Here is a 54,834-nt window from a genome sequence, read left to right as displayed (position 1 = left end):
GATAATGCCAAACAATCCTACCCATTATCTCCCGATTCTGGAGAAACTGATTGGTTTTCCGACCATCTCCAGGGAAACCAATCTGCCGCTTATCGACTATAGCGAAGATTTCCTGCGCAGCCAGGGTTTTCAAACCCAACGCTTCTACAATGAGCAGGGAAATAAAGCGAATCTTATGGCCTGGATCGGACCCGAAAGGGACGGGGGTCTGATGCTGGCCGGACATACCGATGTGGTCCCAGTCGACCAACAGGATTGGACCACCGACCCCTTTCGCCTGACCGAAAAAAACGGTCACCTGTATGGGCGGGGAACTTCGGATATGAAAGGTTTTCTGGCCTTGGCTCTGGAGACGGCGGCGGCTCTCGATAGTCGCCAGCTGCAGCGCCCCCTCTATGTATGTTTTACCTACGATGAGGAGATCGGTTGCGGAGGCGCGAAAGCGCTTATAGGATATTTAAAAACCTTGTCTCCCCCTCCTCGGTTTGCTTTGATTGGTGAGCCCACCGATTTAGCGCTGGTCACCGCCCATAAGGGCATTCAAATTACCACCACTCACATCAAAGGGAAACCGGCCCACTCAAGCTGTCCCCACTTGGGCGCCAGTGCAATTGTATTCGCCTCCAAACTGATCGCCGCCCTGGAAGAGCTTTTGCCTCCCGAAGAAAATAGGGATTTTAACCCCCCATCGGCCACTTTCAATGTGGGGACCATCCGAGGCGGTACCGCCATCAACATTATTCCGGAACATTGTCAATTTGATTGGGAATGCCGTACCCTGCCCTCCCAAAACACGGCCCAGATCAATGAGGCATGGGAACGTTTGATCCACTCCCTGAAAAAACGAATACAGGGCATTGAGGTCGAAAATCATATCAAAACCGCTGTTCCTGGGCTTCAATCCGGGCTCAATCGGGAAATCGCCGCTTGGCTAAAGGAATTTCTGGAAGAGGGAAAAATCGGCACTGCCCCCTTTGTCACCGAAGCTGGACTTTATCAGCAAGCCGGCCTTCCCACTGTAGTCTGCGGTCCGGGCACCATCCAGGAAGCCCACCAGCCTGATGAAAACATTGCTATCTCTAAGATGGAAGCTTATCGTACTTTCCTTCATCAAGTAGTTGGAGATCTAGTAGAACAGAAATAAAGCGCCAGAGGACACGTCCCTTCTGGCGGCAAAGGAACCTAAATGAGAGTTTTGGCGGAGCAGGAAATAGAAAAGAGGAATGGACAGGTGATGAGATTTTTTTCGGACCGGGAATTCGAGGAAAGAACCCATCAGGTTCGGAAAAAAATGGCAGAGCGGAAGATTGATGCCGTCATCATTACCAATCCTGAAAACATTTACTATCTTACGGGCCTCAATCATCAAGGCTATTTTGCCTATACCTCTTTGTTGCTACCCCTTGATAAAGAGCCCGTTCTGATTATCCGGGCGATGGAGAAAGCCATTATCGATGATATGGTGGTTCCCACCGTAAAGTCCTATCTTTACTCAGACGGCATTGCCCCTCTGCCTAAACCCAGACATCGGGACGAAGACCTCACGCTGAGCGCTCCCATGGAGGGCCCTGAGGCAGGTGGGCTGCATCCCTGGTCCATGAGCTTAGGAGTCTCCATTCAAAGCGATGAAGAAGAACTCAAGGATTTTTCAGCACCAGTAAAAGCCACTTGTCAAGCCCTCCGTCAGTTAGAACTGACTTCTGCCCACGTGGCTTTTGAGAAAAGTAGCTCCTTTCTGCCCTACAAAATCGCAGAAGCCTTTGTGACCAAAATGGTCGATGTGAAATGGTCTGATGCGGAAGATCTGGTCACCGAATGCCGGATTGTCCAATCTCCGGCCGAGTTGGAGTGCACCCGAAAAGCTGCCGAAATTTCTGATGCCATGATGATGTCAGGGATTGCCATGGCTGGTCCGGGAGTCTCTAGCCGCAATGTGATGGGGGCTATCTATCAAACCATGATCCTACGGGGGGGGACCTATCCTGCCTTTGTCCCCCTGGTACGGTCCACCCGCACACTGGCCCACGAACATGGAACCTGGGACGAATGGAACGCAAACATATTACAGGACGAAGATCTTTTGTTTCTGGAAATGGCCGGCTGTTACTGGCGTTATCATGCACCCATTGGACGCCTCGTGCATATTGGGAAAATCTCACCGAAAGCAGAAAAAGCCTACGAGCTCTGTCTGGAGGCTTTATATAGTGCAGCAGAGGCTTTAAAACCTGGCGTTACCGCCGATTCTGTCTATAAAGCCTGGCAGCGGCGTGTGGATAGAGCGGGATTGTCCCACTACCGCCGCCATCACTGTGGCTATATTGTAGGTATCGGCTTCCCTCCGAGTTGGTCAGGTTCCGGTATCCCAAAGGGGTTACGGGAAGGCTCTAACATGATTATTCAAAAAGGCATGGTTTTTCACCTCATGTCCTGGCTGCTGCGAACGGGAGAGGGCGACGCCTTTTTCTCCGATACGGTCGTGGTGACGGACCAGGGGGGCGAGTTTCTCACCAGGACTCCGCGGGAACTCGATGTGCGCTAGCGGTGTGGTTATCTAACAAGCTCTCCCTGATGATACGGGCGGTGGGGAGCCGTACGGCTCCCCCCTACCCCAATCCTAACGAGCAACGATCCCTCGCACACCATCCAGAACAGGCCAATCAGGTAGCTCAAGCTCACCTAAGGAACTCAGACTACCATCCGCCTGGTTGATCTGGAATATTCCACGGGGATTCTCTAATCTCGTGTGCTTAGTGGCTTACGATCTGGAGTATCCCCGATGGACTCCCGTAAATATCAAACGGCTACGGTCACCCCGGCAGAGCCGGGGGAATTCCCATTACTGATTAACAATGGAGCCTGTGGTTTCCACGGTTTTTTCCTTCATTGTCGCGACACAGTGCAATAGGCGATCAGAAGGTTTCAGGGAACGGCGGAAATAATTCCGATAACTCATTGTTGCCTGGTGCTTCTGCACCTTCCTCAGAGATAATCGGACAAAGGACCACGATGCCCGGTTTCTCAATGATGATGAGGCCGTCTTCCCTCGCCTTCAAGATATTTACGGCATCGTCGAAAAGGGCCTCGGGATAATGCTCCGACAGGTAGGGGGAGTCAAGAATGTCTTCGAGCGTTTTTCCTTCCGCAGTATGGACAATGTTTACGTTCCAGTGCGGCGTGTAGCCGGGCTCACCTGGAATATGAAGGGCGACGTTCGCCTGGTACACCCGGTCGCCACCAATCAAGTAGAGCTGGTTCTTTCCCCGACTAGAAACATCTTCCACACCACCAAGGATATAAATAAATCTCCTCGCCTTCGTACCAGCCGTTGGCGGTCGTAGCGCCGGCAAAAGCAGTCTCAGATATCGCGATACTCATTATCAGTCCGCATGTGATTGAAGCAACATTCTTCAACATGATCATCATCTCCTCTAACTAAGCGAGGTAAGCCCCCGGCTCTGCCGGGGTGACCATAGCCGTTTGACCTATACGTTGGTCATAACGTAGACAGCATCCGGAGCTGTCCAGGCGAGCTTGAGCCCGAATAAACCGACTAATAATATCAACCGTATCATGAATATTTTCATAGCTTTTCATCTCTACTTCTGTGAATGCAGTGGCTTCAGGGTGGGATAGCCTTCTATATAAACCCAGTCACTCTCTTGGGCGGGGACATGGCAACTCCTACAATCTTGCTGCCAGTTTTGGGAGACATTGGTTGCCGGGTCTTTGGCCTCAAATAAGGCCCACCCCCAACCTTCGCCCCAGTTAGGATGGTTTGGGAAACGCCCCTTTTTATCCTTGATCATGACAAACCAGACCTTGGGAGCTGCCGCCCAGCGGGCCTGACCCGTGGTCAATTCCCCCTCAACAATCTCGCGAATTTCCTTGACTAGGACCGTGCCATCTGGAAATTGGCCGCTCTCCTGGTAGACTGCTACTGCCTCCGGCTGGGTGTAGACATCGTGAAAACCATAGCCTGATGCATTCTTGTCCATGACAGCCCACGATCCCAAATGCACCCAGTGGGACCGTATTTCCTTAGGTAGGCGTATACTCCCTTGCTGGTCCACATAAGCTGAAAAGGGAAGCTCGCTCCCTTGCTGCCCATAAGCGCCAACAGCCATGCCAAGGGAAGCTGCCAACACCATGATTGCCTGTGTTCTCATCGTCTCCTCCTAAAGTTCAGCATTAACTTCACGTCCCATTTAGGGGATAAACGCTACTTTAAGGAGTTGCCCTAGATAAAACAGTTAGGAAGATGACAATACGGAGGGAATATAAATTTGTTTCTGGAAATCAGGAAACTAGCCCAGGTAATTCGTGAGAGCACCACAAAGGGAGAAAGAAATCAAAAGCTTAACTGGCGTAAAAAATCCAGGCTAACTGGCAATCTGTTTGAGGGAATCCATGTCGTCAATGCAGATAAACTGTCGAGTATAGCTGACAATACCGTTACGACGCCACTCATTCAGCACCAGGCTGACCACAGGACGACTAGCACCTGCCAATTCGGCCAGTTCCTGCTGTGTCATCCTCACATCCACTTCATGGCCATGGGCGCATTTCCACCATAACGTTTCGCCAACTCGTACAGCAGCGCCGCCATCCTGGCATGGACATTCTTATAAAGCAGATACTCCAGCCGACGTTCCAAGAAAAGTTGCCGATTAGATAATCGCTCGATAACATAGCGGGCTAGGTCCGGATAGGCTGAAAGAGAAGCCATAAATTCCTCCCTAGAAAAACGGTAAAGCTGCACCCTCCCCTTCGCAGTAGCCGTCTCCTGAAATAACTCTCTAGCATTATTTGAAAAAGACGAGCTGAGCAATTCTCCAGCAGGCAGAAGGATAACGATAAATTGTTCCCCGTCAGGGGTCACTTTCGAGAGCTTAATATACCCTTTGGCGATATAAAAAAGATGGGTACACAAATCGCCTTGTCGGTAGATAAGTGCATTATGGCGAAAATTTAATAGGGTCAAAGAAGGACAAGCCGCCTTCCAACGTTCAATTGTAACCATCTTGTCCGAGATCAAAGCCTCAGTTTTTTAATTTAGGATTTAGACGGCGTAGCGAATGATACTCCCTTCCAGGGGGGAGAGAGTGCTTTTACAATTTAATTTTGGTAAACGCTTAGCCAAAAAATTACCTTAAATAGGTTAGCATCCCGGCCAACATCGAGCTAATGAGGGGAGTAAATAGGCCAAGATTGGATGCATTGCCTTTAAGCTGCAGGTAAGTTAATGGTGTTAATGCTGTCCTCGTCCAAGGACACATTAGCTCCGGCAGAGTCGATGATGCTGACTACCTGATTTTGGTTCACGATCTGAATTTGATCTGCAAAGTACTGGTTAACCCGGAAATACTGGTTGACTTGTAAAGGAAAACCCCTTTGGCTTCCCTGGCGGTAGGGGACAATCCAGCCCCACAGCCAACCGCCACGTATCGCAGCTCTCTCCTGGGGATCCAAAGTTCTGCTTTCATTCAAATCTCTGATAGTAATGATTGCCATTGATTTTCTCCTGCTCGATAAATCATCCCAATTTTACTCAAATATTTTGCATAAAGTGCGCCATTTTTATCAGTTTCTCAAAAAAATATAAGTCACTGTATTATAGATAAAAAACTAACCCTTCTCTTACCGCAAGAAGCAATGACTAGGCAAATGTTGGTTTATAAATAACAGTCAATCTAGGCCTACTTGCCTTTTAGCAACAAAACACCCCCTTATCCCACTCAGAAGGAGGTCACCGTCTGGGGCAAAAGAAGGAGTAGAAAGCCAAACCATAACTAAAGACCTGATTTATATAATCTTATCTTTTCTGTCCTTTCCTCGCTTTTTTTCAGAGCAAGGGGGCGGAAAATAAGCTGGGAATGAGAGAATTCTGAGAAGAAAAACCTTGATTTGATATCTTCACCTTCACCCAACTATAGAACTGACCCAGGTCAACAACAGAAATCCTGAAAGGAATTCGTTTTGCTCAAGTTAGTCATTGCGGGCGCAAACGGTTTAATCGAGAATATATTGCAGAAGGGATCTGCATGAGCAACATGAACCTCATTTTGAACTTGTAATTGTCCCCTCAGTCTCCTATGATACAAAGCGCTAGAGTATTAAGGATCGCGTTTTCGTGTTAGCGTAGTAGTTTTTGTCTTTCCTTCCGAATTCATTTCTGCTCCAACTCGTTCGCCCTGCAATACTCAGTTCTACCCACTGGCATTTCTAACAAGAATGTCGGGCAGTTATATCATTTTTTTGAGAGTTTTCTATGTCAGAACAGCAGACAGGAACCGTGAAATGGTTCAATGATTCAAAGGGTTATGGGTTTATACAACGGGAAGGCGGTGGTGATTTATTTGTTCACTACCGTTCCATCGTTGGCCAAGGCCACAAAACCCTCAAGGAAGGTCAACAGGTTAGCTTTGTTGAAGTACAAGGCCATAAAGGCCCCCAAGCCGACAATGTTGTTGTTTTATAAAAATAATATCCCTTTTAGAAGAAGCCGGCTCTGGGAGCCGGCTTCTTCTTGCTCCCTATTTTTTTAGAGAGGCTCAATGATCACACTTTTCGTGCGTGGTTTGCCCGCAAGTACAACCGAGGAGAACCTTACCGCTTTGTTCGCTAATTACGGTACCGTGCGCTCTTTGACTCTACGTAAAGATTTATTTACTGGCCAAGCACGTGGCACCGCTCTAATCGATATGGAAGGCCATGAAGCCCGTGCTGCTATTGCGGCATTGGACGGTTCAGAGTTCCAAGGCCGTACCATTTATGTGGGCCAGAGTAAAGAGAATAAACGGCGCGGCCGCGGCGGCAGGCGCCGCCGCTAACTTGCTACTTGATTCCTAAACACCTCCCTGGGTTTTGGCAAAATTCCAATACCTGGATGGTGCCCCATTTGCTTTTTACCGAATATTTAGATTACCAGGATTTTATTACATGGCATCTTCTCCAGAAGCCCTATTTTTTGATAACTTTGCTATCAGCGCTCCTATTCTACAAGCCATCAAACAGGTAGGATATGAGACCCCTACCCAGATTCAAGCGAGGGCGATCCCTCATCTTTTGGCAGGCTGTGACCTAATGGGGCAGGCCCAAACCGGCACTGGCAAAACCGCAGCGTTTGCCATCCCTATTTTGAACCGACTGGCATTGGCGCGGAAAGAGCCCCAAGCACTGGTCTTAGTTCCAACGCGGGAGCTAGCCATTCAAGTGGCAGAGGCATTTCAAACGTATGCTCGGTATCTGGAAGACTTTTGTGTCCTTCCCATTTACGGCGGCCAATCCATGGGAAATCAGTTACGCCAACTGAAACGGGGCGTTCACGTGATCGTGGGTACCCCAGGCAGGATCATGGATCACCTGCGGCGCAAAAGCCTGTTACTAGATAAATTGGCGACGGTGGTCTTAGACGAAGCCGATGAGATGTTAAAAATGGGATTCATCGAAGATGTGGAGTGGATTTTAGGACACATGCCCACGGAGCGGCAGACGGCACTTTTTTCCGCAACCATGCCAAGTTCCGTTCGTCATATCGCAAGCCGCCATTTGCATAATCCCCATGATATTAAAATCAAGGGGCAAACCGCGTCTCTCCCTACCATCAATCAGCGCTATTGTCTGGTTTCCGATTTACATAAATTAGATGCTCTCACCCGGATGCTAGAGGTGGAGGAATATGATGCCACAATTATCTTTGTTCGCACCAAAATAGCGACGGAGGAACTGGCAAAAAAATTGTCGGCACGGGGTTATGCGGCAGCAGCACTGAATGGGGATATGGCCCAGGCACAGCGGGAAAAAGTCATCGGTCAACTCAAAAAAAATGCTCTCGACATCATTGTCGCCACTGATGTGGCTGCCCGTGGCTTGGATGTGAAGCGAATCAGCCATGTCGTCAATTACGACATTCCCTACGATACCGGGACTTACATCCACCGTATTGGCCGTACGGGTCGCGCAGGCCGCACCGGGACAGCAACCCTGTTTGTTGCCCCCCGCGAGCGGCGGATGTTGAGCGCTATCAAAAAGGTAACGGGACAACCCCTTTATGAAATGCCACTACCCAGTCACCAGCAAATCATAGACCGGCGTATTGAACAATTTAAGCAACAGATTATGGGAACCTTGGAAAGGGAAGATTTGGCTACATTCCGCCACTTGCTTCAACAATGGATTGAACAGGAAAATCTCTCCGCGCTGGATGTGGCCGCGGCATTGACCTATTCCATGCAACGTGAACGTCCGTTAGCAGGGCCTCCATTAGAGGAATCGGCTATTCATGACAAAACACTCCATAAGCCGGTTAAGAAAAAGGCCAAAAAGATGGCCGCTTTAAAGGCAACAAGAAGAAGTGAGGCAAAAAGCAAGAAATTCCATAAAAAGACAGTGAAAAAACGAAAAGATTTTCGTCATTCTTATCTCAACAATACCCACCACCCTTCCACTCCCTAACCCCCCAAAAGGGGGGAACGCCCCGAACCTGGTAGCCTGGGTCCGGGGCAATGAGGACATTGTAGCTAGTTTAAGGTAAGGGCAAGATTTGGTAAGTGGTACTCATCCCTGCCTCGATATGGTCAGCGACATGACAGTGGTATAGCCACTCCCCAGGATTATCGGCCTCCATATCGGCCGTAATCATCGAGGCAGGCAATAATTCCAATACATCCGTCCGTCGCGCCACATGGGGTGCCCCTACCCATACCGTTTCGCCATGCCAGTGGGGGGTATGGAGATCCACTTCATTGCCCATCCCAAGCACATGCCAACGCACTCGGTCACCCTGCTTCGCAACTAATCCGGGAAGATTCCCAAAAACATATCCATTGATGCCATGCATAAGCCCTGCCTCTTCACCCTCCAACTTGTCGAAGATAAAGAAAGCCGTCACGAACTCCTGATCCACATCCCTCGGGCTGCCATCCCCATTGGCCATGCCATAACGGGTGATAATGATGGGACCTAGAAGACCGGCATTGGTGTCGGCAGGCGTATCCACATGGGAGTGGTACCACCATACCTTTGAAGATAGATCGCCCCTGGCGGGTCCGCTGTCTTCATCGGCGATCCAGGTATAATCAAAACATTCACCGGCAGGAACACGGGCTCCTACTCCTGGGAGAGTATTGGTCGAATTCACCCCAAAATAGGGGGCTCCCTCGTTATCTTTCGTATACCGCAGGCCATGGGGGTGCATGCTATAGGTGCCGTTTGCCGTCAGATTGCAAAAATGCACCTTGACGGTGTCGCCCACCTCCGCTCGGATAATGGGCCCCAAAATACCCAGCCACTCAGGTTGAGGTTGAGGGATGGTAAAAGTTTCATCCGTGTACTCTACGTAGCGAACTGCGGGGAAAGTATGACTATCCGCCCAGGGCTCTGGCAAAGAACAGAGATTTTGTCGATCCGAACAACGGATGAGATTCTGATTAGTGGGTGCGAAATCCCACTCTACTTCTTGGGCCGCGATGTAATAATGCCGAATGGCACCTGCTCCGGGAGCAGAACCCACCGAACTTTCTCTCAGAAAAGGTGAGAGCTGGAGCAAATGGCCGGCGTCATTCCCACTGGCAGGCAGCGACCCTAGCAGCAACAAGCCCCCCAGCAGAGCCCCTCCTGGTTGGATGTGAAATACCATGGCAACCCCCTTTGTAATAATAATGATTATCATTAATTTTATCTAATACAAACAAGAGATTGCAACTTCGAACTTGTAACGGCTCCTATTCTTATTTAGCCTGAATTTTTCACCACCAAGACACAAAGGACACGAAGGTAAGGGAATCTCAGTCAGTGGGGAGAAATTGATGGATAGGCTCATTGCTTCAGAAAGCTTGAGATTCAGCCTGCATCCCTATGGTATTATGGGCTAACTTTTACGAACCATCCCACGGCATGATCCACGGCTTACCTGATTTTACCGCCGCCCAGGTATTGATAATTGGCGATGTAATGTTGGACCGTTACTGGCACGGTGCTACCTCACGCATCTCGCCAGAGGCTCCTGTACCCGTGGTCCATGTCACCGGCCGAGAAGAACGGCCTGGTGGGGCAGGCAATGTAGCAGTTAATGTAGCGGCACTAGGAGCTCAGACAACACTGCTAGGATTGATTGGCACGGATGAGGCTGCCGCTACGCTGCAGTCTTTGCTCACTCGCCAGGGAGTCCACTGCCGCTTGGAAGGTGTTGCCAATATGGCCACGATCACCAAACTGCGAGTGATCAGTCACCACCAACAGCTGCTCCGTTTGGATTTTGAAGACGGCTTAGTTCCTGCCTACAGCGAGGCATTACTGCCTGCCTATAACACTGCCCTAGACAACAAGCCTGTGGTGATTCTCTCCGATTATGGCAAAGGGACCCTGCAAGCGCCCCAACGGTTAATTGCCCTCGGCCAGGAAGCCGGAGTGCCCATTCTTATCGATCCCAAAGGTGCTGATTTCTCTCGCTATTATGGCGCCAGCATCATCACCCCCAACCTGGCTGAATTTGAAGCCGTAGTTGGGCCTTGCGCCGACGAGACAACCCTCATTGAAAAAGGAGAGCAGTTACGGCAACAACTAGCCCTTGAGGCCTTACTTATTACCCGCGGCGAGCAGGGGATGACCCTGTTACAGCAAGGGCACGCCCCCCTTCATCTGCCCACCGAGGCACGAGAGGTCTTTGATGTCACTGGGGCTGGAGATACCGTAATTTCAGTGCTGGGCACCGCCCTGGCAGCGGGCAGCACCTTTAAGGAGGCCACCACCCTTGCCAATCTAGCCGCGGGGATCGTCGTGGGGAAATTGGGTACGGCCAGCGTGACCCGTGATGAACTACAAAGGGTCCTCCATCCTATGACAACCCGCCGAGGAATCCTCACTGAAGAAGAACTGCTGAATCTCATCCATCTGGCTCGGAGTCGAGGTGAACGGATTGTGATGACCAATGGCTGCTTTGACATTCTTCATCCAGGCCATGTGGGCTACTTAGCTGAAGCACGCCAACGGGGAGATCGGCTGATTGTCGCCGTCAACGACGATGCCTCGGTCCAGCGCCTCAAGGGCAAAGACCGGCCGGTAAACAATCTTGCCCAACGCATGGCGGTTTTGTCGGCGCTCCATGACGTGGACTGGGTCGTCCCTTTCTCAGAGGATACCCCGGCGCGGCTAATTGAACGGGTGCTACCCGACATCTTAGTGAAGGGCGGCGACTACACCCCCGAGCAGGTAGCAGGGGGCAAGGCTGTTGTTGCCAATGGCGGAAAAGTCATCATCCTCAATTACCAGCGAGGTTGTTCTACCAGCCAGATCATTGAGACTATTCGCAAAGGCTAAGGAGGCTCGTTCTTGATTATTGTCACTGGCGGCGCTGGCTTTATTGGCAGCAATATTATCAAGGCCCTAAATCAGCGCGGGCGCGAAGATATTTTGGTGGTCGATGACCTAACCCGGGGAGAAAAATTTATCAATCTGGTGGACCGTGAGATCTGGGACTATTGGGATAAAGAACAATTTCTACACACCATAAAAGCTGGAAAGGGTTTTCCTCACCTACCAGAGGCAATTGTACATCAGGGCGCTTGCAGCTCCACGACGGAATGGAATGGGCGCTATATGATGGAAAACAACTTCCACTATTCCAAGCGCCTGTTACATTATTGCTTGGAACGCCGCATCCCCTTCCTTTATGCCTCTAGCGCGGCAGTCTATGGCCACGGCCTGACCTTTCGCGAGCGCCGGGAATTTGAGGCCCCACGCAATGTCTATGGTTATTCTAAATTTCTTTTCGACCAATACGTCCGGCGTTGCCTACCGACGGCTCCCAGCCAGATCGTTGGCTTTCGCTACTTTAATGTTTATGGTCCCCGGGAAACCCACAAAGGCCCCATGGCCAGTGTCGCCTACCATGCCCATTGCCAGCTTAAAGAAACCGGCCGCATCAAGCTGTTTGAAGGCTGCGATGGCTACGGACACGGCGAACAACGGCGTGATTTCATCTATGTTGCTGATGTGGCTGCGGTCAGCCTCTGGTTCCTGGAACATCCCCACTGCTCAGGGATCTTTAATGTGGGCACAGGCCAAGCCCAAACTTTCAATGAAGTAGCTCGTGCTGTACTCGCCTTTCATGGGCGCGGTGAAATTGAGTACATTCCATTCCCCGATCATTTGCGGGGGCGTTATCAAAGCTTTACCCAAGCGGATATGAGCGCCCTACGGGCAGCAGGCTATACTGCACCTTTCGCTCCGGTTGAGGAAGGGGTAAAAACCTACCTGGACTGGTTAAGCAAAAATCAAGGCTAGCCTATTTCCAAACCAGCGGGTTTTCTGTTAGTGCCGGTTTCACTTTCAATCTTGCGGGCTCTCTATAACCTCTTGTTCTATTCGCTCACCCCGCTGGTGGTGATGCGCCTTCTATGGCGGGGTTACCGTGCTCCGGCCTATCTCCATCGCTGGAAAGAACGGTTTGGCTTTGTCCCCTCCCTAGCCGGGAGAGCAGTCATTTGGGTCCATGCCGTATCCGTAGGAGAGGTCCAAGCAAGCCTGCCTTTAGTACGGGCTCTGCTTCACCATTACCCCCACCACATAGTATTGTTAACCACCATGACACCCACAGGCTCCACACAGGTGCGAAAGAGCCTGGGAGAGCAAGTAGCCCATTGCTACCTACCCTATGATTTACCCGATGCCATTGCCCGTTTCCTCCAGCGAGTTCAACCCCAATGGGGGGTTATCCTGGAAACAGAGCTTTGGCCCAACCTCTTGCGCCAGTGCCAACGCCGCAGGATCCCGCTAATACTCGCCAATGCCCGCCTTTCGGAACGCTCGGCGCGAGGCTATTCCCGCTTGGGAGCGTTTTCCCGAGATATGTTGTCTGATCTAGCCTTTATTGCGGCCCAGGGAAAAACCGATGCCGAACGCTTTATTGCCCTTGGAGCGCCCCCTGAGCGAGTTCAGGTAACCGGCAATCTCAAGTTTGAACTCAAACTCCCCTCTCACCTGGAATCTCAGGGAGCCCTATTACGGCGCCAATGGGGTCGGTCACGCCCCCTTTGGATCGCCGCCAGCACCCATGAGGGGGAAGAAGAACAGATCCTAACTGCCTTCAAACAGGTGCAGCAATCCTATCCAACAACCCTACTCGTCCTGGTGCCACGGCATCCCGAACGATTCGCTCGTGTCCATCACTTATGCCAACGACAAGGCTTTATTACCCAACTTCGCAGTGAACAACGAGCTTGCGATCCGGCTACGGAGATTTTCATCGGTGACACTATGGGGGAACTCCCCTTATTCTTCGCGGCCTCCGATGTTGCCTTTCTCGGAGGCAGCCTAGTCCCTGTTGGGGGACATAATCCTTTGGAACCTGCCGCCCTAAAACGGCCCATCATTCTCGGGCCCCATATGTTCAATTTTAATGAGATCAGCCAACGGTTACTGGCGGCCGGTGCGGCTATCCAAGTACAAACCATTGAGGAGCTGGCCCAGACTGTCCAGCATTATTTCGACGATCCTCAACTCCGTGGGAAGGCAGGCAAAGCGGGACGGCAGGTGATTGCCCAAAACCAGGGAGCATCAAGTAAAATACTAGAGTTGATGACTACCCTCGCTGGAGTTTCGCCATGACGAAAGGGTTAAGTTTTAGGTTTTAAGTGTTCAGGGTTAATACTAATTTAACCAAATCTCTTAATACTTAGAACTTACACACCGCATGACTAGGGGAGCCCTCGTACGTCCTGGCACTCCTTCAATGCAACCACTCATTAATTTTCTCCAAATCTTCTGGAGCGATAATACCCGCCCCTTGCTTCAGACGCAGCGTATCGAGGATGTATTCATAGCGGGAGCGAGAGTGATCACGGAGGGCACGAAACAAATCACGCCGTATATTGAGGACATCTACCGTAGTACGGGTCCCCACTTCAAAGCCGGCTTCGGTCGCTTCGAGAGAGCTCTCATTGGAAACAATGGCCTGCTGCAAGGCCTTAACCTGACTCACTTCAGAGATGACGCCCAAAAAAGCCTCACGGGTCTGGCGGACCACCTGTCTACGGGCCTGTTCTAACTGCTCCAAGGCCTGTTCCAGCCGGTGCTGAGCTTCGCGGGTACGAGATACTACTGCGCCCCCCTGGAAAAGCGGTAGGTTAAACCGTAACCCAATCACATTTTGATCGACTTGGACACCGCCAAATCTCCCCCCTCCCGTCACATTGGTGGAGTTAGCACCCACAATATCTAGAGAGGGATAATGCCCCGACTTTTCTCGCTCTATCTCTTGGCGGGCGTTCTCTACCGCCGCCGCTGAAGCATCAATCTGCGGGTTTTGCTGAAGCGCAGTCTCAGCCCATTCGTCAATGTTCATGGGATCAGGCCGGAGTAAAGGGGCGTCTTTTTCCAAATCTTCTAGTTCCCGAAAGTATTGCCCCGTCACCTCCCGCAGTCGCTCATGGGCATTGGAAAGGGCATTCTCAGCAGCGATTTCCTGGGAAACTGCAAGGTCATAGGCGGCCTGGGCTTCATTAACGTCAACGATCGTATCCAGCCCCACTTCGAAACGCTGCCGAGTCTGCTCCATCTGCTTATCAATGGCCTCTTTTTCCGCCCGGGCAAATTCTAGTTCACTCTGGGCAGTGAGCACATCGAAATAGCGCTCCGCCGCCCGGACCAATAATGCCTGTTCCTCGGCCACCAAATCAGCCTGGGCCTGGGCGATAGTGGCATCCGCCTGCTTGAGGCGGACAAAGTTTTCCCGCCGGTACAGAGGCTGGGTCAAACTAAGGGTATAGCCCCAATTATTAAAGACGCCCTCAAAGCCGGGAAAAGGCTGTTGCTCAAGCAACTCGATTGTCTGGAAAGTCCGATCATAATTGGAGGAAATATCCACAACCGGTAAAAACAAGGCCCTCGCCTGGGGCTTGGCTTCTAATGCGGCCCGCACTGCCGCCACCTGGGCCCGCAATTGGGGATCATTCGCCCTTGCCAAGCGATAGACCTCTAGTAGATCGGAGGCTTGGGCAAGCCCAGGGATCACTAGACCAAACATGAATAGCACAAGACATTTTTTGATAAAAGACACGAGTTTCAGTTCAATAAATAAGAGTCTATTTCCTGAGTTAAGGGCTTCCTTTAGCTAAAAAACAAATTTTGGCTTGGGCTTACTGTGAAGCAGCGGTGGTATGACCGTTTCAAACAACCCCTCACGGGACCACTCCTTCTCACCCACCCGGGTGATCAGCACCGCTTCCATCACCGGCGCCTGGCCCAAAACTACAAACAAACGCCCCTCCAATTTGAGTGCTTCCAGAAAAGCATTGGGTACACTGGGGAGAGAGCCCGTCACAGCGATGGCATCAAATGGCCCGCCCTGAGACCAACCCCGGGATGCATCCCCCACCTGCAAAGAGACATTCTTTAGCTGCCACTCAGCCAGACGCTGCAATTCAGGAAAAATATCAACACTAGTCACGTACTCAGCCAGACCTGCCATGACCGCTGTCAGGTAGCCGGTTCCTGTCCCTATCTCTAGGACCGAATCCCGTTCTTTAAGCTCCAATGCCTGCAGCAAACGACCCTCAATTTTGGGCGGCAACATCACCTGCCCCTGCCCAATGGGTATTTGAATATCAGCGTAAGCCAAATTCCTAAACGCTGGCGGAACAAAATCTTCCCGAGGTACAGCAGCCAGCCGATCCAATACTCGCTGATCGAGCACTTCCCAAGGCCGGACCTGCTGTTCCACCATATTGAAGCGAGCTTGCTCCAGGTTCATCGACTCCTCACCTTAAATAACTATAGGGCGTCTAAGAGTAAGGGCTTTTTTCAGGCGGCGCAACAAAGGACACTCAAATTAGAATTATTATTATCTACTACTTATCCGTTTGCGGATCACGAAATGATACTGGCCTTCTTCCTCACGGGCTTCCAAAAGCTCATTCTCGGTAATGCGGGCAAAGGCCTTCACATCTTTTAAGGAGCCTGGATCCGTAGCCACCACATAAAGGGTTTGTCCACCTTCCAGAGTCTCTAGAGCTTTACGGATCCGCAACACGGGCAGAGGACAGGGTAAACCAATAGCATTGAGCTCAGCGTCGTAATCAGGCATGGTGGTTTGACTCTGAAATGAATGGATAGCAACCCATTTCTTTAGTTAAAAAAAGACTAAATTATAAACTAAAAACACTACCATAGAAGAGAGATAGGTGGGTTAGCTGAACCGGGCTGGCCAGGCTGAGTCTATGATTTAATATTAACGTTAATCAGGGATGCGGAAATTACCAGTGCGATTGTTGAGCACACTATTATGGGCCGTCATTTTGTTGACGGTGCCAATCCTAAAGGCCGATGAAATTGAACTACCAGAAATCGGTGATCATTCGGGAGTTGCCCTATCACCCGAACAAGAACGCAGCATTGGGCAGGCTTTTATGCGCCGCCTGCGTAATTCGGTGACGATTATCGAAGATCCAGAAGTAGCGACGTATGTCCAATCATTAGGGTATCGGCTGGTTGCGAATAGCGATAACCCCGGGCAAGGATTCACTTTCTTTGTCATTCAGGATTCGACTATCAATGCCTTTGCCGCCCCAGGGGGATATATTGGCATCCACTCCGGGCTTATTGAAAATTCCCAAACAGAGAGCGAGCTGGCGGCGGTACTGGCCCATGAAATCGCCCATATCACCCAACGCCACTTGGCCCGTGCCTTTGAACAACGCCGCCGCTTGAGCCTGCCCATGACCGCCGCGATAGTGGCTGCTATCATTATGGGCACCCAGAGCCCTGATGCCGGTCTTGCTGGATTAGCCGCTGCTCAGGCCGGTGCTGCTCAGCTCCAAATCAACTTTACCCGTTCCAATGAAAAAGAAGCCGACCGAGTAGGGATGCAAACCCTAGTACGGGCTGGCTTCGACCCTTTTGCCATGCCCGCTTTCTTCGAGCGCCTCCACCAGGTCAGCCGTTACTACGGAACCCGACCGCCAGAATTTCTCAGCACCCACCCGGTGACCAGCAACCGTATTGCGGATGCCATGGGCCGTGCTGAAACCCTCAACCCCCATCCCGTAAAGGATCATCTCCAGTTTCATCTGGTACGGGCTAAACTCCAAGTTCTGGCTAGTGATAATCATGAACAAACGGTGCGCCAGTTTAGAGAGGCCTTAGAGACGGGCCGCTATCGGAATGAAGCGGCCACCCGCTATGGCTATGCGCTAGCTTTGGTCGCCACAGGAGATTCGAGCGAGGCGCGACGGCAAATTTTACAGTTGCTTAAAAAAGACGGTGACAATCTAGCCTACCGGCTCGCCCTCGCTCGCGTGGAAGCAGCCGCTGGCCGCTTTGAAACCGCTTTTAAAGTTTATAAGGAAGCCCAAGCGCTATATCCTGATGACTATGCTGTCGTTATCAACTATGCCCATGCCTTGTTGCAGGGTCACCGCCCCCAGGCCGCCCGGGATCTACTAAGGCGTCAGATCCAGTCAGGCGTAGACACAGGGCAAATCTACCACTTAATGGCTCAAGCGGAAGGGGATGCCGGCAACCGCGCAGAGGCCCACCGTTGGTTGGCCGAGTACCACTATTACAATGGGCAGACTAATATGGCAATCAAGCACTTGCAGTTGGCTAGCAAAGCAGCGAGTAACGACTTCTACGAACGCTCCAAGATCGAAGCCCGTCTGCGGCAACTGCAAATGGAAATCAAGGCCGAAGAAGATTCGTAATCTTTTCCGGTCCGAGGGGGCGATATTTAGACCAATCTAGGAGCGGTTGAATCTAGGAGCGGTTGATAGAAAAAATGCGGATTCCTATTTAGTGAACTTCTCCCAGGATATGATTTAAAATGCATTACTTAATGCCATCGCAAATTTTGCCTCAGCAATTATCTTGCACTTTAAGTGGCAGATAACCAACGCCAGTTAACCACTCAATCAAAGGAGTTTGGGTATGTGGATAAAACCTGCTTACTGTGACCTGCGCTTTGGCTTCGAAGTCACCATGTACATTTGCCATCGGTAATTGGAACCCGGTTCAAGTCTCTCCCGGACCTGAGCCCGGGAGAGACTTTTGACTCCTTAGGGCAAGCCAAGCGATGTTAATCCACGTTCTAGGTGCAGCCGCGGGCGGGGGCTTTCCCCAGTGGAATTGCAACTGCTACAACTGCAGCCGTCTGCGTAAGGGCGAGTTCAAGGGGCAAGCACGCTCCCAGTCCTCGGTTGCAGCCAGCACCAACGGTAGCGATTGGGTGCTTTTCAACACCTCTCCGGATATTCTCAAACAACTCCAAAGTTTTCCTGCTATCCAACCGGGTCGAGGACTCCGGGATACCGGTATCTGCGGCATTGTGCTTATTGACAGCCAAATCGACCATACCACTGGACTGCTGATGCTGCGGGAACATCACCAACCCTTGGAAGTATACTGCACTGAACCGGTCTACCAGGACCTCACTACCGGTAATCCCCTGTTTAAAGTGCTGGATCATTACTGCACGGTGAATTGGCATCCAATTCGACTGCCCCGGGAAGATGCGCCCGGCGAGGCTTTTCAAGTGGAAGGCCTGGAAGGGCTGCGCTTAGTGCCGGTCCCTCTACGCAGCGAGGCCCCGCCCTATTCCCCCCATCGCCATAATTATCATGTAGGGGACACCATCGGCGTGCTGATGGAGGATTTGACCACTCAAAAACGCTTATTTTACGCGCCAGGTCTGGGACAGATTGAAAGCCATATCCTTTCCTTGATGGCAGAGGCCGACTGTCTGCTTGTCGATGGGACCTTCTGGGCCGAGGATGAGATGGAACAAGCAGGAATTAGCCAGAAACGCGCCGCCGAAATGGGCCACCTTCCTCAATGGGGGCCAGGGGGCATGATGAGCCTCATGGCTCCCCTCACTAACCCCCGAAAAATCCTCATTCATATCAACAACACCAATCCCATCCTGGACGAAGAATCGCCGGAGCGGGCCCAACTAGAGGCGGCGGGGATTGAGGTAGCTTTTGATGGCATGGACATTATCCTCTAGTAACAAGGAGGGGAATATGGCGGAACAAAAACCCTGGAGCCGCGAAGAATTCGAACAAAAGCTACGGGATAAAGAGTGTTTCTACCACCTCCATCACCCTTTCCACATCCTAATGAACAGGGGCAAGTTGAACCAACAACAGGTCCAAGGCTGGGTCGCCAACCGTTTTTACTATCAAACCAGCATTCCCATCAAGGATGCTGCCATCCTGGCCAACTGTCCCCAGCGCTCAGTGCGGCGACATTGGATACAGCGGATCCTAGACCATGATGGTTATGGAGAAGACGTGGGGGGTATCGAAGCCTGGTTTCAGCTAGGCGAAGCCGTAGGGTTAGCACGGGAAGAGCTGGAATCTCAGCAGCATGTCTTACCGGGAGTGCGCTTTGCCATTGACGCCTATGTCAACTTTGCCCGCCGTGCCACCTGGCAGGAAGCAGCCTGCTCATCCCTGACGGAATTATTTGCGCCTTCGCTTCATCAGCAGCGCCTAGATAATTGGCCCCGCTATTACCCTTGGATTAAAGCGGAAGGCTACCATTATTTTCGCAAACGCCTTAACGAAGCCCGGCGGGATGTGCAACATGGCCTAGAGATTACCTTGGATTACTTCCAAGATCGTGCCCAACAGGAAAGGGCCTTAGGGATCTTGCAGTTCAAATTGGATGTGCTGTGGACTATGCTGGATGCCATGTGGATGGCGTATATTGAAAACCGTCCCCCCTATCACACGGAGGTCTAACCCAAGTCATGCACGATGACAGCATTCCCACCCTGGCTTCTAGCTACCGTTTCCAATGGGAAAAAGCACAAAATTGTTACGTCCTGCTCTACCCAGAGGGCATGGTTAAACTGAACCCCAGCGCCGCCGAAATACTCAAACATTGCGATGGAACGCAAACCGTCAGGGCAATTATTGCTGCACTGCAGCAGCGATACCCGGATGCGGATCTAGAAGGTGATGTGCACGAATTTTTAGAGGTCGCCCATGGAAACGGTTGGATCGACTAAGGTTAACCACTTTACTGGAAATGACAGAGCTCAACCCCTGTGGCTGTTAGCGGAACTCAGCTATGCCTGTCCCCTGCAATGTCCTTACTGTTCCAACCCTTTGGATTTTGCCGATCACAGCAATGAGCTTACCACCGAGGACTGGCTGCGGGTGTTTCGCGAGGCCCGGGCCATGGGGGCCACTCAGCTTGGTTTTTCGGGTGGCGAACCCCTGCTACGGCGTGATTTAGAGGTATTGATCACTGAAGCGCGTAAACTTGGCTACTATACCAACTTAATCACCTCCGCTATGGGCATGGATGAAGAGCGGGTTGCTGCCTTTCAGGCCGCTCAACTCGACCATATCCAGATTAGTTTCCAAGCGTCCTCCGAAGGCCTCAATAATCAGCTTGCTGGCGCCAATGTCTTTCAACATAAACTGGCCATGGCCCGGGCCGTGAAAAAGCACGGCTATCCTATGGTGCTCTGCTTTGTCATCCACCGTTACAATATTGACCAGATGGAGCAAATTCTAGAGCTTGCCATTGAGCTTCAAGCGGACTATGTAGAGTTAGCCACAACCCAATATTACGGCTGGGCCTGGCACAACCGGGACTCCCTGCTCCCCACTCGGGAACAATTGACTCGGGCCGAAATCCTGGCCCATCAATACCAGGCCCGCATGAAAGGAAAGATGAAGATTTACTATGTGGTGCCGGATTATTACGAAAACCGGCCCAAGGCCTGTATGAACGGCTGGGGGAATATTTTCCTCACCATCGCCCCGGATGGGACCGCTCTTCCCTGCCATGCAGCTCGCCAACTCCCCGGGCTGAGCTTGCCTAATGTGAAAGATCATAGCATTGAATGGATTTGGCGGGAGTCGCCGGACTTTAATCTATTTCGGGGCCAAGGATGGATGAAGGAGCCTTGCCGGAGCTGTCCGGATCGTTTCAAGGATTTTGGGGGATGCCGCTGTCAAGCCTATTTGCTGACGGGCGATCCCCGCAATACCGATCCTGTTTGTAGCCTCTCACCCCACCATCAGATCGTAGCGGACGCCATAGCCACCGCTAACCGGCAAGCGCCTTCAGCAGCCAGCGAGACCCGCCCTTGGGTCTTCCGTAATCCACAGAATTCCAAAAAATTCTGTGCCTAATGGCCATCCCTGAAAGCGACAACGGGATCGCCATTGCCATCCAAGCCCAGGGACTGAGTAAACACTATGGCGACTTGCAAGCCGTCAAAGATCTTTACCTTACTATTCCCCATGGTCAATTCTACGGCTTGCTAGGCCCCAATGGCTCTGGCAAGACCACTACTATTCATATACTAACGACCTTGGTCCGGCCGACCGCCGGCCAGGCACGGGTGGCCGGTTTTGAGGTGACGACCCAACCCGTGGCGGTACGCCAGGCTATTGGTCTTGTCTTCCAAGAATCAGCCTTAGATCCCACTATGACGGTGGCAGAAAATCTTTGCTTTGCCGCTGCCCTCTACAGCCTTCCGCCGTCCTTGGCCAACCAGCGTATTGATGAATTGTTGACGCTATTTAATCTCCAAAATAAGCGTCAGCAACGACTCACCGCCCTCTCCGGCGGTATGCGGCGGGCCCTCGATATCGCCCGAGGGGTACTTCACCGTCCCCAAATCCTTTTCTTGGATGAACCCACGCTAGGCCTGGATATTCCTAACCGTCGCGCCATTTGGCGTTTTATCGAGCAACTGCGCCGGGAAGGCATGACGGTATTTCTCACCACCCATTACTTGGAAGAAGCCGAGGCCTGCGACCGAGTTGATTTTCTCAAACAGGGCCGCCTGATCTCTGGCGGCATCCCGGAACAGCTTACAGCTAAGCTGGGAGATTATATCCTCGAGTTAGAGTGTGGGGAGACGGAGGCAGTGGAAAACCGCCTGAAGGATAGACTCGGTTCGGCTTTACGGGAGCCTGGCTTCTTAAGTTTTCGAGTGACGGATCCCCAATTCTCCTTTGCCAACCTTCAAGAGGAGCTAGGCAGTACAGTAAGCGCTATGCGCTGGCGCCGCCCCAACTTGAATGACGTTTTCCTTTGGACCTTAAGCAATGGAGTGGGAGACTGACCATGGGTTGGCGTCCCCTGAAGGCGCTTATCGGTCGCGAGATGGCCAAATTATTTCGTCAACGGGGCCGCTTGCTATCGGCCATGGTCCGTCCCTTGATTTGGTTACTGGTCATTGGCTCCGGGATAGGAAGCATGCTAGGCGAGCAAGGGGATAGCGGCTATAGGGAATTCTTGGCCCCTGGCATCATTGCCATGACCCTGCTCTTTGGCTCTTTGATGGCTTCCCTTACCCTAGTTTACGACAAGGAGCTTGGGATCATGCGGATGCTGATGATCGCCCCTTTTCCCCACTACCAAATCATTATCGGCAAGTTAATCGCCGGGACCTTTGCTAGCCTGGCGCAGGGTGCATTGCTCATTGCCCTTTTGCTATTGCTGGGATATCTCAAGCTCAGTGCTGTGCTCTTGGCTCTCTTTGCTGCCATGGCCTTAACGGCGCTTGCCTGCGCCGCTCTGGGAGTACTCATTGCCGTCTTTGCCAAGGCCCTGGATAATTTCGCGGTCATCATGAACTTTGTCATTTTTCCGGTCTTTTTCCTGAGTGGCGCTCTCTATCCAGTGGACCCCCTCCCCCCTGGGCTACGGGCTATCGCCACCGCCAATCCCTTTAGCTATGGAGTCGATTTACTGAAACATGCCCTCCAAAGGAATGCCCCCCACCCCTTTGGACCCGACTTTACCCTGGCGACTGATCTGGCCGTACTGGTGACATTTACGCTGGCAGCGGTAGCCATTGCCTGCCTGCGGTTCTCCCTTGAAGTGGTGCACGCACCACTCATCCACCGCCTTACTAAACGTTCTTAGAGCAGCCTAAACTCTGCTAATTCCTCCAAATCAACTCACCGATAAGTTGCACGCCTTTGGTACCCCCTAAGCCCAGTGGCTAAGAGGAAGACCGTGGACCCAACAAAAACCAAAGGATAAACCCGAGTAATGGCAGCACCAGCACCAATACGATCCATGCTGCTTTTCCACCCGTAGAAGTACCACTCTGAAAAATATTCAAAATCGCCCAAACGTCCGCCACCAATAACAATAAGCCAAAAAAGCCCCCTACTTCAATATCCATTGCTTAATCCTGTGCTATAAAAGTTGCAATTGAAACTAACAAAGCTTTTGAAGTTGCCTGGCTGCCATGTTCTCAATGCCCTTTTTAGCCATCTTCTGTTGGAGGGCTCGGTTGAACCTCCAATTTCTTTTCCTTTTTTTCGCAACTGCTAAACTTTCTGAACAATGGCAATAGCTCAAAGGAAAGCAGCAAATGAGACTTAAAAAAAGTCACTTGGGCGGGCTACTGCTAAGTATTTCATTCCTAGCATACTCCGCACCAGGGCAATGGCAACAACTCTCCCCCATGCCCACCCATCGTTCAGAAATGTCGGCAACCTATCTTGACGGCAAAATCTATGTGCCCGGAGGGCTGGGAGGCCAGCGCCAGTTTGAAGCCTATAATGTCATTACCGACACCTGGAAGCAACTGGCGCCGCTGCCCGCACCTCGCCATCATCTCATGGTGACCGCTCATCAAGGGAAAATTTATATTTTTGGGGGCAGCGATCGGGATTGGTCTCCAACAGCAACCGCCTGGGCTTACGATTCCCACACCCATCAATGGCAAACCTTAACCCCCATGCCTGAACCCCGTTATGCCGGAGATGCGGTTTCGATGGGGAATTTTATCTACCTCGTAGGCGGCAAAGGCCCTAGCAATAAGCTACTCCGTTATGACCCGGAGCAAGATTCCTGGACCCATCTCAAGGGAATGCAGGAGCGCCGGGAACACACTCGTAGCGTTGTTTTTGAAGACAAGATCGTCGTTATTGCTGGGCGTTATCAGGGAGCCGGTGAACTGCGCTCGGTGGAAATCTATAATCCCGTAACCGATACTTGGCATGAGGGCCCTTCCTTGAATACAGCACGGGGCGGCCATGGAGCCACAGTTCATCAGGGAAAAATCATGGTCTTTGGCGGCGAGGTGATCATGACCGGACGGGATATCCTGGCCAGTTCAGAGAGCTTGGAAAATCTATCGGGAAAATGGCAACAAGGCCCTAGCTTGCCAGTAGCGCTGCACGGGATGCCCACTATCAGCACCGGTCCCCATTTGTATATTCTGGGTGGCTCGGAACGAGAAGCGGCCAGCATCAACCGAGGTCGTGTCTATCGCCTGATAAAAGCCCGTTAGCTTCAATCTTGCCCGCAAATTGTCTTTAAGGGACCATGCTATCCGTTTTTATCCTGCTCCAGCGCCTTAAGCCGCTGTTCCAATTCATGGACCTTCTTTCGTAACCCCGAAAGCCGGTTCACCTCCGCCAATGCTCGGCGGTTTTCAATCATCGGTTGGGCAGGACTACCAGTCACGACGGCCTTAGGCGGCACGTCTTTGGCCACCCCCGACTGGGCGGTTACAATAGCTCCATCGCCAACCTGAATATGACCTACAAGGCCCACTTGGCCCGCCAAGGTTACCCAGTTACCGATTTTAGTACTCCCGGAAATACCTACCTGACTGACGATAATGTTGTGCTCGCCAACCTCCACGTTGTGGCCAATTTGAACCAGATTATCAATTTTGGTACCCCGGCCGATGCTGGTGGCACCTAGCGCCCCCCGGTCAATGGCAGTATTGCATTGCACCTCTACATCATCGGCAATTTCTACCCGCCCCACTTGCGGCACCTTGAAATAGCCTTGCCGGGGATCAGGCGCAAACCCAAATCCATCGCCACCGATAATCACCCCGGAGTGCAGAATAACCCGATTACCAATGCTCACCCGCTCCAGCAAGGTCACCCGCGGGTAGAGCAAACAGTGTTCCCCCACGGTAGCCTTTGCGCCCACATAACAAAAGGGAAATAAGACGGTGTGAGCTTTGATGGTGGCGCCCTTTTCGATCACACAGTAGGCGCCAATGCTACACCCCTCTGCTATTTGCACCCCCTCCCCCACGATAGCCGTGGGATGCACACCGGGCGCCGGGCGATAGGGCCGATTGAACCATTTGTCTACGACCCTAGCGAAATCTCGATAGGGATTATCTGAAATGAGCAGGGGTCGCTCCGCAAACTGTTCCCGATCATCAGGTCCCACCACCAAAGCAGCTGCCTTTGATAACCGAGCTCGAGAGATATATTTACGGTTAGTATAAAAGCTCAAGTCATCTGCTTGCGCCTGATCTAATGGTGCAACCCCCCGGATAAGGGTTTCTCTATCGCCCTCAATGACACAACCCAAAAACCGGGCGATCTCCCAAAGACGAATTTCCATGCCCCCCCACTCGACTTAGTTTTTTTTTACGCTATAAGAATGAAGCAAGCGCTCCCTTCAAAAGGGCTTCACTACCACTAAAATCACTGCTCCAATTAAGATTAAAACCGGGAATTCATTGAACCAGCGATAATAAACATGGCTGTGGCGATTGCGCTCCTCCCGAAAGGCAACCAATAACCGGCCACAATAGAGATGATAGACAATCAAAACCAGAACCAGGGAAAGTTTGACATGGAGCCACCCTGCGCTCAACCAAGAGGGCATTAAATAAAGCAACCACACCCCGAACCCTACGGCTAAAATAGCGCTCGGGTGCATAATGCCACGATAAAGCTTGCGCTCCATGATTTTAAAACGCTCCCGTCCTGGCTTATCCTCACATTGAGCATGGTAGACAAATAATCGTGGCAAATAAAACAAGCCGGCAAACCATGTCACTACAAAGATAATATGAAAAGCCTTGACCCAAAGCATGCTATTGATCGCTCCAAGTTAAGATTAATTATTATTTATCCACCCCCAACGTTCTGGTAGATAGTCAAACTTTAGCATAGCTCCTTACCTATTTGGCGAAGTGAATGACTATCAGCACCAGATGGCCGAGAGGATAGGGAGAAAAAACGGGTTTGTAGAACACCACCGGCTCGCTTCTAAAACACCTCATATTTTATTCATAGGTACTGACTACCACTTAGGAGAAATCAGATGAGTATTGATCCCCATGCCTACAACATTAGCATCCGTCGCGATAACTTCGACGGAGAGGTGTTGTTTGAGGGGCGGGTGAAAGAGCTGCCGGATCTAGTAGAGTACGGCGAGAGCTACCAAGAAGCCTATGACTTGGTAGTGGACAGCATTGAGACGGCAGCCGCAGCCTTTGCGGAAAAGGGACGTGCCTTTCCCGCTGCCACAGTTCCAACGGATGATTTCAACTGAGGACAACTCACTCCCTAAGCGCCTCCAACACCTCGGCTAGGCGGCTCACCGGAACAATGGTGATATTCTCAACCGACCGTCTCGGGATATTTCCCTGGGGCAAGATGGCCTTTTTAAAGCCATGCTTAGCGGCAGCGGCCAAACGTTCTTCACCCCCAGGCACGGGACGGATTTCCCCGGTTAAACCCACTTCTCCGAACAACACCAACTCCTGGCCTAGAGGCCTATCTCGCAAGCTGGAGACAATAGCGGCCAGGACCGCCAGATCAGCGCCCGTTTCATGGACTCGTACTCCCCCCACCACATTGACAAATACGTCCTGGGCGCCCGGCATTACCGCCCCATGGCGATGAAGAATGGCCAGCAACATAGCTAAGCGATTGGGTTCCAAACCCACTGTGACCCGGCGGGGGTTGGCAAGATGACTGTCATCCACTAAGGCCTGGACTTCCACCAGCAAAGGACGACTACCTTCCCGGATGACTGTGACAGCACTACCGGGAACCGCTTCCTTCCCCCGGGAGAGAAAGATGGCTGAGGGATTGGTCACGCCCCGCAATCCCCGCTCGGTCATGGCGAAAACCCCCAGCTCGTTAGCCGCACCGAAGCGATTCTTTGCTGCCCGCAATACCCGCAGCCGCTCTCCCCCATCGCCTTCGAAGTAAAGCACTGTATCAACCATATGCTCTAACACCCGGGGCCCCGCCAAAGCCCCTTCTTTGGTCACATGGCCCACCAGGATTACCGCAGTCCCGCTTTGTTTAGCAAAACGCAGCAATTGTCCGGCGCTTTCCCGCACTTGAGTCACCGTTCCCGGCGCCGATTGCAACTGCTCTGTATATAAAGTCTGAATAGAGTCGACCACCATCACCTCGGGCCGCTCTTGCTGAACAACGGCCAGTACCCGCTCCACTAGGGTATCGGCTAGCAAACGCACTGGTGCGGTTCCCAATCCCAAGCGCTGGGCCCTGAGGCTGATTTGCGCTAAGGATTCCTCCCCGGTTAGATACAGCACCCGACCTTTCTGGATAGTCCCCAATTTTGCCAGGGCCTGTAATAACAAAGTAGATTTGCCAATTCCTGGATCTCCGCCAATGAGCACCACCGAACCGGCCACTAGCCCTCCGCCTAAGACCCGATCCAGCTCGGATAGGCCCGTTGACAGGCGCACCTCACCTTCGACTTGAACCTCCGCTAAGGGCTGCACCGTACTTAACGCACCGGCATAGTGGGCATATCGTCCCGTTCGTTTCGGTAGTTGAGCTCTTAGTTGCTCCTCCAGACTATTCCAGGCGCCGCAGCCGGGGCATTGGCCAGCCCAACGAATCGTCTCGGCGCCACATTGATCGCACTGATAAACGGTTTTGGACTTCCCCACCTCCTTACTCCCTAATTCGTGGCACCCGAGCGGTGACTTGGCACAGCAACTCATAGGGAATCGTGGCGGCATGGCAGGCGATCTCCTCCACTGGCAAACCGGGTCCCCAAACAATCACCGGATCACCAACTTTTGCCTCCGGCTGGCTGCGCAGATCAAGGGTCACCATATCCATAGACACTCGCCCCACCAGGGGTACGGGCCGACCATTTACCAGCAGCGGCGTTCCCGGCGCGGCATGACGGGGATAACCATCGCCATAGCCAATGGCTGCTACGCCAACAACCATCGCCTCGGGACAAACCCAGGTGGCGCCATAACCAATGCTATCGCCCGGATGCAGGTGATGGATGGCAATAAGACGGGTCTTCAGGGTCATAACCGGTTTGAGACCTACGGCAGCACCCGTACAATTGGCAAAAGGCGAGGCTCCATAAAGCATAAGGCCTGGGCGAACCCAATCAAAATGGGCTTGAGGACAGGCAATAACGGCTGCTGAATTGGCTATACTGCGCCACAGCCCTGGCACCGTTATTCTTTCAAAAGTCTCCAATTGGATAGCAGTGAGTGAATCCTCAGCTTGATCCGCATTGGCTAGGTGACTCATCAAGCCAACGACGGCAGCAACCGCTGGACAGCGGCGTAAGCTGGCAACCGCTTCAGCCACCCGTTCTGGTGGAAAACCTAGACGGTGCATGCCGGTATCTACTTTAAGCCAAACTGAAAGCGGTGCTTTCACCGGAACCTGCCACAGCAAATCCAATTGGGTGGTTTCGTGCACCACTAGGGTCAGGTTGTAGGCAGCGGCAACCTGTAATTCTTCTTTATCGGCGATGCCTTCTAGTAAAACAATAGTGCCTTGGTATCCTGCTTGGCGCAACACCAAGGCTTCCCCTAGCCGAGCCACGGCAAAAGCATGTGCTTCTGCCAGCACTTGGGCTACCCTTTTTAGCCCATGACCATAACCATCCGCTTTAACCACAGCCATAACTCGGCTATAGGGTGCCCGCTCCCGGACCCGTTGCAGATTATGGCGTAAGGCGCTAAGGTCAATAATAGCCTGAGGAAAATTCAAGGAAGCTGCACGACGAGGTGTATAGCTTACTAATCAATTTTATCTACATCGCCTAAGTGGTCCCACTCCCTGCACCGTAGACGTCCTGAACATAATTTTCGAAGCGGGTATACTGACCGCGGAAGGTGAGACGCACGGTTCCAATAGGACCATTGCGTTGCTTACCAATGATGATTTCAGCCGTTCCCCGATCCGGGCTATCCTCATTATAGACCTCATCGCGATAGATAAACACGATAAGATCGGCATCCTGCTCGATGGCACCAGATTCCCGCAGATCGGACATCACTGGCCGTTTGTTAGGCCGTTGTTCCAAGCTGCGGTTAAGCTGGGAGATAGCCAACACGGGGACATTGAGTTCCTTAGCCACAGCCTTGAGGTTACGTGAAATCTCGGAAATCTCAGTCGCCCGATTCTCTCGGTGGCCGGGTACCTGCATCAGCTGCAAGTAATCAATGAGGATCAGGCCCAGGCCATCTTGTTCCCGCATCAACCGTCGTGCGCGCGCCCGTAGCTCAGTAGGGGAAAGGGCCGGGGTATCATCGATAAAAAGCGGCGCCTCAGTCAGCAAACTGACCGCTGAGGTCAGACGCGGCCAGTCATCGTCTTCAAGACGACCCGTCCGTATCCGGTGCTGATCAATGTGCCCCAAAGAAGACATCATCCGCATGGCCAATTGTTCGCCGGGCATTTCCATGCTAAATACAGCCACAGGCACCCGATGTTTAATGGCCACATGTTCCGCAATATTCATGGCGAAGGTAGTCTTACCCATGGAGGGCCTGCCGGCGGCAATAATTAAATCCGCCGGCTGGAGACCAGAAGTTAGGGCATCAAAATCCGTAAAGCCCGAGGGAAGCCCAGTAATCGGACTATCCTGTTCGAATAGGTGGTCGATCCGATCCACCACCTTACCTAGTAGGTTCTTTATGTTGACAAAACCTTGCCGACCACGGGCACCTTGTTCGGCAATTTCGAATACCCGCTTCTCGGCTTCGTCAAGCAATTCCCCACTATTCCGTCCCCCCGGCTGATAGGCATTACCGGCAATATCAGTGCCCACCCGGATAAGCTGGCGCAAGACCGAACGTTCCCGGACAACCTCCCCATAGGCCTTAATGTTGGCCGCCGTCGGCGTATTGCGCGCTAAGCTCGTTAGATAAGCTAAGCCGCCCACTTCCTCCAATACTTGCTTGTCCTTTAGCCATTCGGACAGCGTCACCACATCACAGGGCCGTGAGCGTTCAATCAGCTCACCAATAGAGTGGAATAAAAGGCGGTGGTCCTGGCGATAGAAATCCTCCACGCTAAGAATATCAGCGATCTGATCCCAGGCCTGATTATCTAATAATAATCCCCCTAATACCGATTGCTCGGCCTCAATGGAATGGGGAGGAACCTTAAGTCCATCAACCAGTTCGTCTTTCTGCTCCTGGTAGGCGAGTCCCGGCATCCATCCTCTCCTGATGAGCTAATTGCCAGGGCCTATACCCGGCACAAGCACGCCTGTCTCAGCCCCGTACGCCGAGAAATGTTATTCCTCGCTCGTCACGACTACCTTGACAGAGGTTTCTACATTGGGGTGTAAATAAATCCCGACCTCGTATTCGCCAACCTGGCGCAAAGCCCCTTCAGGTAGTCGTACTTCCTTCTTCACCACATCCACCCCAGCTTTGGTCAAGGCTTCGGCAATATCCGCGGTCCCCACCGAGCCAAACAACTTGCCTTCGGTACCGGCCTTGGCTGCAATAGTGACGCTACCCAGGTCTGCCAACGCTTGCTTGCGCCTTTCCGCTACCGCAACCTTCTCCCCAGCGGCCTTTTCCAGTTCGGCCTTGCGGGATTCAAAATAGGCCTCGTTTTCCTTCGTTGCGGTCACCGCCTTCCCTTGAGGTATTAGGTAATTGCGGGCATAACCGGCTTTTACCGACACTTTGTCTCCAAGTCTGCCTAGATTTAGTACTTGTTCCAGTAATATTACTTCCACTTTCTATCCCCCACTCTCATCGCCGCCCAAAGCTAAGCCGTCACTTTGCATTGATAGCTCAGGATACAGGGTATACCCGTAACCACTGCTCCAATAAAGTTATTGAATATTAATGGCGATCACAATAAGGAAGTAACGCTAAGTAACGGGCCCGCTTGACCGCCCGGGACAACTGCCGCTGATATTTAGCTTTAGTACCCGTAATCCGGCTCGGTACAATTTTGCCAGTCTCAGTAATATATTCTTTGAGGGTAGCAAGATCTTTGTAATCAATCTCTTTGACGCCCTCAGCTGTAAAGCGGCAAAATTTTCTACGCCGAAAATAACGTGCCATAATTCACCTTCGAATGAGTTAATCTACCATAGAACTCGGCCAACAGCCGGACTGCTTTTACCTATTAAAAATACGGTAGCCCGCTGTTGGCAGCAACTATAAATTTAACCAGGTCCTATCACCATGCTAATATTCTAAAACAAGATAAGACCAGAAAGCTCCCGTTTTAATCTGATTCCTTTTCCTGTTCGCCTTTGTCTTCCGATTCACTTTCAGATGACTTATTTTCAGATTCATCCCTCTCTTCCCTATCCCTGGAGGGGCGGGAATTGTCATAACTGCGGCTACCGGATTCCTCTCCCTTGGCCAACGGCGAAGGCTCCGTAACGGCTTCCTCCCGCCGCATCACCACATCCCGTAGCACCGCATCATTAAACCGAAAAGCGCTTGTGAGCTCTTCAATCGCCTGGGGTGTACACTCCACATTCATCAAAACATAGTGGGCTTTATGGACCTTTTGAATGGGATAAGCAAGCTGACGTCGGCCCCAATCTTCCAAGCGATGGATACGCCCCCCATCGGTTTCAATGAGCTGACGATAGCGCTCTATCATAGCAGGGAGTTGCTCACTCTGATCCGGGTGAACTAAAAATACAACTTCATAGTGCCGCATTGATTATGACTCCTTACGGTCTGGGCAGCCGCTCCACTGAGGAACGACAAGGAGGTTTGTAAAAAGGTGCAAGATTATACGTCAGCTATCTGGGGATCACAAAATAGATCGTTAGCGGGGGTCCATCATTTAGGCTAGAGCAAAGCCACGCTGGCGCTGGACCTCAAAGAGGCATACTCCCGCGGCAACTGAGACATTGAGGCTACCGACTGACCCCTGCATGGGAATCTGAACCAGGCAATCGCAGTGCTCTGACGTTAACCGCCGCAGACCCCGATCCTCAGCGCCAAGTACCAAACCAAGAGGACCCTTAAGATCGGTTTCATAAAGACTTCCTCCCCCCTTCGCCACCGTCCCGACCAACCATAGTCCCTGTTCATGCAGCTTGCGCATTAGCCGGGCTAGGTTAGTTACTCGCACAAAAGGGACCCGCTCCGCTGCACCGCTAGCGACTTTGCGCACTGCAGCAGTCAAACCCACCGCCCGATCTTTAGGGGCAATCACCCCATGGACTCCCGCCGCCTCCGCTGTACGCAGGCAAGCCCCTAGATTATGGGGATCTTGAACCCCATCGAGGATCAATAACAAAGGAGGCGCGTTTAAATTGTCCAAAAGATCAAATAACCCCTCCTCTGTAAACGTCGGTTGCGCTGAGCAATAGGCCACGATTCCTTGGTGGCGAACCCCAGGAACTAGGTTATCCAGATCCTCCCGATCCACGGAATAGAAATCTAAGCCTTGTTCAAGAGCAAGTTCGACAATCTCCTGAATCGCCCGATCCTTCCGACTTTGGTCCACCCATAAGGAGATAATTTGAGTCGCGGGCTGTTCCAAGGCCGCGCGGACAGCATGCAATCCATAGCGCAATTCGCTGCTCTCACTGTCCTCGTGCCTGATTTTCCCCGAATTGAAGCTCTCAAATCTGCGCTTCTTACTCACAGCCGTTTACCTTAGCGTTTCCGAAAAATAGGAGACCAACATAGACCGACCAGGACCTTAACTTCTCAGCTTAACTATAGGGATTAACGGTTATAAAACAATGCATTGAATAATTGCCTGGCGGGTGAACTCTGGTCTGTCTCTGAGCCATTGAAATATTTGCGTTTATTGACGTTAATTCGCGGCCAAATGCTTTTTTCAGGAAAATTCCAAGGATTCAAACCCCTTAATTAATAAAGGGAAAGAGTAGAACCATCAGGGAGCACGCCAGCAGGCTGCTTGCGGTAACAATCAAAGCCGAAAAGGCGCTGATACTGGGGCCCTAAGAACCATAGCCGCCACCTCCAGCGGAGTTTCTTCCCAAGGACTAAGGGGGAAACTTGGCCAGGTGCTTTCCACGGACTCAAAATCTGATAATAAGCCACAGCGCTCTGCCGCCGGAGAATATGAATGGGATCAAAGCCGTACCATTCTAAGCGTTGCTCAATAAATGTTGCCCCCTGCTCCTGACAAAGTTCCCTTAGGGCCTGGTTCACTCCACGGGCCCGTGCCAACGCCTGCTCCCAGGCAAGGCTTTGACCTGGGAACAGCAATGTCCGAAAGGCATAGTATTGCCAAGGGGCTAACTGCTCAAGACGAGGCAAGGGTAAACCGGTAATCACCGTCCTGGCCCTGCATTCTGCCAACTGTTCCAGACACCACTGCACCCAGCGCATAAGTTTCTCAGGGAGTTGTCCATAAGCAATGTCATTACCCAGATCGGTCAGTAGGGCAAAAGTAGGCCCTGGAGCTTCCAGGACAAGGTCCTCCCAAAGACCACATTGGGTGATGCCCGGCAGACCACGGCCTCCCACCCGGCTATAAACTCCAAAGGATCGACCATGACCAGCAGCAACGAGAAACCGGCTGGGTCGACCACAAATGAGCTGAGCTGTAGCCACTATCCGAGGAAGTGAACGGCTAAGGTTGCTGGCACCGAGTAAGACAATTTGGTTGACGGGCCTAGATTGCTCCCACTTATTCATGGATTACAGTTAAATTTAAATACTGTCGCCATTATTGCACCAAACCGGACTAAAATAACTCACTTTCCACTTCAATCAGTCGATCTACCCCAGCCTGAATTTTTCACCACCAACCACCAAGACACAAAGGACACGAAGGTGAGGGAATCTCAGTCAGTTGGGAGAAATTTATTTTAATCTATTTAACTTTTTGATTTCTTTGGGCGCTTAGTGCCTTTGTGGTGATCTCATGAATTATCCAGGTTAGCGGGCGAACTCAGCGGCAAATCGCTGCCGATACTCAATGGCGCAGCATTGAACTGCTTATAATAGCCGTATAGAGTTGCAAGAAAATATCCCGCTTCCGCCACTGCTACCCTCACCGCCCTAATCCTCGTGGATGCCAAACCCATATTCAAAGGTAATCAGTTGGCAAATGGGAACGCCAATAAACATGCTAAAGATCCAAGATCATTCTTCTGCTGGGTTGCTGTTACTTTGTAGTTTGACCGAGGATACCCTAGATACATCACGAGTTGGAGTCTTTATCCTTAATGCTGAATTCCGGATAGTCTGGGTGAACCAGGCCATAGCCAGCTATTTTGGATTACCCAGAAAAACACTCCTGGGAGGGAATAAACGGCAGCTTATTCAGGAACAACTCAAGGGGTGCTTTGAACAACCAGAGGATTTCACCAAAACCGTACTCACAACCTATACTGATAGTAGCTACATTGAGCAGTTTGAGTGCCATATGCTGCCTAATGGCGAGCGCCAGGAACGCTGGCTTGAGCATTGGAGCCAACCGATTCGCAGTGGACTATATGTTGGGGGGCGCATCGAACACTATTATGATATCACTGAACGCAAACGGGTGGAGTTTGAATTCCGTACCCGGGCGTGCCAGCAAGCTGCCGTGGCGGAGATAGGGCGGCGGGCACTCAGAGGGGGCAATCTAGATGCGCTGCTCAATGAAACCCTTACCCTGCTGGCGCGAATTCTCGACGTAACCTACGGCCAAATATTGGAGTTATTACCCAACCGTAAGACCTTGTTGCTCCGTGTCAGTGTGGGCTTTAAGACCTATGATCAAGGACAGGCTACCGTCAATGCTGAACCCGATACCCTAGTCGGCTATACCCTGCTCTCCCAAGAGCCAGTTATGGTGGAAGACCTAGGCACAGAGCACCAGAGCACCGCTTTCGCCCCGAACCGCTGCTACTCGAGCACGGTCTCGTGAGTGGGGTAAGCCTGATCATCCCAGGACGGGAACGCCCTTTTGGCATCCTAGGGGTATATATCCCTCAACCGCGAAACTTCAGTCACGACCTCTGCTTTCTACAGACCATGGCCACCCTGCTGGCCACAGGGATCGAACGCCAACGTGCCGAGGAGCAGACCCAGTTGCAACAGGCAGAGTTAGCACACATGGCGCGCCTGGGTTTGGCCAGCGAGCTCACCGCCGGATTAGCCCATGAACTCAACCAACCCCTCACCGCCATTACCACCAATGCCCACACCTGCCTGCAACTATTGCGCTCGGGAATGGTCAATATAGAGAAATTTGGGGAAATCCTCGAAGAAGCCGCCCGCCTAGCCAATATTGAAGCCCGCCAATACGGCGTCCAGCTGCGGCTGGAATTGGCCGATTCTCTATCCCCCGTATGGGGCGATAACATTCGGCTTCAGCAAGTTATTTTGACCCTGGTCTGCAATGGCATTGAGGCAATGAGTGAAACCTCGGACAGGAAACGGGAACTGACCTATCCAAACCTCCCCCGCTGATGGCGGCGCGGTGGAGGTTGCCGTATCCAACACAGGACCCGGTCTGTCTCCAGAAGCAATGAAGCAGTTATTCCAACCATTTTTTACCACCAAACCCACCGGTATGGGCCTAGGCTTATCCCTGAGTAAGTCCATCGTCGAAGCCCATGGCGGAGAAATCTGGGCTACTCCTAACCCGGACCAGGGGGTCACTTTCCACTTCACCGCATCGACTCAAATAGGAAACCGCTAGCGTGTCCCCGCAACCGATTGTATTCATCGTTGATGACGACAAGGCAGTGCGCGATGCAGTGCATCTTCTATGCGAGGCCCACGGGCTGCAAGTAGAAAGCTATGCCTCAGCCCAGGCCTTTCTTGACAGTTATGCTCCCGATCGAGAGGGCTGTCTGGTACTCGACATCTGCATGCCAAAGATGGATGGACTAGAGCTTCAAGCGCATCTAGCGGCCCACCAGATTGAACTACCTATCATTTTTATTACTGCCTACAGCAGCAATGACAAAGTCAAGCTTGCACGTAACGCCGGTGCCCTGGATATCCTGGAAAAGCCTTTTCAACCTGATGTTCTGATTGATCGCATCCGCACCGCTTTCAAATCGACCAAGTAAACCCTTGTTCAACCTCTCTACCCCTTCTCTATTTACCCGGTCGAGCCAACACCATAAAAGCGTAGGGCTCTAAGCTCAGCTCGTGGGTGGCGGTGATAGTTTTGCCTGCGAAAAGGTCAACCTCCGTTTTACGTAGTCCTAACATGCGCAACCGCCGGGCTTCCAAGTGCTGAGTGGAGTCGCTGAAATTCGCCAGTATTAGTACCGTGTGTTCATCATGGTTGCGGAAATAGCCAAACACGTGATGGTTACCGGTATCGACAATTTCTGTTTCAGCCCGAGTAAAGGCCAGATTTTGCTGGCGGATTTGGATCAGCCTCAACAAGCCCTGGTAAATCCGGCCGGCAACGGTATTGGCGTCCCAGCGTTGCTCGGCCCGCGCCCAATCGAAGGGCAACCGGTGCAGCCAGCGAGTATCGCCAATTTTAGCGGGATCTTTTTCGTAACTATAATCATTCAAAGTGCCGATTTCGTCGCCAAGATAAATCAACGGTATGCCGCCGATAGTCAAAATCACCCCGTGCAGAAGTAGGATCTTGCGAATGGCGTAGTCAATTTCCATCTCATCGTTGTTATGGAGGCCTTTTTCCAATCCCGCCAAAGAGGCACAGGTGCCGGACACCCGGGCATCTCCGGTGACCAGGTTTTCTTGGAAGGGCATTCCCCGGGCAAAGCTGCCTTCAAACTGCGCGGTGTAAAACTGGGTAAGAAAGCGGCGATGGGCTTGGGGATCGAGGCCAAGGGCACGGACATCATCATCGGAAAATGTCCACCCAATATCATCGTGACAACGCACATAGTTCACCCAAGCACAACCAAAGGGGAGGGCAAAGCGCTGCTGCAAAGCATAGCGTAAAAGACGGATATCCCGACTTGCTAAAGCATCCCATAAAAGGGCCATAAGCTGGGGGTTATAAGAAAGCTGGCATTCCTTTTCACTAATGTATTTTCTCACCTCATCTGGATGCACGATGGCCTCAGATTTAAAGACCATGGCTGGCGCGGCAACACGCACTAAAGCATTAAAAGCTTGGATAATGGTGTGTGCTTCGGGCAAATTCTGACAGCTGGTGCCCAACTTCTTCCAGACAAAGGCCACTGCATCCAGGCGCAAAATCTCTACTCCTTGATTGGCGAGAAAAAGCATCTCTTCCAGCATCCGATTGAAAACCACAGGATTCTCATAGTTCAAATCCCACTGATAATTGTGGAAGCTGGTCCAGATCCACTTGCGGATACGGTGACGGTAAGTAAATGTCCCCGGGTGTTCATCGGGGAAGATGGGATTGAGGCTACGTTCATAGGCGTCCGGCAGTTCCCGATCGGGGAACATGCGATAATACTCCTGGTACTCGGGGTCCCGGGCCAGGGCGCGGTGAGCCCATTCGTGCTCATCAGAGGTATGATTAAACACAAAGTCCAAGCAGAGGGAAATGCCTCGATAGCGCAACTCGTTCGCAAGCCGAGCCAGCTCTTCCACGGTTCCCAGGCGGGGGTTGACTTCGCGATAACTACTAACCGCATAGCCACCATCATTATCCCCTTCAGGTACCTTAAATACCGGCATCAGATGAAGGTAGTTGACTCCCAGCTCGGTTAAATAGGGGATATGCTCACGTAGTTCCGCCAGATCGCCCGCAAAAAGGTCCACATAGCACATGGCCCCCACCAAGCGGTGGGATTGGTACCAATAGGGGTCGGCAGCCCGGAGGGCATCCAGCGCCTTGAGTTCGGTTGGGCGCACCAGCCACATCTCCGTCGCCGATGCCAGGATACTTTCTAGATGGAAGAAAAAATCATATTGCTGACCATAGAGGCGGTGCAAGCAATCGAACAATCTCGGAAAATGAGTTTCCAAGCGCTGGACGTAACCTTGCCACTCGTCAGGATCGACCTGCGCCTTGAAACGTGCCTCCAGGCGAGGCATGAGGCGCCGAAGGGAGGCAGTACTGTGCCGTTTGAGCCACTGGGCGTCATTCATATCACTGCTTCAGAATTGTTCCAAGCCTAGGAATATTGACTAAAATTATTAGCAAGAAGATCTTAGCAAAGAACAGCACCTTGAAAGAAACGGCACAAATTCTAAACACCATTCAGGAGTTGCTTTCTTTCCAAAAACTGGCGGTCTTAGGCACCCAGGACGGGTGCCAGCCTTGGGGTAGCTTAGTGGCCTTTGTCTCTACCCCCGACCTGAAACACCTTACTTTTGCCACGCCCCGCAGCACCCGCAAATATGATTATTTAGCCAGAAACTCCAGCGTCTCCATGGTGATCGACAATCGAGAAAATTTAGCTCGTGATTTTTATCAGGCTATGGCCGTCACGGCCATCGGGCAGGCGACAGAAATTGAGCCCTAGGAGGCCAAAGCGCTGACAGAACTCTACCTTAATAAGCACCCTTACCTGAAAAATTTTTTGCCCTCCCCTAGCTGTGCCCTGGTGAAAATCCGGGTAAAAAAGTACAGCCTGGTCAGGCGCTTTCAGGAAGTGATGGACCCGCAACTTCTTTCGCTGGACTCCATGAATCCTATGTCAATATCCAGGGTACCGCTTCCATCTTAGAACATATTCGCCTGGTGTGGGCCTCTTTGTGGTCTGATCGGGCCCTGCTTTACCGGCGGGAACTGGGGCTGGATATCGCCAGCAGCGCAATGGCGGTGGTGGTGCAAGAAATAGTGGCTGGGGACTGTTCTGGGGTTATTTTCAGCCAAAACCCCCGTGATTCTTCCCAAAGTGTCATCGAGGCGGTTTATGGCCTGATACCAATTTGCAATCTATAAAGTAAAATAAAAAGAGGGGAAGGTGTTGGCTTATCGAATCTGTCCAGTGGAGAGAGAAGATGGGAAGGGTCACCCGGGTCGTTGAGCATTTGCGGGTTGAAGAAATGGATGAGCGGCTCAAGCACTGTACCGAATCGTGGCGTCTCCGACGCTGGCAAGTGATCCGTTGCGCGTTGGTCCACCCCAAGCCGGCGGCGGAAATTGCCCTGGAGCTGGGGTTAGCCCGGCAAACGGTCCACAACCTGATTGCCGCCTATAACCGCCACGGGCCGGCGGCGTTAGAGACCCCGGGCCGCGGCCAACGACAACGGGCCTATCTCAGCCTCGAGCAGGAACAGGCGGTCATCGCTCCCTTCCTGCAAAGCAGTGCGGCGGGTCAACTCAGTACCGTTCTCCCCCTCAAAGCGGCCCTGGAGGAAGCGATGTGGGTCATCCAGTAGCCAAAAGTACCGTCTATCGCCTTCTCAAGCGCCACCGGTGGCGCAAAGTCCGTCACCCGCAGGCCAGTCGGAGCGAACAAGACGCCTTTAAAACAACTTCCCCTCCCCGGTCCAAACCCTCCTGCAAGAGCGCGACCCGCAGGACCGGCGTCCGGTCATCGTAATGGCCCAGGATGAGGGGCGTTTTGGCCGCATCGATCGCCCCCGGCGCGGTTGGGCGCCCCAGCCCGTTCGGCCTCATGTCCCCTGTCAGGTGATACGAGAGTTTGTCTATGTCTTTGCCGCGGTGTGTGCGCCGTTGGGGCGTTTAACGGCGTTACTGCTGCCCACGGCCAATACCGAGAGGATGGCCTTGTTTCTGGCGCAGGTGGCTCAGGAATTCTCCGAGTACTTTATTATTATGCTTGTCGACCGCGCCGGTTGGCATACCACCCCCCGGTTAAGCGTGCCCGAGAACATCCACTTAGTCCCTCAGCCGGCCCGCAGCCCGGACTCAACCCGGTCGAGCATCTTTGGGAAGAGCTACGAGAGAAAACGTTGGCTAACACCTCCTTCTCCTCGCTTGAAGATCTGGAAAATACACTCTGCACCGGCCTCAATCAGCTCGCCGATGAACCCCATCGCCTCCGCTCCCTCACTGACTTCCCTTATATGAGAATTACTTCTTGTAATGCAAATTAGTATCAGTTAATTACTCTTGTCCTCTCTCTATCATTCTCCTCTTCCTCCAAGCTCTATAATCACCCACTGGAGGCATAGAACCATGGCACTAGAGTCCAATTCTGCACCTCCTAGAGCGAAGTTGAGGCTTTGACATGCGAGCGGCGACGAAATTTTGAACAGAAACAAAAGCGGGAATTAGCACTCTCGGACGATTGAGGAAAAGAGGAAACGGGAACTTATTGAGAAAAAGCTTGATGAAGCGATACCTAGAATTATTGAGGCTTACTCTGGTCTGTATCTAGAAATAGATACTCATAAAGCAGCGGAGACGCTAGCCGAGTACACGGGGATAAGCTATAAAGTCATTATCAGAGAATACAGCAATTTTGCAGCCAAATTAGTGCGGGGATTAAGAGATGAGAGGAAAAGGCAGTGACTATGATCTCCAAGCATGGCTTAAGCTGCGCAAGGACACCATTGCTCGGTTTCAGCGGCAAGGATACACCTACGAGCAGGCGCTTGATATGACTACTGCATACCTGCACATGCATGATGGGGCCGTGTCTATAGTGCGCGAGGGTCAATCTCCCTACCTAACCGAGATCCCGAAAGCCAAACCCAAGCCAAAGGAAAAACCCCCAACGGCTGAGGAGCAAATGGACTTATCCTCTCCTGGACCGGACACTGAACCCGAGTTAGATAAAGTATCACGACGCCGTGATAAACACCCACTCAAACCCTACCAAGAGAACGAAACCCGACTCATTCAATTCGTTATCAACCTCATATGCCAAGGCAAGGATAGAAGGCATATAGCCAATATCCTCAACAAATGCGGCTATCGTACCCCCGCGGGGCTACGTTGGAACGCTGATAGGATAAATTGGTTAGTGTCCAAAAATGGACTCGCACCCAAACGGCCATCGAGGCTCGATAGATATGAGGAAGAGATAGACCCTAGGCCATGGCTATGAGTTGGGAATCATCCCGGTTTGGGACTGTACCGCCATTACGTACTGGCACGTAACACGCCTCAATCCCCCACCTCAACCCGCATGGCGCTAAATCACGATAATCACCCACACGGCTTAAATTTTTGTGGGGTTCAAACCCACTTTTCGAGGGCCGACTCTGGAGGAGACACGAGCGCTGGAGGTCTCGGTGAATCTACTTTTATTTTAGAATCAGTGGCTTGTTTTTGATTATCCCCCTCCCCTACCCCCTTGGCATGAGCCCTGCAATAGTGGGGTAAGCACCGAGACAATGACGCGTCGGTGCCCCCATTTAAAACCCTACCCATTCACTGTATTGAAGAGGAAATAGACCATGAGCCCACTGCGTATCGCTGACCTGACCGAGAACAAGACCCTCGACCATTCTGCCATGACGGCGGTTCGCGGGGGTATGCGGACCTTTGGGAAGCAGAGCCTCTACTGGGGTCCTATGGGGGACCCGTTCGTGCAGGTGAACCCCACCCAGGCCATTTCCCAGTTCCAGGGTATTCAAAATGCCGTGGGGAATAATGTGGCCAACTTTGGGTTCTCAAATCTCGACAACACCAACCACCAGAACCAGCAGGCTCAGAACAACGTCAATGTAGGCGGCTGGCTGTAATCCCAAACACAGTCGTTAACAACGTATCGGGGGGTCTGCGGGCCTCCTTCCATCAAGAGGAAAAAGAGAGGGCTTCCCTGATGATTGCCGATTTGCCCGAAAGCACAACGCTGGATCGGACGCAAATGACTGCCCTGCGGGGCGGTAAAACTCTCGGAGCTTTTCCCGGGTCGAGTTTTGCCAATGTAGGTGTGGATATCAACTTGAACCAGCAAATTAACCAGTTTCAGTCCTTAGATATCACCGCGGCCAACAATGTGGCCAACTTTGGCTTGTTTGCTCCGAAAATTTGAAGTGGCTAGACTATTCCGGACACACGAACTCAAGTCATCTTAAAGACAAAATGAGGAAAGTGTGTTGTGATGAATACCGAGAAGAAAGCGAGTCAGTATACCGCGGAATTTAAAGCGCGAGCGGTGAAGCTGGCAGTAGAGAGTGAGCAGCCGTTCAGCAAGACCGCCGAAGAGTTAGGGGTCAACAAGAACACCCTGCCTACCTGGATAGGCAAGTATCATTGTGCTCAATCGGTGGAAAAGAAGGTGGGTGAAGAACACCTTGATGATGAACTCAAGCGAGGGCGAACCCATCAGCCGTACGTGGGTGGCTCGCTTGATGAAACCGCAGGGGCTCAAGAGCAAGCGTCGGCGTCAATTCAAGGCCACCACCCAAGCCCATCCCACGCGTCCTGCGGCTCCTAATGTATTCAACCAGGCGTTTGAAACGACTCGGCCCGATAGGGGGTATGTCGGTGATATCACCTTCATCCCCACGGAGGAAGGCTGGCTTGACTTGGCCGTTTTGCTCGACCTCTACTCCCGAGCCGTGGTGGGCTGGGCCATGTCAGCGCGGATCAACGCTACACTCACTCACGATGCGTTGATGATGGCCATCTGGAAGCGCCGACCTGCCCCCGGATTGATTGTGCACAGTGATCGTGGCCGTCAATAGTCTTCCGAGCTCGACCAGAAGACTCTCAGCGATTATGGCTTTATAGGTAGCATGAGCCGTCGGGGCTGCTGCTACGACAATGCCCCCGCAGAGCGCTTTTTTAAGTATCTCAGTGAAAGTTTTGAAGCATTCCTGGAGCGAGCCGGTGGCGTGGAGCCAGGGGACAGGGAAGTCCCCGCAAACCCTTTTTTCAGGGAGGAAAAACGGGTTTGCGGAACACCTCCGGCTCGCTCCTAAAACACCTCATATTTTATTCATAGGTACTTAATACCCTCAAAACCGAACTCACCCCTCACCGGCGTTACCTGACCCGGGCAGAAGCCCAGCAAGAGATTTTTGAATATCTTGAAGTATTTTATAACCGCCAAAGGCCTCACTCCGCAATTGGCTATCAGACCCCAGGGGACTATGAAAAACAATACCGAAAAATAGCGTGATTATGTGTCCGGAAAACCCTTGCCACATCATAATAAAATGTCCGTTTTTACTTGACCACTACAATCTTGCTGGGTTCACCCTATCTGGAGGCTTATCCGTGAAAATCAGGAATATCTTTACAGGGGGGGTCGGAAAGTCGGATTGATCCCAACATGACATTCATCGTGCCCCTCGCGGCGGGGATCGTGGAATGCCGCGGCGGCATGCTTATCCATAGCGCTATCATCGCCCGAGAATATGGTATTTCCTGTGCCACGGGCATTGGGAAGGCCACCTCCCGTATCCATACCGGTGACCGGGTCACTGTGGATGGTTACTTGGGGATTGTCACACTGAGCTAATCATCCAGTCTAAATCCACTCCGGCCTGCTCCACACTGTGGCTGACAACAAAGTTTTCCAACTGCTTCTTACCTTCCAGAACCGCTAGCCAATTTATCGGCGGCACGAGTCGTTTCCGGAAGCCGGTAACGGGTAGTACAAGCCATCACATAGTGAAGGGCAGAGGAAAGGCTAATCCGGTGCCCTGCCGAAATAAAGATGGGCTTGACTCCAGTGCGGGTGCGCAGCACGGCTCCCACCGTCTCACCTTTATCCACCAAGGGCGTCCAGCTGCCGCGCTCATCCGGTACAACCCCATGTTTGCCTACCAACCGGGTCTTAGCGACCCCGATGCTCGGTAAATCGGTCAGTACTCCTAGATGACAGGCAATGCCAAAACGACGGGGATGGGCAATTCCTTGACCATCGCAGAGCAGCAGGTCTGGCATCACAGTTAATTTCTCCAAAGCAGCCAATACCGCGGGACACTCCCGAAATGACAACAGTCCAGGAATATAGGGAAAACGGGTAGGCTGCCGGGCAACAGCCTGCTCCACCAGGCTCAGATCGGCGAGACGGAGCACCACCACGGCGGCTCGAGTTATCTTACCCTGGTTTTCAAACCCCACGTCGACCCCGGCAACGGAATGAACTTGATTTAAGCGATCTTCGGTAATCACCTGAGCCGCAAGCCGTTGTTGCAGGGCCACAGCCTCCTGAGGTGATAAATTCCAGGAATGAGTTTTCACCAACATACCAGTGCTATACTTGATACAGTTTGAAATATCATAACCCTAGGGTCCATGGAAAGAGATTTCACACCCCTTACTATTGCGGTGCTCACTGTTTCTGACACGCGCACGGAAGAGACCGACCGCTCTGGCAAATTGCTGGCGGAGCGGCTCCAAGCAGCAGGGCATCAGCTTGCCGAGAAGGCGATTGTTGCCGATAATGTTTATTATATCCGCGAGATCGTTTCACGCTGGATTGCCGATAGCCAAGTACAGATTGTCATCACAACAGGCGGGACTGGTGTCACCGGCCGCGATAGTACGCCGGAGGCCATCGCACCTTTGCTTGACAAAACCATCGAAGGTTTCGGTGAGTTGTTTCGTGCTCTTTCCTATGAAGAAATCAAAACTTCAACCGTTCAGTCACGGGCCCTGGCGGGCGTGGCCAATGGGACCTTTATTTTCTGTTTACCTGGCTCCTCCGGAGCCTGCCGTACCGCTTGGGACGACATCCTTAAGGATCAACTCGATAACCGCCATCGGCCGTGCAACTTTGCTGAATTAATCCCTCGATTACATGAACACTAGCTCGACTCGACTTATTCTCTACCATACCGCAGGCTGCCATCTATGCGACGAGGCACGCCAACTATTGACACGAATTCCTGAAATTACCGTCGAAGAAGTGGAGATTGGGGATGATCCCCTGCTAACTGAACGTTACGGAATGCGGATCCCAGTTCTTCTACAGCCAGAATCGGGGTTATCCTTGGATTGGCCTTTCACTCTCAACGCTATCCGACAATGGACTGGCCCCATATAGCGATCTCAGTTAGCAACACTGGACCCTCATCTGGGGGAATTCAAGTTTGATTTGGGCGCAATAGCTGAAGATTATCCAGCCGAATAGAAAGGCATGATAGTACTTATAGCGGCAAAGTTACCGGGATGCCGGAAAGGCCAAAATAGTAACCAAATTTTTCGTTATGCATTTCAAGTCTAGTGAACTGCCATCACAGCCACTGACCCCAAGAGCCACATCCCCGTCCTAACCTAGGCTAACCTTTTTAAAGCTCGCCTGCTACCTGCAAAATCCGATGGTAGACCCTTTATACGAGCCCAATCTTGTGGTTCTTCTGTCCGAACTAACATGTGTCTCCTCTTCCCACCCGAGCCGCGATAGGGCTCTCCCATCAGATTGCATATCACCCTACAAAATCCGATGGGAGAACTTTTTTTGACTCCCTGACTGACCCTTACTCTCTGGGTTTGGTAAACTCTTTGATCGATTCTTTAATTTTTTTCTCCTGAAAAGCACGGAATTCAGAATAATTAATTTTATTGTCATTATTCTGATCAATCTGGTCAAATTTGTTGTTTTTGCTTAATTCACTCCACTCTTCTGCTTCATCTTTACTAATAAAGCCATCTAGGTTTTTATCTAATTCTGTAAAAGTTGGTTGTCGTGTTCCCCATTGTTCCTCCTCTACGAGTGGTGGCGATGTATCCTGGTTAGCGGCTAAAGTGCTACCTGTTAGGAGCAATAATAAAGTCGCAAAAAACACAAATACCCTACTTTTCTTTATCTGCATAATACGTAAAATTGGGTTATTCATACCGGTTGATTCCGCTCGTTTTCCGCTAAGAGTGGTGGAAATGAAATTATAAATTTAGGTTTTTACCCAAATAGACCTAACAAACAGAGGCTGCCAGTCGACTTAAGCCCATCGACTGGCTCGCCTATTATCCTCACCAACTGCGCTGTGACTGTTCCATTAATTTCTGTATCTTCTGGGCTAACTTAGCATCAGTAGATGCAGCTTGCGCTATCGCATTATAGGTCTCCACGTCTAAGTTCTCCTTCGAGTTTATCATTTCGACCATGGCGTTGCTGGCCTCCTGCTGAAGTTCTAGAGCCCGCTCCCGATCCTGGGTCTGTTCTATGCGTGGGCGATACTCCGCACTAATTTCATTCACTTTCTTGGAAGCAGCAACAAAAGCCTCCAATTGATCATCACTAAATTGGGTTTGCCCAGAGGGTCCCTGACCCATCCCGCGGCCAGAGGGAGCGTCGCTTTGGGCAGACGTTAGCGAAGCTCCCAGTAGAGAGAATATAACAAAAACGACCAGAGAAATATTCTTTACATTGAGCATACTTTGCATGGGTTTGCTCCAATAAACTTGAATAATTTGCATTAGCCTCTCAGGACTCACCGAGCCATGCTCCATGGCTTAGCTCGATCTTTATTCAGGCAAATATAATGCCATTTGTCCCGGCAATGCCCCAGAATTACTTCTATTTTTATAACTGCTAGATTTAGAAGAAATTTTTAAAACAGCACGGAAACAAAGCTAATTCATGCGGCTCTCGCCTATTAGCTAATGGGGTTAATTGAGAGGGCCTCGTCATGTGTTAACATGACACATGTGTCATGAACCAAAACTATCCCTCCTCCCATGACTATTCAATTATTCCGAAACGCCTATAGCCTACGTGCTGCACTCACGCTTTTCATGGTGGTGCCTCTGGTTTCCATCCTCGCCATAGCTGGTTATCTCAGTTTATCTGAGTTAGAAAAACAAACTGAAAAGCGGATGCAGGAGGATGTCGAACTTATCGCCCGAGCGATCCGCCTCCCCCTCAGTCATGCCCTAGAACAAGACCGGGAAGGGGACGTCAAACAAGCCCTAAATTCTGCTTTCCACATCAATCGCGTCTATGGAGCGTATGTCTACAATGCCCAAGGCAAGAAGGTGGCCGCCACAGGCGCCAAGGAGCCTAGCATGCAGAGCCGCAAATTAATCCAGCTGGCGGCCGAAGGGAACCGGCGGGGGCAATATGGCGAATTTGACGGTGAGGAAATCTATTCCTATTTCGTACCCTTAACCGATTCCAGCGGACTCATCATTGGTCTTTTACAGCTTACCCGCCAGGGTAGCGATTTTCAGGACTATCTTGGTCAGATACGCTGGCAGGGTTTGCTTCTCTTGGTGCTTCTTGCCCTTCTTCTCACTGGCGTCGTGATTTACGGCCAATACCGATCTGTTGGCCGATATCTTGCTGCGCTGATGAATAGCATGGCAATGATTGAGCAAGGCGACCGTACTCATCGAGCGCCTTTGCAAGGTCCACGGGAACTAGTCGCCTTGAGTGCTTGTATGAATAACATGCTTGACAGCATCGCCCATTCAGAGGCGGAGATCTCCCGCCGGCGCGCCGAGCAGTCAACACTAGAGAACCGTTTGCGACAATCCCAAAAAATGGCAGCAATCGGTCAATTGGCGGCTGGCACCGCCCACGAGTTGGGCACACCGCTTAGCGTAGTAGACGGCAAGGCCCAACGGCTGCTGCGCTTGCGAGATCTGCCTCTACAGGTCACAGAGGGATTACAGGAAATCCGAGATGCAGTGAAACGAATGGAACATATTGTCCGCCAACTTATGGATTTTGGACGCGCCACCCCCTTAAGTCTGCACCCAGAGGTCGCGGCTCGGCTGGCTCAGGCTGCCGTCTCCCAGGTCAGAGACGAGTTTGCCCATGCAGGGGTGCAGTTAGAGCTTGCCGGACCCCACCCTGCGCCCCTTATGCTCGTCGATCCGGTGCGTATTGAACAAGTATTGATCAACCTGCTGCGCAATGGAATGCAGGCAAGCCCTGGGGGCCATGTGCGACTTTCCTGGTTTCAGGAAGGAGAATTAACAGGATTTTGTGTAGAAGACGATGGTCCCGGCATTGACGATGAGATCCATTCCCGATTATTCGAACCGTTTTTCACCACTAAACCCGTTGGTCAAGGTACCGGCTTGGGACTTTCTGTCGTCCACGGAGCCATAGAAGAACACCATGGCAGCATTGAGGTGGGACGCAGTCTGCTTGGCGGAGCCGCGTTTTATCTCTTTTTCCCTCCCCTGCCCAAATCACTCCAAGGAGAATATCTAAGTGACAAAAGAAGAGATTCATCCTAAGGAACGGGTGCTGATTGTCGAAGACGATAAAGCCTTGCGCCGACTCCTAGAGGAAGAACTGACCGATGCAGGTTTGCAAGTACGCACTGCCGGAGAGGTGAATTCGGCATGGCATATACTCGAAACCTGGCTCCCTGAATTGATTCTTAGCGACTTATACTTGCCGGGTGCCAATGGCGTGGAATTGCTAGAACGGGTACGTACGTATCCTGTTCCCCCTGGTTTCATTATGATCACGGCATTCGGAACCATCAACCAAGCAGTCGAGGCGCTCAAACTAGGCGCTGACGATTTTCTTACCAAACCCCTGGATCTTGACCACCTGATGCTCTGCGTTACCCGCATCCTGGAGAATCGGCGCTTAAAAAAAGAAGTACAGCATTTTCGAGAGCTGCTGAACAACGATGATTTTCATGGCATTATCGGCCGCAGCGTCCCCATGCAAACCCTTTTTGCAACCATTCGCCAATTAGCCCACGCGGCAGGTCCAGTACTGATTACCGGGGAGAGCGGCGTAGGCAAAGAATTGGTAGCACGGGCTATTCACCGGGAAAGCGGGCAGGCTGCAGGCCCTTTCATCGCTGTCAACTGTGCAGGCATCCCCACGGAACTGTTAGAAAGCGAATTTTTCGGACATGCTGCAGGGGCTTTCACCGGCGCCAGCAATGCCCGTAAGGGGTTATTTGCAGAGGCAGAAGGTGGAACATTACTCTTAGATGAGGTTGCAGAAATGCCGCTAGCACTGCAAGCCAAGTTGCTGCGTATCCTTCAAGATGGCCGAGTCCGACCCTTAGGGGCTAATCAGGAACGCTGCGTAGACGTTCGGATCATGGCTGCCACAAATCGCAACCTTGAAGAGGAGGTCAACCAGGGGCGGTTTCGGGAAGACTTGTTTTATCGACTAGAAACCTTTGTCCTGCCGGTCCCCCCGCTGCGGGATCGAGGGGATGATCTGGATCTACTTATAGCGCGGTTTCTTGATCTATTTCGCACCCAGTTGCGACGAGAAGTACGCGGTATCCATCCCTCCGCCCTCGCTCATCTCAAAGCCTATCCGTTTCCGGGTAATGTGCGGGAACTACGCAACACTATCGAACGTGCTGTCGTCTTCTGTCACGAAAAAGAAATCAAATTGTTCCATCTTCCTGAACGCATGAGAAGAATGCCTAAATCCAAGTCTAGGGCAAAAAATCTGTCCGAGCCCCTCTCCCCATCGGATGAGGGCATGCTGTCTACCCTAGGAGAAATTGAACAGAGTTATATCCATTATGTCCTGGATCAAGTAGGAGGGAACAAACGCCGCGCCGCAGCCCTACTCGGCATCAGCCGCCGCACCTTATACCGGCGCCTTGGGGAAGAAGAATCCAGCTAATATTTAACTGGGAAGCTCTACTCTTGCTTCGTGATCTTTACTGTACAGCGATCATCTGTTATTTTTTATCACGCACTTTGCAAGACTTGACCCTTTTGACAGCGTAATCGGCTAAGCTAATTGCCCTGTTCCTCTGAATGGGCAAGATAGAAAACGCGATGCAGCAACATTTGGTGATCTCGGCGATAGGACGCGACCGGCCCGGTCTGTTGAAAGAATTAAGTGGAACCATACTCGATGGCGGTTGCCACATCGAAGACAGCCGAATGGTCCTACTCGGAGCGGAATTCGCCATATTGCTAATCGCCTCTGGCAGTTGGAGCGCTGTGGCCAAGCTAAATAATTCCTTTCTGGGGCCTTCAACAACAATGCCAATTCGATAACTGCCAATCCGAATCCAATAAAATACTCGTACCGCTCATCTTCTTCAGCCTACTTATTTCTTACAAGCTACCGATTGCCTTGACTTCTTCTATGACCTGTTTTAGTTGATTGAGAGCAGGGCGGTCCTTAATTTTCTTTAGATCTCGTTAGAAGCTTTTGCGGAATACAGTTTTCACCCTTTATCTTCAAGAGCCCTAAAAATTTTGTCCCGATTCACCTTTTCAGTTTACCGCCCTTCGTGGATAAATTCTGCGAGTGCAACGGCCTCCAGTATTTCAGTAAAAACCTCGTGTAAGAGTTCGCGTCGTTCTTGGAACGTCTCTACCAGTGCTTCCTTAAGCACTTTTTTCAGAGCCTCTTCATCGAATCTATTTTGCATTATGGCAACCTTTTATCTGTTATACAGTTGTCTTATGGTGCTCTATACACAGCGATAAAGCTCTGCCGTTTTTTTCCCAATACGTTCGATTTGAAAATAGTTACGAAAGCGTTGCTCGCCCGCCTTACCTAAAGATTCCCGTTTTTCGGGAGCGTGCAATAAATCTCCCAGGACTTGGACCAAGCTAGCTGAGTCTTGAGGTGCGCACAATTTTCCCGTTTCCCCCTCAGCGACTACCCAGCCAACTCCCGAACCCTCAATTTTGCTGGCCACCACCGGCTTCCCAAACCGCATCGCTTCTAGCAGCACCACCCCGAAGGCTTCGGTCCGTTCTATGGAAGGCAAGCAAAAAACATCGCAGGTCGCCAATAGCCCATTACGTTGGGCCTCCGTACAACTGCCTTGCAAGGTAACTCGTTCTTCCAATCCGAGGTGGGCAATTAGAGACCGCAGCTTTGCTTCACCCTCGCCAGTGCCAATAATCAATAAACGGGCTTCTGGCAAAGCTTTAATGGAGTGCAACAACACCTCATGTCCTTTGTAATAGGTCAAACGGCCAATCGTCAGTACTCGCAAGCGCCCCTTGTCTCCCCAGAGATGATGGGCCGCCGCTCGTTCAGCCTCAGTGGGTTCCGGCAACCGGGCTGGGTCGAGGCCAAGGGGAATGACATGGCACTTGTCGCGCCAAGACCCTAGCGCCAAGCTGCTGTCAAGATAAGGAGGCGAGGTGGCGATGATAGCCGAGGCGTCCCCTAGGAGGCTTTGTTCAAAGGGACGGTAGAAGGGATAAGCGAGGGCAAGGAGTCGGTCGTGGCGGGAGGCGACCACATCGGCATGCCAATGCACTATCCAGGGAATTCGCCGGGCCGTCGGCACCACCATGGCCCAAAAAGCGGAAGTATTGGGGAGGTGCAAGTGCAAGTAGTCCGGTTTAAATTGCCGGATAGTTCTTCGTAACCAAAAAGGAAACTGGGGGCTTACCGGGGCGTAAAGGAGACGGCCATAGCAGGGGGCGCGATAAACAGGAAAAGGCCATTGGACAGGGAAGGAATGATTCGAAAAACGCCGTTGGCGCGGCGAGAGATGAGCATGGACTAATGCCGCTACCTCAATGTCTTGCCTTTGCAAGGCGGGTAGCAGATCCTGGAGAAAATACTCCATACCGCCCGCGAAAGGAGGAAAAAATTTGCCAATATGCAAAACACGCAACATGTCAAAAGCACTTTAATCTAGGTGGGATGAGTCATCCGGCTTGGCACGGGGACCCGAAATGTCACGCCTACAACAATTGATACAGGGTGCCCATGGAGGCGACATAAATCTTTTTTGCTGCCAACCCCTTCCTTTTGCCCTCCCTCCCTTGGAGAAGTTGTTGTTCTGGATCGAAGGTAAATTCAGGCGTGGCACCAAGTATCAATAGGTAATCACCGGCTTGGACATGGTCCTGACTAGGCAAACGGGTGCCATAGTCATGGACATTGTAAGGCAACAAATGGTAGCGCACCCGAAGCCGGGTATAGTGATCTTCTGCTAAAGGCTTTGCCGTCACCAAAAAAACACGCTGGGGAAGGGGCGGCAAGTGAGTCTTGATCTCGGTGATGAATTTAAAGAGAAAACCATCTTCGGCGGCCAGATGTTTTTCCTCCCCTCCCTTGCCGCCATAGCGGTCATGGGTTTGTTGCAACTGCTGCCAAAGGCCTGCTTGCCAGCGAAGATCCATCACTATCCACCCGAGCAAAAAGGCAATACACACCACGCGCCAATCCCAATGCCGGCGTCGAAAAAATCCCCAAAGGCCATAGAAAAATAGGCTAAGGGCCACCCAAGCCGCTGCCGCTAAAGTCGGTGGAACCAAGGCATTAGCAGTTCCATTTTCAATAAAATTGATGGAGCGTTGGCTCCAACCTTCGAAGGTGGTCCACTCAGACCAGACCATAGCCAGCAATGAGACTGCTGAAAGGGGTTTAAAGGTGAATTCTTTGATCACCACCGGTTCAGCGGGCTTTTTGCGAAAAGCCACACCAAATTCCACAATGGTTCCCTGCCAGGCGGGATGGTGGCCAAGCCCCATCATGGCATGCCCCTCTCCTTTCCAACTCAAGGGCAAAGAGATCACCTTCCCCCGTTCTTCGGCCCTACGCCAGAAAAAAACAGGATCCATCTCTGGCTGGATCCCCTGTACTTGATATTGGAGAAAAGGGTATTTTTCTGTCGCAAGGGCAATCTTGCCCGAAGAGATGATGGCTTGGCCGCTAGCAGAAAGAGCTCGGACCTCTAATCCCTCCCCTCCCCTAGCCCCTTCCCCTGCCATCAGTTGCAGGCTATGGCCTTGCCAAATTTTAGGCTGAACCTCAGGCGGCGCAAAATCTTTGTGATGATAGGCGAGAAATCCGCTGATAAGTAAAGCCCCGCTGAGGATCATTAATCCCAGTGCGATGAGCAATAGGCGCCAGAAGGGCATAACAGGAGCTATACTCAGTGAAAACCAAAAAAATGCAGGCCGTTGTTTCATCAAGATTACAGAATAACTATTGGCTTAAAGCCAGCTCATTGCCTTACCCTCGACGGGGGAGGCCGGAGCGCGCCAGGTGGGTGTGTCCGATAAACTCATCACCCCATCCTGACCCTATCTCCTCAACCACATGCTTTCTAAGTACCTATGAATAAGATATGAGGTGTTTTAGGAGCGAGCCGGTGGTGTTCCGCAAACCCGTTTTTCCTCCCTGAAAAACGGGTTTGCGGGAACTTCCCTGTCCCCTGGCTCCACGCCACCGGCTCGCTCCAGGAATACTTCAAAACTTTTACTGAGATACTTATTGTAATTGTGATTGCGATTGTGACAGGGATCCTAAACGTAAAGTTTCAAGGACAACCCGGCGCTCCTTACCCCCCGTTTCCCAAAATACCTCCACTTTGATCATGTAAGGTAATGCGGGCAGATTTACCGGATCATCAAAACCCTCACCGAGTCTTTCTTCTCGCTCTTCCTCGGGTTCTTCATAGGGAAGAATGGTCGTGCGCCAGGCGTATTTCTCGTCGAATTGTCCTTCTTGAACTCCTTCTAAATAAGGCGTTTCTACGCCAATGGTGGCAAGCTTGGACTCGGCTAAGGAGATGGCGCGGGTATATTCTTCCGATAATGTGGTGGTCTGCATGCCAGTGGAAAAGATCTGGAGCAATACCCCTAGTGAAATGCCCAAAATAGCAAAGGCAACCAGCACTTCCAATAAGGAAAAGCCTTGGTTACGTTTAATCAAGGATGGCCACCTGACCGGTCAACCAATTAACATCAACCTTATATTGACTCTCGCCCTGGGCTAGGGTAATACGCCCACCGGTGGAAGTACCATCAGGAAAGAACCGGATCTTACCGATACGTTCGGTATCCAATTCTGAACGGGCAGTGACGAGGGAAATGTCCATATTGTCCGGAAGCGGATAGTGGCGCTTCCTGCCCGTAATTATAAAATGCCGGCGCTCCAAATCCAGTATCAAGACGGCTTCTCGGTGGTGAGTAATCGCTTGGCTGCGGGCGTATTTGAGCGCTGCTGCCAGTTTTCGAGCGGTCCCCTTCAGCTCAGCACCGGAAACGCCCCCTTGCAAAAAAGGAGGCACTAAGGCCATTAACACTGCCACTAGCGCCAAAACGACCAGCAGCTCAATCAGGGTAAAAGCGCTTTGAGACTTAAATTGGGGAACTGTCGGCAATGGATTTCGCCTCTGCCGGGAAGGGGAGGGAGAATATCTAATCATGGCCCATGCATTGTCCACGCTACCCACAACGCCCCTCCCCCTTCCTAGCAGAAACTTAGCCGCTTACTTTTATTTCCAACTCACAATATCTTGGTTTTCACCTTCCCCCCCTTCGGCATTGTCTGCACCCAGGGAATAGATATCAAAAGCACCGTGTTCACCGGGTGAGCGATAATGATATTCATACCCCCAGGGATCTGCCGGCACCTGACTTTTCTTTAAATAGGGACCATTCCAGCGGTTGGCCCCCGGAGGCGCTTCCACCAGGGCTTGGAGCCCTTCTTCGGTGGTAGGATAACGTCCTACTTCCAGGCGGTAGAGATCAAGGGTAGCGGCCAAATCTTCAATCTGGAGACGGGCCGAGTCAGTCTTAGCACTGCCTAAGTACTTCATCACCTGAGGGCCAATTAACCCTGCCAACAACCCTAAAATGACAAGTACGACAAGTAATTCAATGAGAGTAAAACCGAAACTACCGGTATGCCTTAATCTCTTTCGTTGCATCAAAATCTCCTCGTTTTAAAAGGCCAATTCATTCACACTCAAAATAGCGACCAATATGGACATAATAATCCCGGCAATAATCACCCCCAAACTCAGGATCAGGACCGGCTCCAACAAGGCCAATAGGCGCTTGATAGTGGACTCCACTTCGACATCATAAGTTTCAGCCACCTGACCTAGCATATCTTCCAGCTGGCCTGTTTCTTCGCCCACCTTAATCATTTGCACTGCCATTTTTGGAAATAGGCCCGTCTCCAACAAAGGATCCGCCATTCCATGCCCCTGGCGTAGCTCGTCAGCAACTTCATTGAGGGCCTCTGCCATCACCCGATTGCCCAAAGTATCCTTGATGATTGCCAGGGCCGACAGCAACGGCACTCCATTACGGAGTAAGGTACTCAGGGTACGGGAAAGTCGGGCCATCTCCAGCTTGGCGATCAAATCGCCGGCCAGTGGCAACCGCAACAGCCAACCGTCCCATCGATAGCGGCGTTCCGGCACCTGGAGTTGGTAGCGAAGTAACAATAGGA

At 51.7% G+C, this 54,834-nt stretch carries 69 protein-coding genes and 2 pseudogenes (2 of these 71 running past the window's edge); 39 read left to right on the top strand and 32 right to left on the bottom strand.

From position 1 onward, the window contains the following. The 3 genes from E3U44_RS06760 to E3U44_RS06750 form a co-directional block, all read left to right on the top strand. Nucleotides 1-5, top strand: partial view of a threonine aldolase family protein gene (locus E3U44_RS06760; RefSeq protein ID WP_134357359.1) — the end only. 1,036 nt of this gene lie to the left of the window's left edge; only the last 5 of its 1,041 coding nucleotides appear in the window; its start codon lies beyond the left edge, outside the window; its stop codon occupies nt 3-5. After that, complete coding sequence (gene argE, locus E3U44_RS06755; RefSeq protein ID WP_134357357.1) at nt 5-1,144, top strand: acetylornithine deacetylase; 1,140 nt, start codon at nt 5-7, stop codon at nt 1,142-1,144. The genes E3U44_RS06760 and argE overlap by 1 nt, the downstream gene beginning before the upstream one ends. A 90-nt stretch (nt 1,145-1,234) precedes the next feature. After that, complete coding sequence (locus E3U44_RS06750) at nt 1,235-2,539, top strand: M24 family metallopeptidase (protein ID WP_134357355.1); 1,305 nt, start codon at nt 1,235-1,237, stop codon at nt 2,537-2,539. Between the two features lie 370 nt (nt 2,540-2,909). On the opposite strand, the gene E3U44_RS06745 is transcribed toward E3U44_RS06750, so the two are convergent. From E3U44_RS06745 to E3U44_RS06725, 6 genes are all read right to left on the bottom strand, one after another. Next, entirely contained in the window at nt 2,910-3,281 is a 372-nt protein-coding gene (locus E3U44_RS06745) for a hypothetical protein (protein ID WP_134357353.1), read from the bottom strand. A gap of 151 nt (nt 3,282-3,432) precedes the next feature. Next, the gene (locus E3U44_RS19215) at nt 3,433-3,594 is read right to left on the bottom strand and encodes a hypothetical protein (RefSeq protein WP_166805015.1); all 162 of its coding nucleotides are present in this window, start codon (nt 3,592-3,594) and stop codon (nt 3,433-3,435) included. A gap of 2 nt (nt 3,595-3,596) precedes the next feature. Next, nucleotides 3,597-4,166, bottom strand: coding sequence for a cytochrome P460 family protein (locus tag E3U44_RS06740; protein WP_134357351.1), 570 nt, complete (start codon nt 4,164-4,166; stop codon nt 3,597-3,599). Between the two features lie 213 nt (nt 4,167-4,379). Then, nucleotides 4,380-4,532, bottom strand: coding sequence for a helix-turn-helix domain-containing protein (locus E3U44_RS06735; protein ID WP_240761758.1), 153 nt, complete (start codon nt 4,530-4,532; stop codon nt 4,380-4,382). A gap of 2 nt (nt 4,533-4,534) precedes the next feature. After that, a complete protein-coding gene (locus E3U44_RS06730; RefSeq protein ID WP_134357348.1) occupies nt 4,535-5,020 on the bottom strand; it encodes a Crp/Fnr family transcriptional regulator in 486 nt (161 codons plus the stop codon). A 203-nt stretch (nt 5,021-5,223) separates the two neighbouring features. After that, nucleotides 5,224-5,511, bottom strand: coding sequence for a hypothetical protein (locus tag E3U44_RS06725; protein WP_134357346.1), 288 nt, complete (start codon nt 5,509-5,511; stop codon nt 5,224-5,226). Between the two features lie 757 nt (nt 5,512-6,268). On the opposite strand from E3U44_RS06725, the gene E3U44_RS06720 reads away from it, so the two are divergent. The 3 genes from E3U44_RS06720 (at nt 6,269) to E3U44_RS06710 (ending at nt 8,454) form a co-directional block, all read left to right on the top strand. Continuing rightward, the gene (locus E3U44_RS06720) at nt 6,269-6,478 is read left to right on the top strand and encodes a cold-shock protein (protein WP_134357345.1); all 210 of its coding nucleotides are present in this window, start codon (nt 6,269-6,271) and stop codon (nt 6,476-6,478) included. A gap of 76 nt (nt 6,479-6,554) precedes the next feature. Beyond that, nucleotides 6,555-6,830: an RNA recognition motif domain-containing protein gene (locus E3U44_RS06715; RefSeq protein WP_134357343.1), complete on the top strand. Its 276-nt coding sequence runs from the start codon at nt 6,555-6,557 to the stop codon at nt 6,828-6,830. Nucleotides 6,831-6,939: 109 nt separating this feature from the next. After that, a complete protein-coding gene (locus E3U44_RS06710) occupies nt 6,940-8,454 on the top strand; it encodes a DEAD/DEAH box helicase (protein WP_134357342.1) in 1,515 nt (504 codons plus the stop codon). Nucleotides 8,455-8,524: 70 nt separating this feature from the next. Here E3U44_RS06710 and E3U44_RS06705 read toward each other — a convergent pair whose 3' ends face one another. Further along, nucleotides 8,525-9,637, bottom strand: a complete 1,113-nt coding sequence (locus E3U44_RS06705) for a multicopper oxidase domain-containing protein (protein ID WP_134357341.1) — start codon at nt 9,635-9,637, stop codon at nt 8,525-8,527. Between the two features lie 257 nt (nt 9,638-9,894). Between E3U44_RS06705 and hldE the strand changes: the two genes are divergently transcribed. From hldE to waaA, 3 genes are read left to right on the top strand one after another with little or no spacing between them, the layout of a single operon-like run. After that, nucleotides 9,895-11,316, top strand: coding sequence for a bifunctional D-glycero-beta-D-manno-heptose-7-phosphate kinase/D-glycero-beta-D-manno-heptose 1-phosphate adenylyltransferase HldE (gene hldE, locus E3U44_RS06700; protein ID WP_134357339.1), 1,422 nt, complete (start codon nt 9,895-9,897; stop codon nt 11,314-11,316). Between the two features lie 12 nt (nt 11,317-11,328). Then, nucleotides 11,329-12,282, top strand: a complete 954-nt coding sequence (gene rfaD / locus E3U44_RS06695; RefSeq protein WP_134357338.1) for an ADP-glyceromanno-heptose 6-epimerase — start codon at nt 11,329-11,331, stop codon at nt 12,280-12,282. A 30-nt stretch (nt 12,283-12,312) separates the two neighbouring features. Further along, the gene (gene waaA / locus E3U44_RS06690; RefSeq protein ID WP_134357337.1) at nt 12,313-13,605 is read left to right on the top strand and encodes a lipid IV(A) 3-deoxy-D-manno-octulosonic acid transferase; all 1,293 of its coding nucleotides are present in this window, start codon (nt 12,313-12,315) and stop codon (nt 13,603-13,605) included. A 121-nt stretch (nt 13,606-13,726) separates the two neighbouring features. Here waaA and E3U44_RS06685 read toward each other — a convergent pair whose 3' ends face one another. The 3 genes from E3U44_RS06685 to E3U44_RS06675 form a co-directional block, all read right to left on the bottom strand. Beyond that, a complete protein-coding gene (locus E3U44_RS06685) occupies nt 13,727-15,055 on the bottom strand; it encodes a TolC family outer membrane protein (protein ID WP_240761757.1) in 1,329 nt (442 codons plus the stop codon). A gap of 54 nt (nt 15,056-15,109) precedes the next feature. Continuing rightward, nucleotides 15,110-15,748: a protein-L-isoaspartate O-methyltransferase family protein gene (locus tag E3U44_RS06680; protein WP_134357335.1), complete on the bottom strand. Its 639-nt coding sequence runs from the start codon at nt 15,746-15,748 to the stop codon at nt 15,110-15,112. Between the two features lie 90 nt (nt 15,749-15,838). Then, on the bottom strand, nt 15,839-16,081 hold the full coding sequence (locus tag E3U44_RS06675; protein ID WP_134357334.1) for a sulfurtransferase TusA family protein: 243 nt from the start codon (nt 16,079-16,081) through the stop codon (nt 15,839-15,841). Nucleotides 16,082-16,256: 175 nt separating this feature from the next. Between E3U44_RS06675 and E3U44_RS06670 the strand changes: the two genes are divergently transcribed. The 8 genes from E3U44_RS06670 (at nt 16,257) to E3U44_RS06635 (ending at nt 22,887) form a co-directional block, all read left to right on the top strand. After that, nucleotides 16,257-17,696, top strand: a complete 1,440-nt coding sequence (locus E3U44_RS06670; protein ID WP_240761756.1) for a beta-barrel assembly-enhancing protease — start codon at nt 16,257-16,259, stop codon at nt 17,694-17,696. 223 nt (nt 17,697-17,919) lie between these two features. After that, nucleotides 17,920-17,991, top strand: a complete 72-nt coding sequence (gene pqqA / locus E3U44_RS06665) for a pyrroloquinoline quinone precursor peptide PqqA (protein ID WP_134359693.1) — start codon at nt 17,920-17,922, stop codon at nt 17,989-17,991. A gap of 73 nt (nt 17,992-18,064) precedes the next feature. Beyond that, the gene (gene pqqB, locus E3U44_RS06660; protein ID WP_134357331.1) at nt 18,065-18,994 is read left to right on the top strand and encodes a pyrroloquinoline quinone biosynthesis protein PqqB; all 930 of its coding nucleotides are present in this window, start codon (nt 18,065-18,067) and stop codon (nt 18,992-18,994) included. 16 nt (nt 18,995-19,010) lie between these two features. Then, nucleotides 19,011-19,733, top strand: a complete 723-nt coding sequence (gene pqqC, locus E3U44_RS06655; protein ID WP_134357330.1) for a pyrroloquinoline-quinone synthase PqqC — start codon at nt 19,011-19,013, stop codon at nt 19,731-19,733. Between the two features lie 8 nt (nt 19,734-19,741). Continuing rightward, complete coding sequence (gene pqqD, locus E3U44_RS06650; protein ID WP_134357328.1) at nt 19,742-20,002, top strand: pyrroloquinoline quinone biosynthesis peptide chaperone PqqD; 261 nt, start codon at nt 19,742-19,744, stop codon at nt 20,000-20,002. Beyond that, complete coding sequence (gene pqqE, locus E3U44_RS06645; RefSeq protein ID WP_134357327.1) at nt 19,980-21,140, top strand: pyrroloquinoline quinone biosynthesis protein PqqE; 1,161 nt, start codon at nt 19,980-19,982, stop codon at nt 21,138-21,140. The genes pqqD and pqqE overlap by 23 nt, the downstream gene beginning before the upstream one ends. Then, the gene (locus E3U44_RS06640; RefSeq protein WP_134357325.1) at nt 21,140-22,081 is read left to right on the top strand and encodes an ABC transporter ATP-binding protein; all 942 of its coding nucleotides are present in this window, start codon (nt 21,140-21,142) and stop codon (nt 22,079-22,081) included. Before pqqE ends, E3U44_RS06640 begins: the two co-directional genes overlap by 1 nt. Nucleotides 22,082-22,083: 2 nt before the next feature. Beyond that, nucleotides 22,084-22,887, top strand: a complete 804-nt coding sequence (locus E3U44_RS06635) for an ABC transporter permease (RefSeq protein ID WP_134357324.1) — start codon at nt 22,084-22,086, stop codon at nt 22,885-22,887. A 79-nt stretch (nt 22,888-22,966) separates the two neighbouring features. On the opposite strand, the gene E3U44_RS06630 is transcribed toward E3U44_RS06635, so the two are convergent. Continuing rightward, nucleotides 22,967-23,152: a PLDc N-terminal domain-containing protein gene (locus tag E3U44_RS06630; protein WP_134357323.1), complete on the bottom strand. Its 186-nt coding sequence runs from the start codon at nt 23,150-23,152 to the stop codon at nt 22,967-22,969. 192 nt (nt 23,153-23,344) lie between these two features. Between E3U44_RS06630 and E3U44_RS06625 the strand changes: the two genes are divergently transcribed. Further along, nucleotides 23,345-24,268, top strand: coding sequence for a Kelch repeat-containing protein (locus E3U44_RS06625; protein WP_134357321.1), 924 nt, complete (start codon nt 23,345-23,347; stop codon nt 24,266-24,268). 38 nt (nt 24,269-24,306) lie between these two features. Here the strand turns inward: E3U44_RS06625 and lpxD are convergent, their stop codons facing one another. Continuing rightward, nucleotides 24,307-25,350, bottom strand: coding sequence for a UDP-3-O-(3-hydroxymyristoyl)glucosamine N-acyltransferase (gene lpxD, locus E3U44_RS06620; protein ID WP_134357320.1), 1,044 nt, complete (start codon nt 25,348-25,350; stop codon nt 24,307-24,309). A gap of 57 nt (nt 25,351-25,407) precedes the next feature. Then, nucleotides 25,408-25,827 (bottom strand): protoporphyrinogen oxidase HemJ, encoded by a 420-nt coding sequence (gene hemJ, locus E3U44_RS06615; protein WP_134357319.1) that lies wholly within the window; start codon nt 25,825-25,827, stop codon nt 25,408-25,410. A gap of 231 nt (nt 25,828-26,058) precedes the next feature. Here hemJ and E3U44_RS06610 point away from each other — a divergent pair, with 231 nt between their 5' ends. Beyond that, the gene (locus E3U44_RS06610; protein WP_206054913.1) at nt 26,059-26,289 is read left to right on the top strand and encodes a hypothetical protein; all 231 of its coding nucleotides are present in this window, start codon (nt 26,059-26,061) and stop codon (nt 26,287-26,289) included. 7 nt (nt 26,290-26,296) lie between these two features. Here the strand turns inward: E3U44_RS06610 and radA are convergent, their stop codons facing one another. The 8 genes from radA to E3U44_RS06570 all read right to left on the bottom strand — a co-directional run bounded on the left by radA (nt 26,297) and on the right by E3U44_RS06570 (nt 33,640). Further along, on the bottom strand, nt 26,297-27,667 hold the full coding sequence (gene radA / locus E3U44_RS06605) for a DNA repair protein RadA (RefSeq protein ID WP_134357317.1): 1,371 nt from the start codon (nt 27,665-27,667) through the stop codon (nt 26,297-26,299). A 4-nt stretch (nt 27,668-27,671) separates the two neighbouring features. Further along, entirely contained in the window at nt 27,672-28,742 is a 1,071-nt protein-coding gene (alr, locus tag E3U44_RS06600) for an alanine racemase (protein ID WP_134357315.1), read from the bottom strand. 52 nt (nt 28,743-28,794) lie between these two features. Next, the gene (dnaB, locus tag E3U44_RS06595; RefSeq protein ID WP_134357313.1) at nt 28,795-30,195 is read right to left on the bottom strand and encodes a replicative DNA helicase; all 1,401 of its coding nucleotides are present in this window, start codon (nt 30,193-30,195) and stop codon (nt 28,795-28,797) included. 81 nt (nt 30,196-30,276) lie between these two features. After that, nucleotides 30,277-30,729, bottom strand: a complete 453-nt coding sequence (gene rplI / locus E3U44_RS06590) for a 50S ribosomal protein L9 (protein ID WP_134357312.1) — start codon at nt 30,727-30,729, stop codon at nt 30,277-30,279. A 109-nt stretch (nt 30,730-30,838) separates the two neighbouring features. Beyond that, entirely contained in the window at nt 30,839-31,063 is a 225-nt protein-coding gene (gene rpsR / locus E3U44_RS06585) for a 30S ribosomal protein S18 (protein ID WP_013034401.1), read from the bottom strand. 166 nt (nt 31,064-31,229) lie between these two features. Further along, complete coding sequence (rpsF, locus tag E3U44_RS06580; protein WP_134357310.1) at nt 31,230-31,676, bottom strand: 30S ribosomal protein S6; 447 nt, start codon at nt 31,674-31,676, stop codon at nt 31,230-31,232. 129 nt (nt 31,677-31,805) lie between these two features. Then, nucleotides 31,806-32,573, bottom strand: coding sequence for a 23S rRNA (guanosine(2251)-2'-O)-methyltransferase RlmB (rlmB, locus tag E3U44_RS06575; protein WP_134359692.1), 768 nt, complete (start codon nt 32,571-32,573; stop codon nt 31,806-31,808). 272 nt (nt 32,574-32,845) lie between these two features. After that, entirely contained in the window at nt 32,846-33,640 is a 795-nt protein-coding gene (locus E3U44_RS06570) for an SGNH/GDSL hydrolase family protein (RefSeq protein ID WP_134357308.1), read from the bottom strand. Nucleotides 33,641-34,073: 433 nt separating this feature from the next. Between E3U44_RS06570 and E3U44_RS06565 the strand changes: the two genes are divergently transcribed. Genes E3U44_RS06565 through E3U44_RS06550 form a run of 4 tightly spaced genes read left to right on the top strand, consistent with a single transcriptional unit; the run spans nt 34,074 to nt 36,012 of the window. Then, nucleotides 34,074-34,859, top strand: a complete 786-nt coding sequence (locus E3U44_RS06565; RefSeq protein ID WP_206054912.1) for a PAS domain-containing protein — start codon at nt 34,074-34,076, stop codon at nt 34,857-34,859. Continuing rightward, nucleotides 34,856-35,404 carry a histidine kinase dimerization/phospho-acceptor domain-containing protein gene (locus E3U44_RS06560; RefSeq protein ID WP_134357305.1) on the top strand — a complete coding sequence of 183 codons (549 nt, stop codon included), beginning with the start codon at nt 34,856-34,858 and terminating at the stop codon, nt 35,402-35,404. Before E3U44_RS06565 ends, E3U44_RS06560 begins: the two co-directional genes overlap by 4 nt. A 10-nt stretch (nt 35,405-35,414) precedes the next feature. Beyond that, the gene (locus E3U44_RS06555) at nt 35,415-35,636 is read left to right on the top strand and encodes a sensor histidine kinase (RefSeq protein ID WP_166805014.1); all 222 of its coding nucleotides are present in this window, start codon (nt 35,415-35,417) and stop codon (nt 35,634-35,636) included. A gap of 1 nt (nt 35,637) precedes the next feature. Next, nucleotides 35,638-36,012 carry a response regulator transcription factor gene (locus E3U44_RS06550; protein ID WP_134357301.1) on the top strand — a complete coding sequence of 125 codons (375 nt, stop codon included), beginning with the start codon at nt 35,638-35,640 and terminating at the stop codon, nt 36,010-36,012. Between the two features lie 28 nt (nt 36,013-36,040). Here E3U44_RS06550 and E3U44_RS06545 read toward each other — a convergent pair whose 3' ends face one another. Then, complete coding sequence (locus tag E3U44_RS06545) at nt 36,041-37,993, bottom strand: amylosucrase (protein ID WP_134357300.1); 1,953 nt, start codon at nt 37,991-37,993, stop codon at nt 36,041-36,043. Nucleotides 37,994-38,028: 35 nt separating this feature from the next. On the opposite strand from E3U44_RS06545, the gene E3U44_RS06540 reads away from it, so the two are divergent. The 11 genes and pseudogenes from E3U44_RS06540 to E3U44_RS06490 all read left to right on the top strand — a co-directional run bounded on the left by E3U44_RS06540 (nt 38,029) and on the right by E3U44_RS06490 (nt 43,236). Beyond that, complete coding sequence (locus E3U44_RS06540; RefSeq protein WP_166805013.1) at nt 38,029-38,370, top strand: pyridoxamine 5'-phosphate oxidase family protein; 342 nt, start codon at nt 38,029-38,031, stop codon at nt 38,368-38,370. A gap of 71 nt (nt 38,371-38,441) precedes the next feature. Continuing rightward, complete coding sequence (locus E3U44_RS06535) at nt 38,442-38,792, top strand: PEP/pyruvate-binding domain-containing protein (RefSeq protein WP_134357297.1); 351 nt, start codon at nt 38,442-38,444, stop codon at nt 38,790-38,792. 59 nt (nt 38,793-38,851) lie between these two features. Continuing rightward, nucleotides 38,852-39,232 carry a helix-turn-helix domain-containing protein gene (locus E3U44_RS06530; protein WP_134357295.1) on the top strand — a complete coding sequence of 127 codons (381 nt, stop codon included), beginning with the start codon at nt 38,852-38,854 and terminating at the stop codon, nt 39,230-39,232. Nucleotides 39,233-39,395: 163 nt separating this feature from the next. Beyond that, nucleotides 39,396-39,887, top strand: coding sequence for a transposase (locus E3U44_RS06525; RefSeq protein WP_134357293.1), 492 nt, complete (start codon nt 39,396-39,398; stop codon nt 39,885-39,887). 424 nt (nt 39,888-40,311) lie between these two features. Further along, the gene (locus tag E3U44_RS06520) at nt 40,312-40,869 is read left to right on the top strand and encodes a hypothetical protein (protein WP_134357292.1); all 558 of its coding nucleotides are present in this window, start codon (nt 40,312-40,314) and stop codon (nt 40,867-40,869) included. Nucleotides 40,870-41,221: 352 nt separating this feature from the next. Then, entirely contained in the window at nt 41,222-41,509 is a 288-nt protein-coding gene (locus E3U44_RS06515) for a hypothetical protein (protein ID WP_134357290.1), read from the top strand. Between the two features lie 80 nt (nt 41,510-41,589). Beyond that, on the top strand, nt 41,590-41,802 hold the full coding sequence (locus E3U44_RS06510) for a hypothetical protein (RefSeq protein WP_134357289.1): 213 nt from the start codon (nt 41,590-41,592) through the stop codon (nt 41,800-41,802). A 69-nt stretch (nt 41,803-41,871) separates the two neighbouring features. Beyond that, a pseudogene (locus E3U44_RS20565) lies at nt 41,872-42,027 on the top strand (transposase); the annotation flags it as partial. A gap of 40 nt (nt 42,028-42,067) precedes the next feature. Next, on the top strand, nt 42,068-42,457 hold the full coding sequence (locus E3U44_RS06500) for a DDE-type integrase/transposase/recombinase (RefSeq protein ID WP_134357286.1): 390 nt from the start codon (nt 42,068-42,070) through the stop codon (nt 42,455-42,457). Nucleotides 42,458-42,738: 281 nt separating this feature from the next. Then, nucleotides 42,739-42,894: pseudogene (locus E3U44_RS06495) on the top strand (IS3 family transposase); the annotation flags it as partial. 111 nt (nt 42,895-43,005) lie between these two features. Beyond that, on the top strand, nt 43,006-43,236 hold the full coding sequence (locus E3U44_RS06490; protein ID WP_338040794.1) for a PEP-utilizing enzyme: 231 nt from the start codon (nt 43,006-43,008) through the stop codon (nt 43,234-43,236). Nucleotides 43,237-43,304: 68 nt separating this feature from the next. Here the strand turns inward: E3U44_RS06490 and nfi are convergent, their stop codons facing one another. Then, nucleotides 43,305-43,970, bottom strand: a complete 666-nt coding sequence (gene nfi / locus E3U44_RS06485; protein ID WP_166805010.1) for a deoxyribonuclease V — start codon at nt 43,968-43,970, stop codon at nt 43,305-43,307. Between the two features lie 48 nt (nt 43,971-44,018). Between nfi and moaB the strand changes: the two genes are divergently transcribed. Together moaB and E3U44_RS06475 are read left to right on the top strand one after the other, a co-directional pair. Further along, entirely contained in the window at nt 44,019-44,534 is a 516-nt protein-coding gene (moaB, locus tag E3U44_RS06480) for a molybdenum cofactor biosynthesis protein B (RefSeq protein ID WP_134357283.1), read from the top strand. Next, nucleotides 44,524-44,769 (top strand): glutaredoxin family protein, encoded by a 246-nt coding sequence (locus tag E3U44_RS06475; protein ID WP_134357282.1) that lies wholly within the window; start codon nt 44,524-44,526, stop codon nt 44,767-44,769. The genes moaB and E3U44_RS06475 overlap by 11 nt, the downstream gene beginning before the upstream one ends. Before the next feature lie 433 nt (nt 44,770-45,202). On the opposite strand, the gene E3U44_RS06470 is transcribed toward E3U44_RS06475, so the two are convergent. Then, entirely contained in the window at nt 45,203-45,562 is a 360-nt protein-coding gene (locus tag E3U44_RS06470; protein ID WP_134357280.1) for an EF-hand domain-containing protein, read from the bottom strand. Nucleotides 45,563-45,695: 133 nt separating this feature from the next. Then, on the bottom strand, nt 45,696-46,142 hold the full coding sequence (locus E3U44_RS06465) for a DUF4168 domain-containing protein (protein ID WP_166805009.1): 447 nt from the start codon (nt 46,140-46,142) through the stop codon (nt 45,696-45,698). A 261-nt stretch (nt 46,143-46,403) separates the two neighbouring features. On the opposite strand from E3U44_RS06465, the gene E3U44_RS06460 reads away from it, so the two are divergent. The 3 genes from E3U44_RS06460 to E3U44_RS06450 all read left to right on the top strand — a co-directional run bounded on the left by E3U44_RS06460 (nt 46,404) and on the right by E3U44_RS06450 (nt 49,667). After that, nucleotides 46,404-47,912 carry a sensor histidine kinase gene (locus E3U44_RS06460; protein WP_134357277.1) on the top strand — a complete coding sequence of 503 codons (1,509 nt, stop codon included), beginning with the start codon at nt 46,404-46,406 and terminating at the stop codon, nt 47,910-47,912. Continuing rightward, entirely contained in the window at nt 47,887-49,284 is a 1,398-nt protein-coding gene (locus E3U44_RS06455; RefSeq protein ID WP_134357276.1) for a sigma-54-dependent transcriptional regulator, read from the top strand. Before E3U44_RS06460 ends, E3U44_RS06455 begins: the two co-directional genes overlap by 26 nt. 158 nt (nt 49,285-49,442) lie before the next feature. Further along, the gene (locus E3U44_RS06450) at nt 49,443-49,667 is read left to right on the top strand and encodes a glycine cleavage system transcriptional repressor (protein ID WP_240761755.1); all 225 of its coding nucleotides are present in this window, start codon (nt 49,443-49,445) and stop codon (nt 49,665-49,667) included. 227 nt (nt 49,668-49,894) lie between these two features. Here the strand turns inward: E3U44_RS06450 and E3U44_RS19210 are convergent, their stop codons facing one another. The 7 genes from E3U44_RS19210 to E3U44_RS06420 form a co-directional block, all read right to left on the bottom strand. Then, nucleotides 49,895-50,047, bottom strand: coding sequence for a hypothetical protein (locus tag E3U44_RS19210; RefSeq protein ID WP_166805008.1), 153 nt, complete (start codon nt 50,045-50,047; stop codon nt 49,895-49,897). A gap of 42 nt (nt 50,048-50,089) precedes the next feature. Beyond that, nucleotides 50,090-51,259 carry a glycosyltransferase gene (locus E3U44_RS06445; RefSeq protein ID WP_134357274.1) on the bottom strand — a complete coding sequence of 390 codons (1,170 nt, stop codon included), beginning with the start codon at nt 51,257-51,259 and terminating at the stop codon, nt 50,090-50,092. A 67-nt stretch (nt 51,260-51,326) separates the two neighbouring features. Then, on the bottom strand, nt 51,327-52,508 hold the full coding sequence (locus tag E3U44_RS06440; protein ID WP_240761754.1) for a hypothetical protein: 1,182 nt from the start codon (nt 52,506-52,508) through the stop codon (nt 51,327-51,329). A gap of 352 nt (nt 52,509-52,860) precedes the next feature. After that, complete coding sequence (locus tag E3U44_RS06435; RefSeq protein ID WP_134357272.1) at nt 52,861-53,304, bottom strand: type IV pilus modification PilV family protein; 444 nt, start codon at nt 53,302-53,304, stop codon at nt 52,861-52,863. Beyond that, nucleotides 53,297-53,755 (bottom strand): GspH/FimT family pseudopilin, encoded by a 459-nt coding sequence (locus E3U44_RS06430; RefSeq protein ID WP_240761753.1) that lies wholly within the window; start codon nt 53,753-53,755, stop codon nt 53,297-53,299. Before E3U44_RS06430 ends, E3U44_RS06435 begins: the two co-directional genes overlap by 8 nt. Before the next feature lie 114 nt (nt 53,756-53,869). Next, nucleotides 53,870-54,304, bottom strand: coding sequence for a type II secretion system major pseudopilin GspG (gene gspG / locus E3U44_RS06425; protein WP_134357270.1), 435 nt, complete (start codon nt 54,302-54,304; stop codon nt 53,870-53,872). A 15-nt stretch (nt 54,305-54,319) separates the two neighbouring features. Next, nucleotides 54,320-54,834, bottom strand: partial view of a type II secretion system F family protein gene (locus E3U44_RS06420; RefSeq protein WP_134357268.1) — the final stretch only. The gene runs 718 nt beyond the window's last position; the window shows 515 of its 1,233 coding nt (coding positions 719-1,233); its start codon lies off the right edge, out of view — the gene reads right to left on this strand; it ends in the stop codon at nt 54,320-54,322.

Origin of the sequence: Nitrosococcus wardiae (assembly GCF_004421105.1) — a bacterium.
Classification (GTDB): domain Bacteria; phylum Pseudomonadota; class Gammaproteobacteria; order Nitrosococcales; family Nitrosococcaceae; genus Nitrosococcus; species Nitrosococcus wardiae.
This window is presented reverse-complemented; position numbering and strand designations above follow the sequence as displayed.

Bases quoted from the DNA above. Each gene is read 5' to 3' on its own strand.
- argE (WP_134357357.1), top strand. From the start codon at position 5: ATGCCAAACAATCCTACCCATTATCTCCCGATTCTGGAGAAACTGATT.
- E3U44_RS06750 (WP_134357355.1), top strand. From the start codon at position 1,235: ATGAGATTTTTTTCGGACCGGGAATTCGAGGAAAGAACCCATCAGGTT.
- E3U44_RS19215 (WP_166805015.1), bottom strand. From the start codon at position 3,594: ATGAAAAGCTATGAAAATATTCATGATACGGTTGATATTATTAGTCGG.
- E3U44_RS06740 (WP_134357351.1), bottom strand. From the start codon at position 4,166: ATGAGAACACAGGCAATCATGGTGTTGGCAGCTTCCCTTGGCATGGCT.
- E3U44_RS06735 (WP_240761758.1), bottom strand. From the start codon at position 4,532: ATGACACAGCAGGAACTGGCCGAATTGGCAGGTGCTAGTCGTCCTGTG.
- E3U44_RS06730 (WP_134357348.1), bottom strand. From the start codon at position 5,020: ATGGTTACAATTGAACGTTGGAAGGCGGCTTGTCCTTCTTTGACCCTA.
- E3U44_RS06725 (WP_134357346.1), bottom strand. From the start codon at position 5,511: ATGGCAATCATTACTATCAGAGATTTGAATGAAAGCAGAACTTTGGAT.
- E3U44_RS06720 (WP_134357345.1), top strand. From the start codon at position 6,269: ATGTCAGAACAGCAGACAGGAACCGTGAAATGGTTCAATGATTCAAAG.
- E3U44_RS06715 (WP_134357343.1), top strand. From the start codon at position 6,555: ATGATCACACTTTTCGTGCGTGGTTTGCCCGCAAGTACAACCGAGGAG.
- E3U44_RS06710 (WP_134357342.1), top strand. From the start codon at position 6,940: ATGGCATCTTCTCCAGAAGCCCTATTTTTTGATAACTTTGCTATCAGC.
- E3U44_RS06705 (WP_134357341.1), bottom strand. From the start codon at position 9,637: ATGGTATTTCACATCCAACCAGGAGGGGCTCTGCTGGGGGGCTTGTTG.
- hldE (WP_134357339.1), top strand. From the start codon at position 9,895: ATGATCCACGGCTTACCTGATTTTACCGCCGCCCAGGTATTGATAATT.
- E3U44_RS06680 (WP_134357335.1), bottom strand. From the start codon at position 15,748: ATGAACCTGGAGCAAGCTCGCTTCAATATGGTGGAACAGCAGGTCCGG.
- E3U44_RS06675 (WP_134357334.1), bottom strand. From the start codon at position 16,081: ATGCCTGATTACGACGCTGAGCTCAATGCTATTGGTTTACCCTGTCCT.
- pqqB (WP_134357331.1), top strand. From the start codon at position 18,065: ATGTTAATCCACGTTCTAGGTGCAGCCGCGGGCGGGGGCTTTCCCCAG.
- pqqC (WP_134357330.1), top strand. From the start codon at position 19,011: ATGGCGGAACAAAAACCCTGGAGCCGCGAAGAATTCGAACAAAAGCTA.
- pqqD (WP_134357328.1), top strand. From the start codon at position 19,742: ATGCACGATGACAGCATTCCCACCCTGGCTTCTAGCTACCGTTTCCAA.
- pqqE (WP_134357327.1), top strand. From the start codon at position 19,980: ATGGAAACGGTTGGATCGACTAAGGTTAACCACTTTACTGGAAATGAC.
- E3U44_RS06640 (WP_134357325.1), top strand. From the start codon at position 21,140: ATGGCCATCCCTGAAAGCGACAACGGGATCGCCATTGCCATCCAAGCC.
- E3U44_RS06635 (WP_134357324.1), top strand. From the start codon at position 22,084: ATGGGTTGGCGTCCCCTGAAGGCGCTTATCGGTCGCGAGATGGCCAAA.
- E3U44_RS06630 (WP_134357323.1), bottom strand. From the start codon at position 23,152: ATGGATATTGAAGTAGGGGGCTTTTTTGGCTTATTGTTATTGGTGGCG.
- E3U44_RS06625 (WP_134357321.1), top strand. From the start codon at position 23,345: ATGAGACTTAAAAAAAGTCACTTGGGCGGGCTACTGCTAAGTATTTCA.
- lpxD (WP_134357320.1), bottom strand. From the start codon at position 25,350: ATGGAAATTCGTCTTTGGGAGATCGCCCGGTTTTTGGGTTGTGTCATT.
- hemJ (WP_134357319.1), bottom strand. From the start codon at position 25,827: ATGCTTTGGGTCAAGGCTTTTCATATTATCTTTGTAGTGACATGGTTT.
- E3U44_RS06610 (WP_206054913.1), top strand. From the start codon at position 26,059: ATGAGTATTGATCCCCATGCCTACAACATTAGCATCCGTCGCGATAAC.
- dnaB (WP_134357313.1), bottom strand. From the start codon at position 30,195: ATGCCGGGACTCGCCTACCAGGAGCAGAAAGACGAACTGGTTGATGGA.
- rpsR (WP_013034401.1), bottom strand. From the start codon at position 31,063: ATGGCACGTTATTTTCGGCGTAGAAAATTTTGCCGCTTTACAGCTGAG.
- rpsF (WP_134357310.1), bottom strand. From the start codon at position 31,676: ATGCGGCACTATGAAGTTGTATTTTTAGTTCACCCGGATCAGAGTGAG.
- E3U44_RS06570 (WP_134357308.1), bottom strand. From the start codon at position 33,640: ATGAATAAGTGGGAGCAATCTAGGCCCGTCAACCAAATTGTCTTACTC.
- E3U44_RS06565 (WP_206054912.1), top strand. From the start codon at position 34,074: ATGCTAAAGATCCAAGATCATTCTTCTGCTGGGTTGCTGTTACTTTGT.
- E3U44_RS06545 (WP_134357300.1), bottom strand. From the start codon at position 37,993: ATGAATGACGCCCAGTGGCTCAAACGGCACAGTACTGCCTCCCTTCGG.
- E3U44_RS06530 (WP_134357295.1), top strand. From the start codon at position 38,852: ATGGGAAGGGTCACCCGGGTCGTTGAGCATTTGCGGGTTGAAGAAATG.
- E3U44_RS06525 (WP_134357293.1), top strand. From the start codon at position 39,396: ATGGCCCAGGATGAGGGGCGTTTTGGCCGCATCGATCGCCCCCGGCGC.
- E3U44_RS06520 (WP_134357292.1), top strand. From the start codon at position 40,312: ATGAGAGGAAAAGGCAGTGACTATGATCTCCAAGCATGGCTTAAGCTG.
- E3U44_RS06515 (WP_134357290.1), top strand. From the start codon at position 41,222: ATGAGCCCACTGCGTATCGCTGACCTGACCGAGAACAAGACCCTCGAC.
- E3U44_RS06510 (WP_134357289.1), top strand. From the start codon at position 41,590: ATGATTGCCGATTTGCCCGAAAGCACAACGCTGGATCGGACGCAAATG.
- E3U44_RS06500 (WP_134357286.1), top strand. From the start codon at position 42,068: ATGATGAACTCAAGCGAGGGCGAACCCATCAGCCGTACGTGGGTGGCT.
- nfi (WP_166805010.1), bottom strand. From the start codon at position 43,970: ATGTTGGTGAAAACTCATTCCTGGAATTTATCACCTCAGGAGGCTGTG.
- moaB (WP_134357283.1), top strand. From the start codon at position 44,019: ATGGAAAGAGATTTCACACCCCTTACTATTGCGGTGCTCACTGTTTCT.
- E3U44_RS06475 (WP_134357282.1), top strand. From the start codon at position 44,524: ATGAACACTAGCTCGACTCGACTTATTCTCTACCATACCGCAGGCTGC.
- E3U44_RS06470 (WP_134357280.1), bottom strand. From the start codon at position 45,562: ATGAATAACCCAATTTTACGTATTATGCAGATAAAGAAAAGTAGGGTA.
- E3U44_RS06465 (WP_166805009.1), bottom strand. From the start codon at position 46,142: ATGCAAATTATTCAAGTTTATTGGAGCAAACCCATGCAAAGTATGCTC.
- E3U44_RS06460 (WP_134357277.1), top strand. From the start codon at position 46,404: ATGACTATTCAATTATTCCGAAACGCCTATAGCCTACGTGCTGCACTC.
- E3U44_RS06450 (WP_240761755.1), top strand. From the start codon at position 49,443: ATGCAGCAACATTTGGTGATCTCGGCGATAGGACGCGACCGGCCCGGT.
- E3U44_RS19210 (WP_166805008.1), bottom strand. From the start codon at position 50,047: ATGCAAAATAGATTCGATGAAGAGGCTCTGAAAAAAGTGCTTAAGGAA.
- E3U44_RS06445 (WP_134357274.1), bottom strand. From the start codon at position 51,259: ATGTTGCGTGTTTTGCATATTGGCAAATTTTTTCCTCCTTTCGCGGGC.
- E3U44_RS06440 (WP_240761754.1), bottom strand. From the start codon at position 52,508: ATGCCCTTCTGGCGCCTATTGCTCATCGCACTGGGATTAATGATCCTC.
- gspG (WP_134357270.1), bottom strand. From the start codon at position 54,304: ATGCAACGAAAGAGATTAAGGCATACCGGTAGTTTCGGTTTTACTCTC.